Annotated in this window: 53 protein-coding genes; 20 read left to right on the top strand and 33 right to left on the bottom strand. The window is 55.5% G+C overall.

Annotated features, from left to right (window positions below):
• Nucleotides 1–174: 174 nt before the first annotated feature.
• Nucleotides 175–507: a YceK/YidQ family lipoprotein gene (locus BMW97_RS19000; RefSeq protein WP_032662055.1), complete on the top strand. Its 333-nt coding sequence runs from the start codon at nt 175–177 to the stop codon at nt 505–507.
• On the opposite strand, the gene BMW97_RS18995 is transcribed toward BMW97_RS19000, so the two are convergent.
• From BMW97_RS18995 to BMW97_RS18985, 3 genes are all read right to left on the bottom strand, one after another.
• Nucleotides 504–1,733, bottom strand: coding sequence for a YidR family protein (locus BMW97_RS18995; RefSeq protein ID WP_045909365.1), 1,230 nt, complete (start codon nt 1,731–1,733; stop codon nt 504–506). The two genes, BMW97_RS19000 and BMW97_RS18995, sit on opposite strands and share 4 nt — an antisense overlap.
• 50 nt (nt 1,734–1,783) lie before the next feature.
• A complete protein-coding gene (yidA, locus tag BMW97_RS18990) occupies nt 1,784–2,596 on the bottom strand; it encodes a sugar-phosphatase (RefSeq protein ID WP_008500165.1) in 813 nt (270 codons plus the stop codon).
• Between the two features lie 114 nt (nt 2,597–2,710).
• A complete protein-coding gene (locus BMW97_RS18985; protein WP_045909364.1) occupies nt 2,711–3,736 on the bottom strand; it encodes a zinc-dependent alcohol dehydrogenase family protein in 1,026 nt (341 codons plus the stop codon).
• 109 nt (nt 3,737–3,845) lie between these two features.
• Between BMW97_RS18985 and BMW97_RS18980 the strand changes: the two genes are divergently transcribed.
• Complete coding sequence (locus BMW97_RS18980; RefSeq protein WP_045909363.1) at nt 3,846–4,781, top strand: LysR family transcriptional regulator; 936 nt, start codon at nt 3,846–3,848, stop codon at nt 4,779–4,781.
• A gap of 34 nt (nt 4,782–4,815) precedes the next feature.
• Here the strand turns inward: BMW97_RS18980 and gyrB are convergent, their stop codons facing one another.
• The 4 genes from gyrB to dnaA are packed head-to-tail and all read right to left on the bottom strand — an operon-like array spanning nt 4,816 to nt 10,828.
• Nucleotides 4,816–7,227 carry a DNA topoisomerase (ATP-hydrolyzing) subunit B gene (gene gyrB / locus BMW97_RS18975; protein ID WP_045909362.1) on the bottom strand — a complete coding sequence of 804 codons (2,412 nt, stop codon included), beginning with the start codon at nt 7,225–7,227 and terminating at the stop codon, nt 4,816–4,818.
• A 28-nt stretch (nt 7,228–7,255) separates the two neighbouring features.
• The gene (gene recF / locus BMW97_RS18970) at nt 7,256–8,329 is read right to left on the bottom strand and encodes a DNA replication/repair protein RecF (protein ID WP_045909361.1); all 1,074 of its coding nucleotides are present in this window, start codon (nt 8,327–8,329) and stop codon (nt 7,256–7,258) included.
• On the bottom strand, nt 8,329–9,429 hold the full coding sequence (dnaN, locus tag BMW97_RS18965; RefSeq protein ID WP_008500170.1) for a DNA polymerase III subunit beta: 1,101 nt from the start codon (nt 9,427–9,429) through the stop codon (nt 8,329–8,331). The genes recF and dnaN overlap by 1 nt, the downstream gene beginning before the upstream one ends.
• A gap of 4 nt (nt 9,430–9,433) precedes the next feature.
• On the bottom strand, nt 9,434–10,828 hold the full coding sequence (dnaA, locus tag BMW97_RS18960) for a chromosomal replication initiator protein DnaA (RefSeq protein ID WP_039267117.1): 1,395 nt from the start codon (nt 10,826–10,828) through the stop codon (nt 9,434–9,436).
• Between the two features lie 599 nt (nt 10,829–11,427).
• On the opposite strand from dnaA, the gene rpmH reads away from it, so the two are divergent.
• From rpmH to BMW97_RS18910, 9 genes are all read left to right on the top strand, one after another.
• Nucleotides 11,428–11,568: a 50S ribosomal protein L34 gene (rpmH, locus tag BMW97_RS18950; RefSeq protein ID WP_000831330.1), complete on the top strand. Its 141-nt coding sequence runs from the start codon at nt 11,428–11,430 to the stop codon at nt 11,566–11,568.
• A gap of 16 nt (nt 11,569–11,584) precedes the next feature.
• Entirely contained in the window at nt 11,585–11,944 is a 360-nt protein-coding gene (gene rnpA, locus BMW97_RS18945; protein WP_024907873.1) for a ribonuclease P protein component, read from the top strand.
• Nucleotides 11,908–12,165, top strand: a complete 258-nt coding sequence (gene yidD, locus BMW97_RS18940) for a membrane protein insertion efficiency factor YidD (RefSeq protein ID WP_090393077.1) — start codon at nt 11,908–11,910, stop codon at nt 12,163–12,165. Before rnpA ends, yidD begins: the two co-directional genes overlap by 37 nt.
• Nucleotides 12,166–12,167: 2 nt before the next feature.
• Nucleotides 12,168–13,811: a membrane protein insertase YidC gene (yidC, locus tag BMW97_RS18935; protein ID WP_023617679.1), complete on the top strand. Its 1,644-nt coding sequence runs from the start codon at nt 12,168–12,170 to the stop codon at nt 13,809–13,811.
• A gap of 72 nt (nt 13,812–13,883) precedes the next feature.
• Nucleotides 13,884–15,248, top strand: coding sequence for a tRNA uridine-5-carboxymethylaminomethyl(34) synthesis GTPase MnmE (mnmE, locus tag BMW97_RS18930; RefSeq protein ID WP_045909360.1), 1,365 nt, complete (start codon nt 13,884–13,886; stop codon nt 15,246–15,248).
• A gap of 111 nt (nt 15,249–15,359) precedes the next feature.
• Complete coding sequence (locus BMW97_RS18925) at nt 15,360–16,535, top strand: MFS transporter (protein WP_090393075.1); 1,176 nt, start codon at nt 15,360–15,362, stop codon at nt 16,533–16,535.
• Nucleotides 16,504–17,475 (top strand): HTH-type transcriptional regulator YidZ, encoded by a 972-nt coding sequence (yidZ, locus tag BMW97_RS18920; RefSeq protein ID WP_045909359.1) that lies wholly within the window; start codon nt 16,504–16,506, stop codon nt 17,473–17,475. The genes BMW97_RS18925 and yidZ overlap by 32 nt, the downstream gene beginning before the upstream one ends.
• A gap of 122 nt (nt 17,476–17,597) precedes the next feature.
• Nucleotides 17,598–18,344 carry a 4'-phosphopantetheinyl transferase family protein gene (locus tag BMW97_RS18915; protein WP_045909358.1) on the top strand — a complete coding sequence of 249 codons (747 nt, stop codon included), beginning with the start codon at nt 17,598–17,600 and terminating at the stop codon, nt 18,342–18,344.
• A 36-nt stretch (nt 18,345–18,380) separates the two neighbouring features.
• Nucleotides 18,381–18,947 carry an NADPH-dependent FMN reductase gene (locus tag BMW97_RS18910; RefSeq protein ID WP_014833835.1) on the top strand — a complete coding sequence of 189 codons (567 nt, stop codon included), beginning with the start codon at nt 18,381–18,383 and terminating at the stop codon, nt 18,945–18,947.
• A 91-nt stretch (nt 18,948–19,038) separates the two neighbouring features.
• Here BMW97_RS18910 and adeP read toward each other — a convergent pair whose 3' ends face one another.
• Complete coding sequence (gene adeP / locus BMW97_RS18905) at nt 19,039–20,376, bottom strand: adenine permease AdeP (RefSeq protein ID WP_021242668.1); 1,338 nt, start codon at nt 20,374–20,376, stop codon at nt 19,039–19,041.
• A 165-nt stretch (nt 20,377–20,541) separates the two neighbouring features.
• On the opposite strand from adeP, the gene yieH reads away from it, so the two are divergent.
• The gene (yieH, locus tag BMW97_RS18900) at nt 20,542–21,207 is read left to right on the top strand and encodes a 6-phosphogluconate phosphatase (RefSeq protein WP_032648584.1); all 666 of its coding nucleotides are present in this window, start codon (nt 20,542–20,544) and stop codon (nt 21,205–21,207) included.
• A 31-nt stretch (nt 21,208–21,238) separates the two neighbouring features.
• On the opposite strand, the gene BMW97_RS18895 is transcribed toward yieH, so the two are convergent.
• From BMW97_RS18895 to asnC, 21 genes are all read right to left on the bottom strand, one after another.
• On the bottom strand, nt 21,239–22,414 hold the full coding sequence (locus BMW97_RS18895; RefSeq protein ID WP_045909357.1) for an esterase: 1,176 nt from the start codon (nt 22,412–22,414) through the stop codon (nt 21,239–21,241).
• A gap of 134 nt (nt 22,415–22,548) precedes the next feature.
• The gene (gene phoU, locus BMW97_RS18890; protein ID WP_008500182.1) at nt 22,549–23,274 is read right to left on the bottom strand and encodes a phosphate signaling complex protein PhoU; all 726 of its coding nucleotides are present in this window, start codon (nt 23,272–23,274) and stop codon (nt 22,549–22,551) included.
• Nucleotides 23,275–23,300: 26 nt separating this feature from the next.
• Nucleotides 23,301–24,074, bottom strand: coding sequence for a phosphate ABC transporter ATP-binding protein PstB (gene pstB, locus BMW97_RS18885; protein ID WP_008500183.1), 774 nt, complete (start codon nt 24,072–24,074; stop codon nt 23,301–23,303).
• A 47-nt stretch (nt 24,075–24,121) separates the two neighbouring features.
• Nucleotides 24,122–25,012 carry a phosphate ABC transporter permease PstA gene (gene pstA, locus BMW97_RS18880; protein WP_024907882.1) on the bottom strand — a complete coding sequence of 297 codons (891 nt, stop codon included), beginning with the start codon at nt 25,010–25,012 and terminating at the stop codon, nt 24,122–24,124.
• Entirely contained in the window at nt 25,012–25,971 is a 960-nt protein-coding gene (gene pstC / locus BMW97_RS18875) for a phosphate ABC transporter permease PstC (RefSeq protein WP_023309793.1), read from the bottom strand. Before pstC ends, pstA begins: the two co-directional genes overlap by 1 nt.
• Before the next feature lie 126 nt (nt 25,972–26,097).
• On the bottom strand, nt 26,098–27,138 hold the full coding sequence (pstS, locus tag BMW97_RS18870; RefSeq protein WP_032675678.1) for a phosphate ABC transporter substrate-binding protein PstS: 1,041 nt from the start codon (nt 27,136–27,138) through the stop codon (nt 26,098–26,100).
• Nucleotides 27,139–27,459: 321 nt separating this feature from the next.
• A complete protein-coding gene (glmS, locus tag BMW97_RS18865) occupies nt 27,460–29,289 on the bottom strand; it encodes a glutamine--fructose-6-phosphate transaminase (isomerizing) (protein ID WP_008500188.1) in 1,830 nt (609 codons plus the stop codon).
• A 224-nt stretch (nt 29,290–29,513) separates the two neighbouring features.
• The gene (gene glmU / locus BMW97_RS18860; protein ID WP_045909356.1) at nt 29,514–30,884 is read right to left on the bottom strand and encodes a bifunctional UDP-N-acetylglucosamine diphosphorylase/glucosamine-1-phosphate N-acetyltransferase GlmU; all 1,371 of its coding nucleotides are present in this window, start codon (nt 30,882–30,884) and stop codon (nt 29,514–29,516) included.
• Between the two features lie 138 nt (nt 30,885–31,022).
• Entirely contained in the window at nt 31,023–31,442 is a 420-nt protein-coding gene (locus tag BMW97_RS18855) for a F0F1 ATP synthase subunit epsilon (RefSeq protein ID WP_003862360.1), read from the bottom strand.
• A 20-nt stretch (nt 31,443–31,462) separates the two neighbouring features.
• Nucleotides 31,463–32,845 (bottom strand): F0F1 ATP synthase subunit beta, encoded by a 1,383-nt coding sequence (gene atpD, locus BMW97_RS18850; RefSeq protein WP_003862362.1) that lies wholly within the window; start codon nt 32,843–32,845, stop codon nt 31,463–31,465.
• A 31-nt stretch (nt 32,846–32,876) separates the two neighbouring features.
• Nucleotides 32,877–33,740, bottom strand: a complete 864-nt coding sequence (atpG, locus tag BMW97_RS18845; RefSeq protein ID WP_024907886.1) for a F0F1 ATP synthase subunit gamma — start codon at nt 33,738–33,740, stop codon at nt 32,877–32,879.
• Nucleotides 33,741–33,791: 51 nt separating this feature from the next.
• Nucleotides 33,792–35,333 carry a F0F1 ATP synthase subunit alpha gene (gene atpA, locus BMW97_RS18840; RefSeq protein ID WP_003862367.1) on the bottom strand — a complete coding sequence of 514 codons (1,542 nt, stop codon included), beginning with the start codon at nt 35,331–35,333 and terminating at the stop codon, nt 33,792–33,794.
• A gap of 12 nt (nt 35,334–35,345) precedes the next feature.
• On the bottom strand, nt 35,346–35,879 hold the full coding sequence (atpH, locus tag BMW97_RS18835) for a F0F1 ATP synthase subunit delta (protein WP_008500192.1): 534 nt from the start codon (nt 35,877–35,879) through the stop codon (nt 35,346–35,348).
• Nucleotides 35,880–35,893: 14 nt separating this feature from the next.
• Nucleotides 35,894–36,364, bottom strand: a complete 471-nt coding sequence (gene atpF / locus BMW97_RS18830; RefSeq protein WP_003862370.1) for a F0F1 ATP synthase subunit B — start codon at nt 36,362–36,364, stop codon at nt 35,894–35,896.
• Between the two features lie 48 nt (nt 36,365–36,412).
• Nucleotides 36,413–36,652 carry a F0F1 ATP synthase subunit C gene (gene atpE, locus BMW97_RS18825; protein ID WP_000429386.1) on the bottom strand — a complete coding sequence of 80 codons (240 nt, stop codon included), beginning with the start codon at nt 36,650–36,652 and terminating at the stop codon, nt 36,413–36,415.
• A gap of 49 nt (nt 36,653–36,701) precedes the next feature.
• Complete coding sequence (atpB, locus tag BMW97_RS18820; protein ID WP_008500193.1) at nt 36,702–37,517, bottom strand: F0F1 ATP synthase subunit A; 816 nt, start codon at nt 37,515–37,517, stop codon at nt 36,702–36,704.
• An 8-nt stretch (nt 37,518–37,525) separates the two neighbouring features.
• Nucleotides 37,526–37,906, bottom strand: a complete 381-nt coding sequence (gene atpI / locus BMW97_RS18815) for a F0F1 ATP synthase subunit I (RefSeq protein WP_008500194.1) — start codon at nt 37,904–37,906, stop codon at nt 37,526–37,528.
• Between the two features lie 616 nt (nt 37,907–38,522).
• Nucleotides 38,523–39,146 (bottom strand): 16S rRNA (guanine(527)-N(7))-methyltransferase RsmG, encoded by a 624-nt coding sequence (gene rsmG / locus BMW97_RS18810; RefSeq protein WP_045909355.1) that lies wholly within the window; start codon nt 39,144–39,146, stop codon nt 38,523–38,525.
• 107 nt (nt 39,147–39,253) lie between these two features.
• Nucleotides 39,254–41,143, bottom strand: a complete 1,890-nt coding sequence (gene mnmG, locus BMW97_RS18805; RefSeq protein ID WP_014072433.1) for a tRNA uridine-5-carboxymethylaminomethyl(34) synthesis enzyme MnmG — start codon at nt 41,141–41,143, stop codon at nt 39,254–39,256.
• Nucleotides 41,144–41,517: 374 nt separating this feature from the next.
• Nucleotides 41,518–41,967: an FMN-binding protein MioC gene (gene mioC / locus BMW97_RS18800; RefSeq protein WP_008500197.1), complete on the bottom strand. Its 450-nt coding sequence runs from the start codon at nt 41,965–41,967 to the stop codon at nt 41,518–41,520.
• 90 nt (nt 41,968–42,057) lie between these two features.
• Nucleotides 42,058–42,516: a transcriptional regulator AsnC gene (gene asnC, locus BMW97_RS18795; protein ID WP_008500198.1), complete on the bottom strand. Its 459-nt coding sequence runs from the start codon at nt 42,514–42,516 to the stop codon at nt 42,058–42,060.
• A 151-nt stretch (nt 42,517–42,667) separates the two neighbouring features.
• Here asnC and asnA point away from each other — a divergent pair, with 151 nt between their 5' ends.
• Nucleotides 42,668–43,660, top strand: coding sequence for an aspartate--ammonia ligase (gene asnA / locus BMW97_RS18790; RefSeq protein ID WP_045909354.1), 993 nt, complete (start codon nt 42,668–42,670; stop codon nt 43,658–43,660).
• On the opposite strand, the gene viaA is transcribed toward asnA, so the two are convergent.
• A complete protein-coding gene (gene viaA / locus BMW97_RS18785) occupies nt 43,661–45,112 on the bottom strand; it encodes an ATPase RavA stimulator ViaA (protein WP_032675674.1) in 1,452 nt (483 codons plus the stop codon).
• Nucleotides 45,106–46,602, bottom strand: coding sequence for an ATPase RavA (gene ravA, locus BMW97_RS18780; RefSeq protein ID WP_045909353.1), 1,497 nt, complete (start codon nt 46,600–46,602; stop codon nt 45,106–45,108). Before ravA ends, viaA begins: the two co-directional genes overlap by 7 nt.
• 222 nt (nt 46,603–46,824) lie before the next feature.
• Between ravA and kup the strand changes: the two genes are divergently transcribed.
• The 7 genes from kup to rbsR all read left to right on the top strand — a co-directional run bounded on the left by kup (nt 46,825) and on the right by rbsR (nt 54,762).
• The gene (gene kup, locus BMW97_RS18775; RefSeq protein WP_008500202.1) at nt 46,825–48,693 is read left to right on the top strand and encodes a low affinity potassium transporter Kup; all 1,869 of its coding nucleotides are present in this window, start codon (nt 46,825–46,827) and stop codon (nt 48,691–48,693) included.
• Between the two features lie 216 nt (nt 48,694–48,909).
• Nucleotides 48,910–49,329, top strand: coding sequence for a D-ribose pyranase (gene rbsD, locus BMW97_RS18770; protein WP_045909352.1), 420 nt, complete (start codon nt 48,910–48,912; stop codon nt 49,327–49,329).
• A gap of 7 nt (nt 49,330–49,336) precedes the next feature.
• Nucleotides 49,337–50,842, top strand: a complete 1,506-nt coding sequence (gene rbsA / locus BMW97_RS18765) for a ribose ABC transporter ATP-binding protein RbsA (RefSeq protein ID WP_045909351.1) — start codon at nt 49,337–49,339, stop codon at nt 50,840–50,842.
• A 4-nt stretch (nt 50,843–50,846) separates the two neighbouring features.
• Nucleotides 50,847–51,812, top strand: a complete 966-nt coding sequence (gene rbsC / locus BMW97_RS18760; protein WP_021242657.1) for a ribose ABC transporter permease — start codon at nt 50,847–50,849, stop codon at nt 51,810–51,812.
• Between the two features lie 27 nt (nt 51,813–51,839).
• Nucleotides 51,840–52,730 carry a ribose ABC transporter substrate-binding protein RbsB gene (rbsB, locus tag BMW97_RS18755; protein ID WP_008503498.1) on the top strand — a complete coding sequence of 297 codons (891 nt, stop codon included), beginning with the start codon at nt 51,840–51,842 and terminating at the stop codon, nt 52,728–52,730.
• 106 nt (nt 52,731–52,836) lie between these two features.
• Complete coding sequence (rbsK, locus tag BMW97_RS18750; protein WP_090393094.1) at nt 52,837–53,766, top strand: ribokinase; 930 nt, start codon at nt 52,837–52,839, stop codon at nt 53,764–53,766.
• Nucleotides 53,767–53,769: 3 nt separating this feature from the next.
• Nucleotides 53,770–54,762, top strand: a complete 993-nt coding sequence (rbsR, locus tag BMW97_RS18745) for a ribose operon transcriptional repressor RbsR (RefSeq protein WP_074180468.1) — start codon at nt 53,770–53,772, stop codon at nt 54,760–54,762.
• On the opposite strand, the gene mdtD is transcribed toward rbsR, so the two are convergent.
• Nucleotides 54,728–56,161, bottom strand: a complete 1,434-nt coding sequence (mdtD, locus tag BMW97_RS18740; RefSeq protein WP_045909349.1) for a multidrug transporter subunit MdtD — start codon at nt 56,159–56,161, stop codon at nt 54,728–54,730. The two genes, rbsR and mdtD, sit on opposite strands and share 35 nt — an antisense overlap.
• Nucleotides 56,158–56,865 carry a FadR/GntR family transcriptional regulator gene (locus BMW97_RS18735; RefSeq protein ID WP_024907901.1) on the bottom strand — a complete coding sequence of 236 codons (708 nt, stop codon included), beginning with the start codon at nt 56,863–56,865 and terminating at the stop codon, nt 56,158–56,160. The genes mdtD and BMW97_RS18735 overlap by 4 nt, the downstream gene beginning before the upstream one ends.
• Nucleotides 56,866–57,379 lie beyond the last annotated feature (514 nt).

The raw sequence follows: 57,379 nt of genomic DNA, 5'->3' as shown, positions 1-57,379 counted from the left end.
CGACTGCACTTTTTTTTGCACTTTCCTGCATCTCGCTTAGACTGGGACAACAGCACAAAGGGTTAAATTGCGATGGCTGCCACAGTGCGGGGTTATCGGGCTATCCATTTTGGTTAAGGCTCGTTATAACCCTGAGTTGCAGGTCTATGCAGTGCCATTAACGATGACTGAGTGATGATGAAAAATGTTCTGATAAAGCTGACGACGTTCAGTGGGGTTGTTTTACTTTGCGGGTGTTCGAGCGTGATGTCTCACACCGGCGGTAAAGAAGGAACATATCCGGGGACGCGCGCCAGCGCGGCGATGATCTCCGATGACGATACAAACTGGGGCACCAAATCCCTGGTTATCCTGGATATGCCGTTTACGGCTGTGGCGGATACGCTTTTGCTACCGTGGGATATGTTTCGTAAGGACAACTCCGTGCGCTCACGGGTAGAAAAAAGCGAGCAGGAGAATCTGGCGACAAACGCCGTTATCCCGCCCGCTGACATGCCTCCACGCTAGTTATGCGCGGTTTCCGTTAACCAAAGTTGACGGAAACCCCCTGTCTCTTCCATCCACGCGATAAAGCGCCCGTCCGGGGAAAACACGACGGCATCGGCAGACGGCGGATTGCCGTGATCGGACGTCAAAAACGTCACCTCTCCAGTCTGCACGTCACAGCAGGCGATCCGGTTTTCGAGCACAAACCCCAGTCGGTCACCCGCCGGATGCCAGTTAAACGCAGACTGAATACCGCTCGCGGTCTGCGTCAGCTGGCGCGGCTCGCCGCCCTCAGGCGAGATCAGCCACAGCTGCACAATGCCGTTATCGTCGCGCATCAGAAACGCGATCTGCGTTCCCTGCGGGTTGCTGCGAACCCAGTGACGTGGCACGTTCACCAGGCCCGGATAGGCCCTCTGATGCGTAAAGGTCAGACGACGCTGCTTCACCCCAGCAGGCGGAGCTGGCAGGGTCTCTTCGGTGCCATGCAGCGGCGCATCGCCCGCGCGTTTCCAGCTCTGCTCCTCTTCCGGCAGGTCGACGATAAACAGTTCCGGGACTTTTTCGCCCTGCGCAGAAAGGGTATCGCCGATAAACGCCAGCCTGGTGTTGCCCACCCAGCCCTCTTCATAGGCGCGGTTAATCTCGTCGCTGCCCGGCTGCGGGTTGGGCGTCGTGCGGCTGACCAGCACGCTCCAGTAAGTCCCCGGGTATTCACGAGGATGGTTTCCCGGCGGATTCACCGGGCCATAAGGCGCCGCCACGCCGACGTTGCGTAAATCAAGCTTCGCATCGCGCACGTGCAGCACGTGGTCGTTATAGGTAAAGCTGACGAGCTGGCCGTTCGGGCTGAAGACATGGACGTGGCTGCCGCCGCGCAGCGCGCCAGGGGTGTACGGCGAAGTGATATCCATCGCGTCCAGGTTGCTCACCTGACCGTGATGCGCAATCACCCCCTGACGATGATGAAAATCGTAGTGCCAGTCTGCATCCGGGTTTTTCGGACCGTGGATAAAGACGTATTTCTCTTGCGCAGGATGAACGGTCACCACGCCAACGTGCGCGCCGTCAGTGGCGCGGTACACCACGTCTACCTCGCCCGTGCCGACGTTGACCCGCTCGATGGTTTCTCCGGTGAACGATGCACCTGACGGGCGCACGTCATAGACCAGCCACTGGCTGTCCGGCGTCCAGGTATTGATGTTGGTCAGCTGGTGGTTGCGGGAAGCGAAGGTGATTTGTTTCATGAGGATACCCTGATGCGCTGTTATCGCATCAGGGTATAGCAAGCGGGTGTTTAGTTCAGCACAAACTTCTCAATGGCGTAAGCCACGCCGTCTTCGAGGTTAGATTTGGTGACAAAATTAGCCACTTCTTTCACCGACGGAATGGCGTTATCCATCGCCACGCCCATGCCCGCGAATTCAATCATCGCGATGTCGTTTTCCTGGTCGCCCAGCGCCATGATTTCGTCCGGCTTGATGCCCAGCGCGTCGGCCAGCGATTTCACGCCGGTGCCTTTATTGACGCGTTTATCGAGGATTTCAAGGAAGTACGGCGCACTTTTCAGCACGGTGTATTTCTCTTTCACCTCGGCCGGAATGCGCGCAATCGCTTTATCCAGGATCTCCGGCTCGTCGATCATCATCACTTTCAGGAACTGGGTTGCCGGATCCATTTTCTCGGCTTCACAGAACACCAGCGGAATGGTCGCCACGTAGGATTCATGTACCGTGTAGTAGCTGATATCACGGTTGGCGGTATAAAGCGTATTGCGATCGAGGGCGTGGAAGTGGGAGCCCACTTCACGGGACAATTTTTCCAGGAACCGGTAGTCATCGTAGCTCAGCGCGGTTTGCGCAACCGTACTGCCATCCGCGGCTTTCTGTACCAGCGCGCCGTTATAGGTGATGCAGTAGTCGCCAGGCTGATTCATGTGCAGCTCTTTCAGGTAACTGTGCACGCCCGCATACGGACGCCCCGTAGTGAGGACCACATTCACACCCTTGGCGCGTGCCGCGGCGATCGCGTTCTTAACGGCTGGAGAGATAGTGTGGTCTGGCAGCAACAGCGTGCCGTCCATATCGATTGCAATAAGTTTGATAGCCATGAGTTCCCCGGGATAAATGAGTGCTGCCTCATGCTAACGCGATTAAGCACACAAAAATAGAGCTATATTGCGCAACAAAAGCCCCCTTTTACGCTTCTCCCGGGGAATAAAGACCTACTCGCGAGTGAGAACGATTTTACCAAACGCACCGCGATCCAGATGCTCAAGTGCCTGTTCAAGCTCGTTAAAACGGTAGCGATGCTCAATCACGGGTTTCAGTCCGGTGACATCAACAGCGCGGACGAAATCTTCCAGCGCCCTGCGGTGTCCTACACCGATCCCCTGAATGACGGGAGATTTCAGCAACAGTTCGCCAGCTGAGAGCGAAATGTCAGTGCCGGCCAGCACGCCAATGACCGAGATACGTCCATGAACGGCAACGGCGCGCAGGGAGTGCTTCAGGTTCTCCCCGCCCACGGTTTCAATAATATGGTCGATGCCGCGATCCTGCGTCAGTGCCAGCGTATTTTCAGCCCAGTCGCCTTTCAGGCGGTTGATGCCCTGGCTGGCCCCCAGTTTTTTGGCCAACGCCAGCTTTTCATCGCTCCCCGAGGTGACAAATACCTCTGCGCCGTGCGCTTTGGCAATTTGCAGGGCGAAAATCGCCACGCCGCCCGTCCCCTGTACCAGCACCGACTGTCCGGCGCGCAGCTGGCCGCGTTCCACCAGCGCGAACCAGGCGGTAAGCCCTGCACAAGGCAAGGTGCTGGCCTCTGCGTCATCCAGGGTTTCCGGCGATGCCGCCAGCGCGTCTTCCTTCACAATCACATACTCGGCCAGCATTCCCTGGAAGTATCCACCGGACGTTCTATAGGGCAAATTGCGCGCGTCCGCCTGCGGTTTACCGTCGATCCACTCCGGGAAGAAGGTTGAGATAACGCGAGCGCCGGGCTGGAAACGCGTGACGCCTTCACCAACGCTGTCTACGACGCCCGCCATGTCAGACGCCGGGGTAAACGGGAAGGAGAGCGGAATCGGCATCGTGCCTTCAATCACCATTTTATCGCGATAGTTGAGCGCAACGGCATTCACCCGTACGCGTACTTCACCCGGGCCTGGCTGTGGAATGGGCTCCTGAGTGAGTGTGAGGCTCTCGCGCCCGAGGGCGTTCATCGTCCAGCGTTGCATTGTCTCTGTCATTTCTCTCTCCTGCGATCAAATAAGCTTCAGTACCGACAGTCTAGCGTTGACTCTTCGTCACCAGTGGCGATAAGTTTTCTCTTTATTGATGCCTGAATGGATACAATCCATGACCGATACGCTGAAAGATATTCCTGTTTTTGTCGCTGCCGTGGAGGCAGGAAGCTTTGCACAGGCCGCAGTTCGCCTGCACCTGTCGCGCTCGGCGGTGGGAAAAAGCATTGCTCGCCTTGAGGAACGCCTCGGAGTACGGCTCTTTCAGCGCACCACACGCAGCCAGCGGCTGACCGATAACGGCGCCCTGTTCTACGAGCGCTGTCTGCGCGCGCTGGAGGAGATTCGGGGCGCAGAGTCGCTGCTTGAAACAGGGAAACAGCAGGTCAGCGGCCGCCTGCGCGTTGCCATGCCGGTACTGTTTGGCCGCCAGTGCGTCGCGCCGCTGTTGATTGAACTGGCGCAGGAACACCCTGGGCTTGAGCTTGAAATGTCGTTCAGCGACCGTGTGGTGGATCTGGTGGAGGAAGGGTTTGATATGGCGGTGCGTAACGGCACGCTGCAGGACAGCAGCGTGCTGGTCGCCAGAAAGCTGGGGGAACACCGCATGGTGCTATGTGCCGCGCCGGATTATCTGCAGAAGAAAGGCCAGCCGCAAAGCGTGGCTGATTTACCCCATCATACGGCGATTAACTATCTGCGCGCAGGCAGAGTCCTCTCCTGGCAGCTGATGGATAATGAAGGGACCTCGCACAGCTTTACTCCTCGTTCATCACTCAATATGGATGATTTGCAGGCCATATGCGACGCGGCGTTGACCGGGCACGGCATTGCCTGGCTCCCCTGCTGGATGGCCATTAAAGAAATCCATCAGGGAAAACTCGTCCCGCTCCTGAAGCAGGCGCCGGATGTCCATTTTGACGTCCATGCGGTCTGGCAGCAGACGCCGCATCTGCCGCTGAGGGTAAGAATGGCCATAGACACGCTGGCGAGCCGTTTACCGTCCGTGATGTCGCTGGATATGCCTGCGCCCATAAAAAAGCCGCGCTAAAAGCGCGGCCAGTTATCGTGCGGTATAACGTCGATTAAATATCGATATTTGCCGCTTTCAGGGCGTTCTCTTCGATGAAGGCACGACGTGGTTCAACCGCATCGCCCATCAGGGTGGTGAACAGCTGGTCTGCAGCAATCGCGTCCTTAACGGTAACGCGCAGCATGCGACGGCTTTCCGGATCCATGGTGGTTTCCCACAGCTGCTCCGGGTTCATTTCGCCCAGACCTTTATAGCGCTGGATCGCGAGGCCGCGACGGGACTCTTTCACCAGCCAGTCCAGCGCCTGCTCGAAGCTGGCTACCGGCTGACGACGTTCGCCACGTTCGATGAACGCATCGTCTTCGATCAGGCCGCGCAGCTTCTCGCCGAGCGTGCAGATGCGACGGTATTCCGGACCGGTCACAAATTCGTGCTCCAGCGGGTAGTCGGTATCGACGCCGTGGGTACGCACGCGAACGATCGGCTCGAACTGATGATCGGCGTTCTGCTGAACATCGCATTTCCACTGGCTGCCGTGCTGCTCTTTCTCGTTCAGATCGGTCACCAGGGCGTTCACCCAGCGGGTGACGGTCTGCTCGTTGCTCAGATCGGCTTCGGTCAGGGTTGGCTGATAAACCAGCTCCTTCAGCAGCGTTTTCGGATAACGGCGTTCCATACGCGTAATCATTTTCTGCGTGGCGTTGAACTCGGACACCAGACGCTCCAGCGGCTCTCCGGCCAGTGCAGGAGCGTGCGAGTTCGCGTGCAGGGTTGCGCCATCAAGTGCGATCGCGATTTGGTACTGATCCATCGCTTCGTCATCTTTGATGTACTGTTCCTGCTTGCCTTTCTTCACTTTGTACAGCGGCGGCTGGGCAATGTAGACGTGGCCACGTTCAACGATTTCAGGCATCTGACGATAGAAGAAGGTCAACAGCAGCGTACGAATGTGCGAGCCGTCGACGTCCGCATCGGTCATGATGATGATGCTGTGGTAGCGCAGTTTGTCCGGGTTGTACTCGTCACGGCCGATGCCGCAGCCCAGCGCGGTGATGAGCGTCGCCACTTCCTGAGAAGAGAGCATCTTGTCGAAGCGCGCCTTCTCAACGTTGAGGATTTTACCCTTCAGCGGCAGGATAGCCTGGTTCTTACGGTTACGGCCCTGCTTCGCAGAACCGCCCGCGGAGTCCCCTTCCACAAGGTACAGTTCGGACAGCGCCGGGTCGCGTTCCTGGCAGTCAGCCAGCTTGCCCGGCAGGCCGGCTAAGTCCAGCGCGCCTTTACGACGGGTCATTTCACGGGCTTTACGCGCTGCTTCACGGGCACGCGCCGCATCGATAATTTTGCCCACCACGATTTTCGCGTCGGACGGGTTTTCCAGCAGGTATTCGCTCAGCAGTTCATTCATCTGCTGCTCAACCGCTGATTTCACCTCAGAAGAGACCAGCTTGTCTTTGGTCTGTGAGGAGAACTTCGGATCCGGCACCTTCACGGAGACAACGGCAATCAGGCCTTCACGGGCATCGTCACCGGTGGCGCTGACTTTCGCTTTCTTGCTGTAGCCTTCTTTGTCCATGTAGGCGTTCAGGGTACGGGTCATCGCCGCACGGAAGCCTGCAAGGTGAGTACCACCGTCACGCTGTGGAATGTTGTTGGTGAAGCAGTAGATGTTTTCCTGGAAACCGTCGTTCCACTGCAGCGCCACTTCCACGCCGATACCGTCTTTTTCGGTGGAGAAGTAGAAGATATTCGGGTGAATAGGCGTTTTGTTCTTGTTCAGATACTCAACGAACGCCTTGATACCGCCTTCGTAGTGGAAGTGGTCTTCTTTGTTGTCACGCTTGTCGCGCAGGCGAATCGAGACGCCGGAGTTCAGGAACGACAGTTCACGCAGGCGTTTCGCCAGAATGTCGTACTCAAACTCGGTGACGTTGGTGAAGGTTTCGAGGCTCGGCCAGAAACGCACCATGGTACCGGTTTTGTCGGTGTCGCCCGTAACGGCCAGCGGTGCCTGCGGCACGCCGTGCGTATAAAGCTGACGGTGGATTTTGCCTTCGCGCTGGATAACCAGCTCCAGCTTCTGCGACAGGGCGTTTACTACCGAAACACCCACGCCGTGCAGGCCGCCGGAAACTTTATAGGAGTTATCGTCGAACTTACCGCCTGCGTGCAGGACGGTCATGATCACTTCCGCCGCAGAGACGCCCTCTTCCGGGTGAATACCGGTTGGGATGCCACGACCGTCATCGGTGACGGAGACGGAGTTATCCGCATGGATGGTGACCACGATGTCTTTACAGTGACCCGCGAGCGCTTCGTCGATAGCGTTATCTACCACCTCGAATACCATGTGGTGCAGACCGGTGCCGTCATCCGTGTCGCCGATATACATACCCGGGCGCTTACGCACCGCATCCAGCCCTTTCAGGACTTTGATACTGGAGGAGTCATAAGAATTCGACATCAACGTTTCTCGCTCATTTCAACTTGGGTTAATCCGTTATTTTACCCTTTTCCACGGTAAACATCTTCGAATTTTCGTCCGACATGTCTATAACGTGTTCAGCGCTTATCGCGCTGACGAAAACCTGCGACTGCGTGGCTTTTAAGCGGCTGGCAAGCAGCCCGCGCCGCGCGTCGTCAAGTTCCGAGGCAAAATCATCTATCAGGTACAGGCAGCGTCGCCCGCTCTCGCGGGTAAGAAACTCCCCCTGTGCCAGGCGTAGCGCACACATCAGGAGCTTGAGCTGCCCGCGCGACAGCGTGTCTTCCACCGGCGCACCGTCAGCACGAATGCGGAAATCCGCCTTGTGCGGGCCGTGCGCGGTGTAGGTCAACATGCGGTCGCGCTCGAAGCTTCTCTCTAACACGTCGGCATAGTCCGTCTCTTTCTCCCAGCCGCGCTGGAAGGAGAAGGAGAGAGAGAATTCAGGTAAAAACTGTTTGCAGGTGTCGGCCATGTCTTCGGCGATACCTGCGCTGTATTCGGCACGCCAGCGGCTGATCTGTTCCGCGAGAGGAATTAACTCCATGTCCCACGGACGCAGCTGGGCGTAGCGCGTCACCTGGCGCAGCGCGGCGTTACGCTGCTTGAGCAGACGCTTCAGGTTGCTCCAGGCGTTAAAGAATCCGGCTTCGTTGTGAAAGCATCCCCAGTCGAGGAACGCTCTTCTGTATTTGGGGCCGCCGTTGAGTAAAGTAAACCCCTCGGGCGTTATCAGCTGCATCGGCATCAGCAGCGCCAGCTCGGCCACCTTGTGACCGTCGGTACCATCGATGCGCACCTTGCTGTCGCCCTGCTTGTCTTTGGTCAGGCCGATGGCGGTTTCCCGCTCCTCGCCCTGTAAACGCCCGTGCAGAACAAAGGATTCCTGCTCGTGGCGAATGACGCGACCAATCTGCAAACTGCGAAACGCCCGGCCGTGGCCGAGCGTATAGATGGCTTCCAGCACGCTGGTTTTGCCGCTGCCATTCGCGCCAACCAGGAAGTTAAAGCCAGGGGATAAAGCGAGATCCGCGCTCTCGATGTTGCGAAAGTCGCGGATCAACAGACGGGTGAGCGACATTACAGTCTCATTGGCATGACAACATAGGCAGCCGACTGTGATGCGGCATCTTCAATCTGTACGCTCGAAACGGAGTCGGTCAGCAGGATGCGCACGTTCTCGCATTTCAGCGCATTCAGCACATCCAGCACGTAGCTAACGTTGAAGCCGATTTCCATCTCAGCGCCGGCGTAGGTGACGTCCAGAATCTCTTCTGCCTCTTCCTGCTCCGGGTTATTGGCGGTGATTTTGATCTGGTTTTCACTCACGTACAGGCGCACGCCGCGGAATTTCTCGTTAGAGAGAATGGCCGCACGCGCAAACGCCTGCTTGAGGCTATCACAACCGGCTTCCAGCGTTTTGTCCGGGTTCTTCGGCAATACGCGGCGATAATCCGGGAAACGGCCGTCAACCAGCTTCGATGTGAAGACAAAGTCGCCCACGTGAGCGCGGATGTTATTGCTGCCGATCTGCACGCGCAGCGGCGTGTCGCCACCGTCGAGCATACGCATCAGCTCAATCACCCCTTTACGCGGCACGATCACCGAATGGTTTGGCAGTGAGTCGCCAATCGGCATGGAACAGACCGCCAGACGGTGGCCGTCGGTCGCCACGGTACGCAGCTCTTCACCTTCGGTTTCGAACAGCATGCCGTTTAAGTAGTAACGAACGTCCTGATGCGCCATGGAGAACTGCGTGGCTTCAATCAGACGCTTCATCGTCGCCTGCGGCAGGGTAAATTCCACTTCGCTCTGCCAGTCGTCCAGGTTCGGGAAGTCCGCAGCAGGGAGCGTGGAGAGCGAGAAACGGCTGCGGCCAGAGCGCACCAGCATACGGTCGCCTTCCAGCTGCACGGCGATTTCCGCGCCTTCCGGCAGCCCGCGGCAGATATCAAAGAATTTACGTGCCGGAACCGTGGTCGCGCCCGCGTCGTGCGGCTGCGTCAGCGTAACGCGCGCGATCATTTCCATTTCCAGATCTGTACCGGTCAGCGACAGCGTACCGTCCGCGACCTGAAGCAGCAGGTTTCCGAGAATAGGCAGCGTTGGGCGGCCGCCTAATGGGCCACTCACCTGTTGCAGCGGTTTTAATAAATGTTCACGTTCAACGGTAAATTTCATAGCGTCACGATGATAATGTTCTGATTAGATTGGAAAAATCTTCTTTTATGTCGTGGCTTTCTTCGCGTAACTGCTCAATCTTGCGACAAGCGTGCAGCACGGTCGTATGGTCACGGCCACCAAACGCATCCCCGATTTCCGGCAGACTGTGGTTGGTTAACTCCTTTGCCAGCGCCATCGCCATCTGACGCGGACGCGCCACCGAGCGGGAACGACGTTTAGACAGTAAATCTGCCACTTTGATCTTGTAGTACTCAGCCACCGTCTTTTGAATATTGTCGATAGTGACCAGTTTTTCCTGCAATGCCAGCAAATCGCGCAGCGCTTCACGCACAAAATCGATGGTGATCGCACGACCGGTGAAGTTGGCATTGGCGATAACGCGGTTCAGTGCCCCCTCCAGCTCACGCACATTGGAGCGCAGACGCTTGGCAATGAAGAACGCCACTTCACCCGGCAGGCGAATGTCGTTTTCATCGGCTTTCTTCATCAGGATCGCGACGCGGGTTTCCAGCTCCGGTGGCTCGATCGCCACGGTCAGGCCCCAGCCGAAGCGGGATTTCAGACGATCTTCAACGCCGTTGATCTCTTTTGGATAACGATCCGAGGTCAAAATGATCTGCTGATTACCTTCCAGCAGGGCGTTGAAGGTGTGGAAAAATTCTTCCTGCGATCGTTCTTTGTTGGCAAAGAACTGAATGTCATCGATCAGCAGCGCATCAACGGAACGATAGTAGCGTTTAAACTCTTCGATCGCATTGTTTTGCAGGGCTTTTACCATGTCCTGAACGAAGCGTTCGGAGTGCATATACACCACTTTGGCATTGGGCTTGCGCGCCATAATGCCGTTGCCCACCGCATGAAGAAGGTGCGTTTTACCCAGACCCGTGCCGCCATAAAGGAACAGCGGGTTGTAGGCCCCACCGGGGTTATCAGCAACCTGGCGAGCCGCCGCGCGCGCCAGCTGGTTCGACTTACCTTCAACGAAGTTATCGAACGTGTGTTTCACGTTTACGTTAGAGCGGTAGGTTGGCTCAGCCGGTGCGGGAACATTATCCCAGCCCTGACGAGCGGGTGCGACGCGAGGGGCCGGAACAGGAGCGGCCTGAGCAGGCGCTGCGACGTTCACGGTTTCACGAACGGTTTGGGTGACCGGCTTTGTACCCACTTCAAAGCGCAGCTGTGGGGCATCAGACCCGCAGAAATCGTTCAGCAGTCCATTGATGTTATTAAGGTATTTGTCCCTTACCCAATCGAGCACAAAACGGTTTGGCGCATACAAAGCCAGCGTGTTATCGCTCAGTTCCGCCTGCAACGGGCGGATCCACATACTGAATTCTGTGGCTGGTAACTCATCCTGCAATCGGGCAAGACACTGCTGCCAAAGCGAAAGTGACACGGCGGACTCCACTCGAACAATAAAAGAAAACTATTGAATATTCATGATTGTTGGCGCACATCGGCATGACCCTGTGTAAAGGGGGACGTGCGAATTGCTATCTGCAATTTATCCTGACCAGGATCCTGGGATCCCGATCGGGACCGCGGATCATAGCCTAAACTGAGCCAGAGATCTTCTGTTTCTCACAGATTCTTCCCGATTTATCCACAGGAAGATCAGAAACCGGTTAAGTGTAAACGATCCTGGCGCGAGTGCCCCACGATTTAGCCCGCATATTGGAAAAATTAATGAGCACAGACAATTTATTGCTTAAATGATCTAACGAAGATCCGGGACGATCCTTGCGCTTTGTCGGTGAGCCCGTATAATCCTCGACCCGGCGCGTGATGCTCATCTTCCTGCGTCGTCCGTTGCTCATTTTCCACGCGAAAACGTGCGGAAATACGCGGGAAATAAGGAAAGAGAATTGACTCCGGAGTGTACAATTATTACAATCCGGCCTCTTTAATCACCCACGCTGAGGCGTTAGTCGTTCGAAACTCGTTCGGGTATACGCAAAAGTCAGTGAATTTATTCAAGTTTAGGTAGAAATCGCCATGAAACGCACTTTTCAACCGTCTGTACTGAAGCGCAACCGTTCTCACGGCTTCCGTGCTCGTATGGCTACTAAAAATGGTCGTCAGGTTCTGGCACGTCGTCGTGCTAAAGGCCGCGCTCGTCTGACCGTTTCCAAGTAATAAAGCTAACCCCTGAGTGGTTAAGCTAGCATTTCCCAGGGAGTTACGTTTGTTAACTCCCGCTCATTTCACTTTCGTCTTCCAGCAGCCACAACGGGCTGGCACGCCGCAAATCACCATCCTCGGCCGCCAAAATTCGCTGGGGCATCCCCGCATCGGTCTCACAGTCGCCAAGAAAAATGTTAAGCGTGCGCATGAACGCAATCGGATTAAACGTCTGACGCGTGAAAGCTTCCGTTTACGTCAGCACGAACTGCCTTCAATGGATTTCGTGGTGGTGGCGAAGAAAGGGGTTGCCGACCTCGATAACCGTGCTCTCTCGGAAGCGTTGGAAAAATTATGGCGCCGCCACTGTCGCCTGGCTCACGGGTCCTGATAGCCCTCATTCGGGTCTATCAACGCCTGATTAGTCCGCTACTCGGGCCGCGCTGCCGTTTCACACCAACATGCTCAAGCTACGGAATTGAGGCATTGCGCAGGTTTGGAGTGATAAAAGGCAGTTGGTTGACGGTGAAACGCGTATTAAAATGCCACCCTTTACACCCAGGTGGAGACGACCCCGTCCCCCCAGGACCCTTTGATACCAGAGAACACTAACGATGGATTCGCAACGCAATCTTCTTATCATCGCTTTGTTGTTCGTGTCTTTCATGATCTGGCAGGCGTGGGAGCAGGATAAAAATCCTCAACCACAACAGCAGGTCACGCAGACAACGACCACCGCAGCGGGTAGCGCCGCCGACCAGGGCGTACCGGCCAGTGGCCAGGGGAAACAGATTACGGTTAAGACCGATGTGCTTGAGCTGACTATCAACACCCGTGGTGGTGATGTTGAGCAGGCGCTGCTGTTAACCTACCCGAAAGAGCTGAAGTCTAACGAACCGTTCCAGTTACTGGAAACCACGCCTGAGTTTATCTACCAGGCGCAGAGCGGCCTGACCGGTCGTGATGGCCCGGATAACCCGGCTAACGGTGCGCGTCCACTGTATAACGTCGAGAACGACACCTTTGTGCTGGCTGATGGTCAGAACGAACTCGTGATCCCGATGACGTATACCGACGCCGCAGGCAACACCTTCACCAAAACCTTCACCCTGAAGCGCGGTGAATATGCGGTGAACGTGGGCTACAGCGTACAGAACGCCAGTGCGAAACCGCTGGAGCTGTCGACCTTTGGCCAGCTGAAGCAGTCCATCAATCTGCCGTCACACCGTGACACCGGAAGCAGCAACTTTGCGCTGCATACCTTCCGTGGCGCGGCGTACTCCACGCCTGATGCGAAGTACGAGAAATACAAATTCGACACCATTGCCGATAACGAAAACCTGAACGTCAGCGCTAAAGGCGGTTGGGTGGCGATGCTGCAGCAGTATTTCGCGACGGCGTGGGTGCCAAATAACGACGGTACCAACAACTTCTACACCGCGAACCTGGGTAACGGTCTTGCCGCCATCGGCTACAAATCTCAGCCGGTTCTGGTACAGCCGGGTCAAACCGGTAAGCTGGCCAGCACCCTGTGGGTCGGCCCGGAAATTCAGGACAAAATGGCCGCTGTTGCGCCACACCTGGATCTGACCGTGGATTACGGCTGGTTGTGGTTCATCTCTCAGCCGCTGTTTAAGCTGCTGAAGTTCATCCACAGCTTCCTGGGTAACTGGGGCTTCTCCATCATCGTTATCACCTTCATCGTTCGTGGCATCATGTACCCGCTGACCAAAGCGCAGTACACCTCCATGGCGAAGATGCGCATGCTGCAACCGAAGATTCAGGCAATGCGTGAGCGTCTGGGCGATGACAAACAGCGTCAGAGCCAGGAGATGATGGCCCTGTATAAAGCAGAGAAAGTGAACCCACTGGGTGGTTGCTTCCCGCTGCTGATTCAGATGCCAATCTTCCTTGCGCTGTACTACATGCTGATGGGTTCCGTTGAGCTGCGCCACGCGCCGTTCGCACTGTGGATCCATGACCTGTCCGCACAGGACCCGTACTACATCCTGCCGATCCTGATGGGCGTGACGATGTTCTTCATCCAGAAGATGTCGCCGACCACCGTGACCGACCCGATGCAGCAGAAGATCATGACCTTTATGCCGGTCATCTTCACCGTGTTCTTCCTGTGGTTCCCGTCAGGTCTGGTGCTGTACTATATCGTCAGCAACCTGGTGACCATTATCCAGCAGCAGCTGATTTACCGTGGTCTGGAAAAACGTGGCCTGCATAGCCGCGAAAAGAAAAAGTCCTGATCCGATAAGTTAACGCTAAAATAAGGGCGGTCAATTGACCGCCTTTTTTATTTGTATTGAACGAGAGCAACCATGAGCCATAACGACACTATCGTCGCCCAGGCAACCCCACCGGGACGCGGTGGTGTAGGCATTCTGCGTATCTCCGGCCTGAAGGCGCGCGAGGTGGCCGAAGCGGTACTGGGTAAGCTGCCAAAGCCGCGCTACGCTGATTACCTGCCGTTTAAAGATGCCGACGGCACGCCGCTGGACCAGGGCATTGCGCTGTGGTTCCCCGGCCCGAACTCCTTTACCGGTGAAGACGTGCTGGAGCTACAGGGCCACGGCGGCCCGGTTATCCTCGACCTGCTGTTAAAACGGATCCTGACCCTGCCGGGCCTGCGCATTGCGAAGCCGGGCGAGTTCTCCGAACGTGCCTTCCTCAACGACAAGCTCGACCTGGCGCAGGCGGAGGCGATTGCTGACCTGATCGACGCCAGCTCCGAGCAGGCGGCCCGCTCCGCCCTGAACTCGCTGCAGGGGGCATTCTCCGCGCGTGTGAATCACCTTGTGGAAGCACTTACTCACCTGCGCATCTACGTGGAAGCGGCTATCGACTTCCCGGATGAGGAGATCGATTTTCTCTCTGACGGTAAAATTGAAACCCAGCTCAACCAGGTGATGGCCGATCTCGACGCCGTTCGCGCCGAAGCGCGCCAGGGCAGCCTGCTGCGCGAAGGGATGAAGGTGGTGATTGCCGGACGCCCTAACGCCGGGAAATCGAGCCTGCTGAACGCCCTGGCGGGCCGTGAAGCGGCAATCGTGACCGACATTGCCGGTACCACTCGCGACGTGCTGCGCGAGCACATCCACATCGACGGCATGCCGCTGCACATCATCGATACCGCCGGTCTGCGCGATGCCAGCGACGAGGTTGAGCGCATCGGTATCGAACGCGCCTGGCAGGAGATCGAGCAGGCCGACCGCGTGCTGTTTATGGTGGACGGCACCACGACCGACGCCGTTGACCCGGCGGAGATCTGGCCGGACTTTATCGCCCGTCTGCCGGCTAAAATGCCGATCACCGTGGTGCGTAACAAAGCGGACGTGACCGGCGAAACGCTCGGTATCAGCGATGTGAATGGTCACTCACTTATTCGCCTGTCGGCGCGGACCGGTGAAGGCGTGGACGACCTGCGTAACCATCTCAAGCAGAGCATGGGCTTTGACACCAGCATGGAAGGCGGCTTCCTCGCGCGTCGCCGTCACCTGCAGGCGCTGGAAGAGGCGGCGAACCATCTCGTTCAGGGTAAAGCGCAGCTGATCGGCGCGTGGGCGGGTGAACTGCTGGCGGAAGAGCTGCGTCTGGCGCAGCAGAATCTGAGCGAGATCACCGGGGAGTTTACGTCGGACGATCTGCTGGGACGGATCTTCTCGAGCTTCTGTATTGGTAAGTAATTCCCGCTAATCCATGGTGATTTCCTCCAGGGAAATCACCATTGTCCAAATGGCAACTCGCTTAATCCCTTTTCACCCCCTATCCTGCATGCCTGCATCTATGGGGGGTTTATGGCGCGTTTTCTGTTTTGTAGTTTCGCATTAGTTCTGCTTTATCCGTCCGGTATTGATATGTATCTGGTGGGATTACCGCATATCGCCCGCGATCTGGGCGCCAGCGAAGCGCAGCTGCATATTGCGTTTTCGGCCTACCTTGCGGGGATGGCGTCGTCGATGGTCTTTGCCGGGAAGATCGCAGATAAAGCAGGCCGTAAGCCTGTCGCTATCGCCGGAGCCATCGTTTTTGCCCTGGCGTCCCTTCTTTGCTCACAGGCGCAAAACAGCACCGTGTTTCTGACCGGGCGCTTTATCCAGGGCATCGGGGCGGGCGGTTGCTACGTGGTGGCGTTTGCCATTTTGCGCGACACCATAAGCGCCCAGCGTCGCGCTAAGGTGCTCTCGATGCTGAACGGTATTACCTGCATCATCCCGGTGCTGGCCCCGGTCGTGGGATATCTGATCATGCTGAAATTCCCGTGGCAGAGCCTGTTCTGGACCATGGCGGCGATGGGCGCGCTGGTGTTTATCCTGTCGATCGCCGTGCTGAAAGAGACCCACCCGGGCTCGCAGAATACCGGCCATACCGCAACCATTCACCCGGCAGAGAAGCTTCTCAACCGCTTTTTCCTCAGCCGTCTGGCCGTGACCACGTTAAGCGTGGCGGTGATCCTGACCTATGTAAACGTTTCCCCGGTGTTGCTGATGGAGACCATGGGCTTCGATCGCGGTGAGTATTCCACGGTGATGGCATTGACCGCTCTGGTCAGTATGGCTGTGTCGTTCTCCACCCCGTTTGCGCTGAATATCTTCCGCCAGCGCACGCTGATGCTGACCTCACAGGTTTTATTCCTCGCCGCAGGCGCGATCCTGGCGACCACCAGCTCACATGCGGTGATGCTGGTGGGCATTACGCTCATTTGTGCCGGGTTCTCGGTTGGCTTTGGCGTGGCGATGAGCCAGGCGCTTGGTCCCTTCTCGCTGCGGGCAGGCGTGGCCAGCTCGGTGCTGGGGATCGCGCAGGTCTGCGGCTCGTCGCTGTGGATTTGGCTGGCGGCGGTCATCGGGCTTAACGCGCTGAATATGCTGATCGGGGTTCTGATTGGCTGTAGCATAGTCTGCATTACCTTACTTATGGTCATCCAGCCCGCGGCGCACTATGAAGAAGCCCATCAGCAGTCTCGATCTTAACCTGTTGCTGTGCCTGCAGCTTTTGCTGCAGGAGCGCAGCGTTACCAAAGCGGCGAAGCGGATGAACGTGACGCCATCAGCGGTGAGCAAATCGCTGGCTAAGCTGCGCGACTGGTTCGATGATCCGCTGTTTGTCAAAACGCCGCTAGGGCTGCTGCCGACGCCGCTGACGGTGAGCCTGGAGCAGGATCTGGCTGACTGGATGCAAATCGGCAACCAGATCCTCGATAAATTCCACCATGACTCTCCGGGCGGGCTGACGTTCGTGCTGGCCGCGGAAACGCCGCTGATGCTGATCCGCTTCAATACCCTGCTGGAGCAGGTGAACCAGCGCTATCCGCAGGCGACGGTGAAAATGCGCCAGTGGGATTACGACTCGCTGGACGCGATTACGCGTGGCGAGGTGGATTTGGGCTTCACCGGGCGTGAAACGCATCCGCGATCCCGCGAGCTGCTTAAGCTGATGCCGTGGTTTATCGACTACGAAATCCTGTTCAGCGACCGCCCCTGCGTCTATCTGCGCGAGGATCATCCGGCGCTTCAGCAAGAGTGGAATCTGGAGACCTTCCTGCGCTATCCCCATATCAGCATCTTCTGGGAACGCAGCGATACCTGGGCGCTGGATGAGGTGCTAAAGGAGATGGGACGCGAGCGCACGATCGCCATGAGCCTGCCGGGCTTCGAACAGGCGATGTTTATGGCGGCGCAGCCCGGCCATCACTATATCGCCACCGCCCCGCACTACTGTCACCACTACAATGAACTCCACCAGCGGAAGCTGATCGCCCTTCCCATTCCGATTGATGAGGAGCAGGCGGAAAAATTGACCGTGCCCTTCACGCTGATCTGGCATAAACGGAACAGCCACAATCCAAAAATCCTCTGGCTGCGGGAGACCATCAAGGCGCTGTACGGTGCGAGCGATCCAATTTTTGCCTAAGAAAATGTAAAGTTCGGTCCTAAGGCTTCTCTTACGCCCATTTACTGATTAAAACAGGAGGCAAGTTAAGCGATAATCATGTAACCGTTTAACCGATTACGACCATTATCAAGGAGCGAAAAATGGCTACGCACTTTGCAAGAGGGATACTGACAGAAGGACGTCTCGTATCGGCAAGAATTTCTTCAGCCTGTCACCGTGAAGCACTCACGCTTCCGGAGCACCGCAGGTCGCGGTTTTTAGCGTCCCGGGCGCTTCTCGCGGAACTGCTGTTTATGCTGTACGGCACCAGCGAGCTGCCGGATATCATAACCCAGCCAGAAGGCCGTCCGGTCTTTGCTGACCCGGATCTCCCTCGTTTTTCCATTGCCTACACGGGCAATATCATTGGCGTCGCGCTGACCACCGAGGGGGACTGTGGGCTCGATATGGAACTTCAGCGTGCGACGCGCAGCTTCCATGGCGCTAATGCGCATGAAGACTATCCGCTCTCCAGCAATGAGAAGCTGTGGGTACGCAACCAGAACGATCCTGTCGAAGCCAGAGCGCAACTCATTACCTTGCGCCAGAGCATTCGTAAGCTCTGCGGATGTGCCTCAGACGACGCCAGCCTGCTGCAGCTATTGCCAGGCTCCGGACGTCTGCGTGCCACGCAGGCCACGCTGGTAGAAGCGCTCTGCGACGCTGAGGATGTGCTCATTTGGTCCATCGCGGTGACCCCCGCCATCGAACGCATGAAAATCTGGGAATTTGACAGTCAACAGGGATGGCGTAGCCTTCCTGATGTGCCCGAGCGCGCCAACGAGCCCGCCGCACGTCTGATGCGATTAACCAGTTTACCGGCAGAAAAAGCATTTACCCTAAGCTGATCCAATCAGGGTCATCATGATGAAACAGGAGTAATCATGTCTGATACGTTGAAAGTCGTTACGTTACTGGGAAGCCTGCGCAAAGGTTCATTTAACGGGATGGTCGCCCGCACGCTGCCACAGCTGGCGCCTGCAGGTATGGAAATTAGCGCCCTGCCGTCTATTGGCGATATTCCGCTGTATGATGCTGACGTACAGCAGGAAGAAGGGTTCCCGCAGAGCGTTGAGGCGCTGGCCGAACAGATCCGCCAGGCTGACGGCGTGGTTATCGTCACGCCAGAGTACAACTACTCTGTACCCGGTGGTCTGAAGAATGCCATCGACTGGCTGTCCCGTTTACCTGAGCAGCCGCTGTCAGGCAAACCGGTGCTGATCCAGACCAGCTCCATGGGCGCGATTGGCGGCGCGCGCTGCCAGTATCACCTGCGTCAGATCCTGGTCTTCCTCGATGCGATGGTGATGAACAAGCCAGAATTTATGGGCGGAGTGATTCAGAACAAGGTCGACCCGCAAACGGGTGAGGTGGTGGATCAGAGCACGCGCGACCATCTCTCTGGCCAACTGACGGCGTTCGGGGATTATATTAAGCGGGTTAAAGCCTGATAAAAAAGCCCGGTGGCGCTAGCGCTTACCGGGCCTACACTCGTCGGTAGGTCAGGTAAGCGAAGCGCCACCTGACACCACAAACCGCACCTTAGTGCGCGTCAATAAACACAATCTTCAGCACAAACAGCAGCGCCACAACGATGACGCACGGGCTGAGGTCGCGGAAACGACCGGTACCGATCTTCATTACGCAGTAAGAGATAAAGCCCAGCGCGATACCTTCGGTAATTGAGAAGCTGAACGGCATCATCACGGCGGTAATAAACGCCGGCACCGCTTCGGTTAAATCATCCCACTTAACGCGAGACAGGCTGGAGGTCATCAGCACCCCCACGTAGATCAGCGCACCCGCTGCAGCGTACGGAGGCACCATGCCCGCCAGCGGCGAAAGGAAGATCACCAGCAGGAACAGAATACCCACCACAACCGCCGTCAGACCAGTACGGCCACCTACAGAAACCCCGGAAGAGGATTCAATGTAAGCGGTAACAGACGAGGTTCCGATAAATGAGCCGGTCACAGAGGAGATACTGTCCACAAACAGCGCCTGCTTCATGCGCGGGAATTTCCCTTTCTCATCAGCCAGACCCGCTTTGTCGGTCACGCCAATCAGCGTACCGGAAGAGTCGAACAGGTTCACCAGCATGAAGGAGAAAATCACGCCCGCCAGGCCCAGGTTCAGGGAACCCGCCAGATCAACATGACCAACAACGGTAGAGACGCTCGGTGGCGCGGAAACGATGCCGTTATAGTGAACGTCGCCCAACATCCAGCCCAGCAGCGTGGTGACCACGATGGACACCAGCACCGCCGCATGAATATTGCGGGAAGCCAGGATCGCGATGATAAAGAAGCCCAGCACGCCCAGCAGCACGTTATGAGAGGTCAGGTGACCGATGCTCACCAGCGTATCCGGGTTCGCCACGATAACACCGGCGTTTTTCAGCCCCATCATCCCGATAAACAGACCGATACCACTGGTAATGCCCACGCGCAGGCTCACGGGGATGTTCGCAATCATCCAGTAACGCACGCGGAAAATGGTCAGCAGCAGCAGGCCAACCGCGCCCCAGAAGATGGCGCCCATACCCACCTGCCACGGCAGACCCATCGCCTGAACCACCACGAAGGCAAAGAACGCATTCAGGCCCATCGCCGGGGCCAGCGCGACCGGCAGGTTAGCGAACACGCCCATCAGAATGCTGCCAAGGGCCGCGATCAGACAGGTTGTTACGAAGACGGCGCTGGTATCCATGCCAGCAACGCCCAGAATTTGAGGGTTAACAAAAACGATATAGACCATCGTCAGGAAGGTGGTGAAACCGGCGATCACTTCGGTGCGTGCCGTCGTGCCGTGCTCGCGCAGTTTAAACACGCGCTCAAGCAGACCCTGACCAGATGTCTGGGTAGTGTGTTGTTGACTCATCATCAATTTCCGAACAAGGAGGGAAAATTCGTCGCTATCCTATACCAAAATGCGACAATAGTGGCGGTTACGTGATACTTTTTTCATTGAATTTGCTTATACGGCAACGATTGCGTTCCGGTGAACTGCCGTACGTAAACGTTAAACTGGTTAAAAGGGAAAGGCATGTCCGGAATTGAAGCGGTATTTTTCGACTGCGACGGTACGCTGGTCGACAGTGAGGTCATTTGTTCCCGCGCGTATGTGGCCATGTTCCAGGAATTTGGCATTACGCTGGAACTCGAAGAGGTGTTTAAACGCTTTAAGGGCGTGAAGCTCTACGAGATCATCGACATCATTAACGAAGAACACGGCGTCGTTCTTGAGAAGGCGGCTCTGGAACCGGTGTACCGCGCCGAGGTTGCACGCCTGTTCGATTCGGAGCTGGAGGTGATTCCGGGCGCAAACGCGCTGCTGGATGCGATGACGGTGCCGATCTGCGTGGTCTCCAACGGTCCGGTCAGCAAAATGCAGCACTCGCTGGGCAAGCTTGAGATGTTGCACCACTTCCCGGAAAAACTGTTCAGCGGCTACGATATCCAGCGCTGGAAGCCGGACCCGGCACTGATGTTCCATGCGGCAAAGGCGATGAACGTCAACGTAGAGAACTGCATTCTGGTGGATGACTCGTCTGCGGGCGCGCAGTCGGGGATTGATGCGGGAATGGAGGTGTTTTACTTCTGCGCCGACCCGCACAACAAGCCGATCGATCATCCCAAAGTCACGACCTTCACCGATCTGGCGCAGCTACCCGCGCTGTGGAAGGCCCGCGGGTGGGATATTACGCGTTAAGCAGACCCTCCCGGCAGGGAGGGCGACAGGTTTATCTGAAGAGCTTTTGAACAAACTCAGCATAGGCCGGACGCCAGACATCCATTTCGTGATTCAGACCGGGGTACATTTTATAGTCGAATTTGATGCCCTGTTTTTCCAGCTCCGCTTTCAGACCGGCGATATCTTTGCCGGTCACCGAATCGCGCTCTCCCACGACGACGGTGAAGTTATGCAGCTGCCGGTTAATGGCCTCCGGCTGCTTAAAGCGTGCGGCCACGCCGTCGTCAGGCACGGTTGTTGTGGTAACGCCACTGAACGTTCCCAGCCAGCCGAAGCTGTCCAGATGGTTCATACCGGATACGAGCGCCTGATAGCCGCCCTGTGACAACCCCGCCAGCGCCCGGCCATCAGCATCTTTACGCACGTTGAAGCGTGTATCCACCAGCGGAATAATCTCGCTCATCAGTTCACGGTCTGCGGCTTTCGCATTAAGCGGGTAGAAGGATTTCCGTCGTTCTGCCGGGGGGAAATTCTCGGGAATGGCCTCAGCGCTCTCCGTCTCGGTGTCGGGTACGACCACCAGCATCGGTTTGATTTTCCCCTCGGCCATCAGGTTATCCATCATTTGCGGCAGGCGGCCCTGATCGATTGCCGAGAGCCCGGTATCCCCAAAGCCATGGTAGAAGTAGAGCACCGGTAGAGGTTCCCCTTTGCCGTTGTAGCCAGGGGGAGTCCATACATAAACGCGGCGCTCTGACTTGAGTGACGGCGAGTGCCAGGTCAGGGTGGTGAGATCGCCATGCGGTACGGCACGATCGTCGAGAATGCTGCCCGGAACCAGAATCAGGCTGGTGTTCACCTGCCGCTGAGGTTTTTGATAACGGCTTCCCGTGTCGACTGAACGGAAACCATCGATATCGAAATAATATTCGTAGAGATTCGGGGCCATCGGCTCACTTTTCCATGTCCAGACGCCATTTTTCTCTTTCGTCATATCATGGGAAACCTGGGTTTCAGGCATTGACCCTGTCACCACGGAGACTCGCGTTGCGCCGGGCGCAAACAGGCGAAACGTAATGCTTTTATCCGCATTGACCTGCGTCACATAGCGGCTGACCGGGGTAGCCGGGTCGGGTGTCGCTGGCAACGGTGCGGCAATCACGTTTGTTCCAGCACCGATCCCGATGCTGATAGCCATCGCCAGGCACGCTAATGAATTTTTCATATCCCATCCTTTGCTGTTTTTTTCGTCTCACGTTAGCGCGTTTCGAACGTCAGGCAACGGATGAAGGGGAGAATTGTGATTACTATAGAAATAATAACGCCGGTAAGTACCGGCGTTATTATCAGATGACAGGATTACTCTTTCGGATCTTTACCCGCCAGCAGCTTGTCCAGCTCGTCGCCGCCCACGTGACGGAAGTCCTGACCCTTCACGAAGTAGAAAATGTACTCGCAAATGTTCTGGCAGCGGTCGCCGATACGCTCGATGGAGCGCGCGCAGAACAGAGCCGTCAGTACGCTTGGGATCGTACGGGAATCTTCCATCATGTAGGTCATCAGCTGACGCACGATGCCTTCATACTCCTGATCGACCTTCTTGTCTTCGCGGTAGATACGCACCGCTTCGTCCAGATCCATACGCGCAAAGGCATCCAGCACGTCGTGCAGCATCTGCACGGTGTGGCGGCCCAGCGACTCCAGGCTGACCAGCAGCGGCTGATGCTGCTGAGAGAACTTCTCCAGCGCGGTACGGCAGATTTTATCGGCGACGTCACCGATACGTTCCAGCTCGGCGATGGTTTTGATGATCGCCATCACCAGACGCAGGTCGCTCGCCGTCGGCTGACGCTTCGCGATAATGCGCACGCAGGCCTCGTCGATGGCGACTTCCATCATGTTGACGTTTTTGTCGCCTTCAATGACGCGCTTCGCCAGCTCGCTGTCCTGGTTGTGCATCGCCGTAATCGCATCAGAAAGCTGCTGCTCGACCATGCCGCCCATGGTCATCACCTGGGTGCGAATGCTTTCCAGCTCTGCGTTGAACTGGCCGGAAATGTGTTTATTAAGATTGAGGTTGTCCATGGTTTCTCCACATGCACTAAGGCAAATCAACCGTAGCGGCCAGTAATATAATCTTCGGTTTGTTTCTTCGCGGGCTTAGTGAACAGATCGTCCGTGTTACTGAACTCAATCAATTCACCCAGGTACATAAACGCCGTGTGATCGGAGCAACGTGCAGCCTGCTGCATGTTGTGGGTCACGATAACCACGGTGTAATCCTGCTTCAGCTCGGTGATCAGTTCTTCAATACGACCGGTTGAAATCGGGTCCAGCGCTGAACACGGCTCATCCAGCAGCAACACTTCCGGGCGAATCGCAATACCGCGCGCAATGCACAGACGCTGCTGCTGACCACCGGAGAGAGAGTACCCGCTCTGGTGCAACTTATCTTTGGTTTCGTTCCATAATGCGGCCTTGGTCAAAGCCCACTGCACGCGCTCATCCATATCGGCACGGGAGAGCTTTTCAAACAGGCGAACGCCAAAGGCGATGTTGTCATAAATGGACATCGGGAACGGCGTGGGTTTCTGGAACACCATCCCCACTTTCGCGCGCAGCAGGGCGATATCCTGAGCCTGGGTCAGAATGTTTTCGCCGTCGAGGATGATTTCCCCTTCAGCGCGCTGCTCCGGATAGAGCGAATACATTTTGTTAAAGGTACGCAGCAGCGTGGATTTCCCACAGCCGGACGGACCGATAAATGCCGTGACCTGGTTCTTTGCGATATCCAGGTTGATGTTCTTCAGGGCATGGAATTTGCCGTAGTAGAAGTTCAAATCACGAACCTGAATCTTACCCGGGGCAGTATCAACCATACTCATTGACTCATTTCCTCATTCGGCGCCGCGAGCTGCCGCGCCGTAAAAAATTAACCGTGTTTCTTCTTCGCGAAAATGACGCGCGCCAGAATGTTCAGCAACAGTACGCAAAGGGTAATGATCAGCACCCCGGCCCAGGCCAGCTGCTGCCATTCCGCGAAGGGGCTCATCGCAAATTTAAAGATCGTCACCGGCAGGTTGGCGATCGGCTGCATCATGTCCGTGCTCCAGAACTGGTTGGAGAGGGACGTAAACAGCAGCGGTGCCGTTTCACCCGCGATACGCGCCACCGCCAGCAGGATACCGGTCATGATCCCGGAGACCGACGCCTTCAGCGTAATCGCAGAGATCATCTTCCATTTCGGCGTACCCAGCGCGTAAGCCGCTTCACGCAGGCTGTCCGGCACCAGTTTCAGCATGTTCTCGGTGGTTCGAATCACAATCGGCACCTGCAGCAGCGCCAGCGCAATGACGCCCGCCCAGCCGGAGAAGTGTTCCATCTGCGCCACCACCACGGTGTAAACGAACAGACCCACGACGATAGACGGGGCTGACAGCAAAATGTCGTTAATGAAGCGAATCACTTCTGCCAGCCAGGATTTACGGCCGTATTCTGCCAGGTAGATCCCCGCCATGATGCCCAGCGGCGTGCCGAAGACCGTCGCCCAGAGGATCAGCAATCCGCTGCCCGCCAGGGCATTCGCCAGGCCACCTCCCGCCGTGTTCGGCGGCGGCGTCATTTCGGTGAACAGCGACAGTGACATTCCGTCAATCCCGCGAACGACCGTCGAGAAGAGGATCCAGACCAGCCAGAACAGGCCGAATGCCATCGTCGCCATAGAGAGCGTCAGGGCAATGCGGTTTTTCATGCGGCGTCTGGCCTGCATTTTGCGGCGGGATTCCGCCAGTTCAGCAGTTGCTTGCATTTCGAGAGTGGCCATTAGCGTGCTCCCTCATTTTTAGCGAGACGCATAATCATCAGCTTGGAAATCGCCAGAACAATGAAGGTAATTACGAACAGAATCAGACCCAGCTCCATCAGCGCCGCGACGTGCAGACCCGATTCCGCTTCCGCAAATTCATTCGCCAGCGCAGAGGTAATACTGTTACCCGGCATATAGAGCGACGCGCTGTCGAGCTGGTAGGTGTTACCGATGATAAAGGTGACTGCCATGGTTTCACCCAGCGCGCGACCTAAGCCCAGCATCACGCCCCCGATCACCCCATTTTTGGTGAACGGAAGGACGATGCGCCAGATCACTTCCCAGGTGGTGCAGCCGATACCGTAGGCCGACTCTTTCATCATCACCGGCGTTTGTTCGAAGACATCGCGCATAACCGCCGCAATGTACGGAATAATCATGATGGCGAGGATCACGCCAGCCGCCAGAATGCCGATACCGAAAGCCGGGCCAGAGAACAGGGCCCCCACAAACGGAATGGCAGAGAGGACGTTACCCACCGGTTCCTGGAAGTACGTGGCGAACAGTGGCGCAAAGATGAACAGGCCCCACATGCCGTAGACGATACTCGGAATAGCTGCCAGCAGTTCAATGGCGATCCCCAGCGGACGACGCAGCCAGCCCGGCGCCAGCTCCGTCAGGAACAGGGCAATACCAAAGCTTACCGGAACCGCAATCAGCAGGGCGATGAACGAGGTCACCAGCGTGCCGTAAATTGGCACCAGGGCACCGTAGATGTCGTTCGGCGCATCCCACTCTTTGGTCCACAGGAAGGAGAAACCGAATTTCTGGATGCTCGGCCAGGAGGAGAAAATCAGAGACACGATAATGCCGCCCAGCAGCAATAGCACAATCAGCGCAGCCAGTTTGACCAGCGCGCTGAAAATCATGTCACCTTTTTTACCCGGAGGGTTAAATGCAGGCTTGGTTGCAGCCATAAATTACTCTTCTGTTAAACGCGTTTACGAAATCGCCGGGTGGCGCTTGCGCTTACCCGGCCTACAGTCGGAACCGTAGGGCGGGTAAGCGCAAGCGCCACCCGCCATTTTCGTCAGAATGCTAAATTAATACAATGCTTTACCGCTGCTGTCTTTTACGTTGGTTTTCCATGCAGCGCGAATCTGCTCAACCACGTTGTCTGGCAGGGTGGCGTAATCCAGAGCGTTAGCCTGTTTGCCGCCGTTTTTGTATGCCCAGTCGAAGAACTTCAGCACTTCAGCACCCTGTTCAGGTTTCTTCTGCTCTTTGTGCACCAGGATGAAGGTGGTAGAGGTGATTGGCCATGCACCTTCGCCCTTCTGGTTAGTCAGATCCTGCGCGAAGGATTTGCTCCAGTCAGCGCCTTTCGCGGCGTTAGCAAAGTTCTCTTCGGTCGGGCTAACCGGTTTGCCGTCGGCTGAAACCAGTTTGGTGTAGGACAGGTTGTTCTGCTTCGCGTACGCATACTCTACGTAGCCGATGGAACCAGGCAGACGCTGTACGAACGCGGCGATACCGTCGTTACCTTTACCGCCCAGGCCGGTAGGCCAGTTAACGGTAGAACCGGAGCCGACTTTAGATTTCCACTCTTCGTTCACTTTCGCCAGGTAGCTGGTGAACACGAAAGAGGTACCGGAACCATCCGCGCGGCGAACCACGGCGATGTTCTGAGAAGGCAGCTTCAGGCCTGGGTTGAGCTTGGCGATCGCTTCGTCATCCCATTTTTTGATGTTGCCCAGGTAGATGTCACCCAGCGTTTTGCCGTCCAGCACCAGCTCACCCGACTTCACGCCCGGCAGGTTGATGGCCAGAACCACGCCACCGATCACGGTAGGGAACTGGAACAGACCTTCCTGAGCCAGTTTGTCATCAGACAGCGGAGCGTCAGACGCGCCGAAATCAACCGTGTTCGCGGTAATTTGTTTCACGCCACCGGAGGAGCCGATACCCTGATAGTTAACCTTGTTACCGGTTTCTTTCTGGTAGGTATCCGCCCATTTGGCATACACCGGCGCAGGGAAGGTTGCACCAGCGCCAGTCAGGCTTGCTTCTGCAAATACAGAGAACGCGCTCAGAGATAAGGTCGCGGCGACAACAGTTGCGACAGTGGTACGCATAACTTTCATAATGTCTCCTGCAAGATTTTCGTAAATCGTTGTTTAGTGGCTACGATGAGCAAAATAGGACAAACAGGTGACAGATAAATGTACGAATTATGACAGTTTTATGACAATGAAAATTTAACTTAAAATTAAACAAAACAAAGCTTAATTTTCATCGAGTTAGCCACTTTTATGACAGGTTGTTTTCAGAAATATTTTCTTTATGTGACACTGAAAAAAGTAGCTGAAGATGACAAATTGTCATTATTAAAAATGAGAAAGGATTGATGAAAAACAAACCAGGCAGGATAAAAAAGCTCCACCCGAAGGTGGAGCCTGAAGGGTTTATTCTACAGTGACCGATTTCGCCAGGTTACGCGGCTGGTCGACGTCGGTGCCTTTGATCAGCGCCACGTGGTAAGCCAGCAGCTGCAGCGGAACGGTGTAGAAGATCGGTGCAATCACCTCTTCCACATGCGGCATCTCGATGATGTGCATGTTGTCGCTGCTGGCGAAACCGGCATCTTTGTCGGCGAAGACGTACAGGACACCACCGCGGGCGCGCACTTCTTCGATGTTAGATTTCAGTTTTTCCAGCAGTTCGTTGTTGGGTGCCACAACGATGACCGGCATATCGGCGTCAATCAGCGCCAGCGGGCCGTGTTTCAGTTCGCCTGCCGCATACGCTTCAGCGTGAATATAGGAGATCTCTTTCAGCTTCAGCGCGCCTTCCAGCGCAATCGGATACTGATCGCCACGACCCAGGAACAGGGCGTGATGCTTGTCAGAGAAATCTTCCGCCAGGGCTTCAATGCGTTTGTCCTGAGACAGCATCTGCTCAATACGGCTCGGCAGCGCCTGCAGACCATGAACGATGTCATGCTCAACGGAAGCATCTTCGCCTTTCAGGCGTGCCAGCTTCGCCACCAGCATCAGCAGAACGGTCAGCTGAGTGGTAAACGCTTTAGTGGAGGCCACGCCGATTTCGGTACCCGCTTTGGTCATCAGCGCCAGATCGGATTCACGCACCAGGGAAGAGCCCGGGACGTTACAGATGGCCAGAGAGCCCAGGTAACCCAGCTCTTTAGACAGTCGCAGCGCAGCCAGGGTATCCGCCGTTTCACCAGACTGGGAAAGGGTGATCATCAGGCTGTTACGACGCACCGCAGATTTGCGATAGCGGAATTCAGACGCAATTTCCACATCACACGGCACGCCCGCCAGGGATTCAAACCAGTAGCGAGAGACCATACCGGAGTTGTAGGAGGTGCCGCAGGCCACGATCTGAATGTGCTCAACCTTGCTGAGCAGTTCATTCGCATTTGCACCCAGCTCGCTCAGATCCACTTCACCGTGGCTGATGCGCCCGGTCAGGGTGTTTTTGATGGCGTTTGGCTGCTCGTAAATCTCTTTCTGCATGTAGTGACGGTAAGCGCCTTTGTCGCCCGCGTCGTACTGCAGGTTAGATTCGATCTCCTGGCGCTTCACCTGCTCGCCTTTGGTATCGAACACGGTCACGCTGCGGCGAGTCACTTCGGCGATATCCCCCTCTTCCAGGAAGATAAAGCGGCGGGTGACCGGCAGGAGCGCCAGCTGGTCAGAGGCGATAAAGTTTTCACCCATGCCCAGACCGATAACCATCGGGCTACCGGAACGCGCGGCCAGCAGCGTGGACGGATCGCGGGAATCCATGATCACCGTACCGTACGCACCGCGCAGCTGAGGGATAGCACGCAGCACCGCATCACGCAGTGTGCCGCCCTGCTCCAGCTCCCAGTGCACCAGGTGAGCAATCACTTCGGTGTCCGTTTCAGAGACGAAGGTGTAGCCGCGCGCTTTCAGTGCTTCGCGCAGCGGTTCGTGGTTTTCGATAATGCCGTTGTGCACAACCACGATGTGTTCAGACACATGCGGGTGCGCGTTGCCTTCAGACGGTTCGCCGTGCGTCGCCCAGCGGGTATGCGCAATACCGGTTCCCCCGTGCAGCGGATGTTCTTCCGCGGCCTGGGCCAGCATCTGCACTTTACCGAGACGACGCAGACGGGTCATATGACCTTCTGCATCGACGACAGCCAGACCGGCAGAGTCGTAACCACGGTATTCCAGACGACGTAAACCTTCGAGAAGGATTTCAGCAATATCACGCTGCGCAACTGCGCCAACAATTCCACACATAATTTATATTCCGAATTTAGGCATTATGCCTGCGTTGTCGCTGACCTGTATTTGCCCTTTCCGGGCGCCCCGAGCCTTGTAGAGAGTGGGGTTATTGTTATGGGTACTGCTTGTGGGGGGAGATATATATTTATCTCCTCTCCCGGGTTTGCCTGATGACGGCTACGCCTTATCAGGCCTACTCAATCGTAGGGCGGGTAAGCGTAGCGCCACCCGCCTTGTTGTTACTTTTTCTTCACCGGGCGTTTCCAGCCCTGCTTGCTGACCTGCGGAACGCGGCTTAATACCAGCTCGTTCTCGGCCACATCGCGCGTTACGGTTGTTCCAGCGGCAATAGTCACCCCGTTACCCACGGTAACAGGCGCCACCAACTGCGTATCGGAGCCAACGAACACGTCATCACCAATGATCGTTTTAAACTTATTAGCGCCGTCATAGTTACAGGTAATCGTCCCTGCACCAATATTCACGTTATTGCCAATTTCCGCGTCGCCCAGATAGGTCAGATGACCGGCTTTAGAGCCTTTACCCAGACGCGCTTTTTTCATCTCCACGAAGTTACCCACGTGAGCGCCTTCCAGCAGCTCAGCACCCGGGCGCAGGCGCGCAAACGGGCCGATAGTACAGGCCACGTCCAGACGGGCATCTTCCACCACGCTGTACGGGCTGATTTCGCAGTCGTCACCGATGATGCTGTTTTTGATCACGCAGCCGGCGCCAATTTTGACGCGGTTGCCCAGCGTCACGTTACCTTCGAGGATAACGTTAGTATCAATCTCAACGTCACGCCCGTGAGATAATGAGCCACGCAGATCGAAACGCGCCGGATCGCGCAGCATCACGCCTGCCAGCAGCAGTTTTTCAGCCTGTTCGGACTGATAAACACGCTCAAGGCGGGAAAGCTGAAGACGGTTATTCACCCCTTCGGTTTCGCTGATGCGTGCCGGATGGACCGCCGCAATCTCGCGCCCTTCGTGGTACGCCATCGCAATAATGTCGGTGATGTAGTATTCACCCTGCGCATTGTTGTTATTGAGTTTCGACAGCCAGCGCTTCATATCCGCGCCATTGGCAATCAGGATCCCCGTGTTGATCTCCTGAATCTGACGCTGCGCCTCACTGGCATCTTTATGCTCAACAATACCCGTAACGTTGCCGTTATCACGGGTGATACGACCATAACCGGTTGGATCGTCCAGCACGACGGTTAATAAACCGATGCCGCCCTGCGGTTTGGCTTCACGCAGGCGAGTCAGTGTTTCAACAGAGATCAGCGGGACATCGCCGTAGAGCATCAAAATGTCTTCGTCATCCGCAAAGAAGGGCGCTGCCTGCTGCATGGCATGGCCTGTACCCAACTGTTCAGCCTGAAGCACCCAGTTGAGCTTGTCGTCGCTCAGCGTCTTTTTAAGCAGATCGCCGCCGTGGCCGTAGACCAGGTGAACCTGATTAGCACCCAGTTCATTCGCTGCATCAATGACATGCTGCACCATTGGCTTTCCTGCAAGCGTGTGAAGCACTTTAGGCAGGTCGGAATACATGCGGGTCCCTTTGCCTGCGGCAAGGATCACCACGCTCATCGCACTGTTTGACATACGCATCCTGACGGTAGTTTGAGTGAGAAGTAAAAACGTTTGATGCTTAAAATTCTACATCTTTTTCAGCATGAATTAAGGCCGAAAAAAAAAGCCAGCCTGGTATCCAGACTGGCTTTTGTGCTTTTCAAGCCGGTGTTACATCGCTTTTTTGGTCAACTCGATAACGCGCAGTTTCGCGATCGCTTTGGCCAGCTCCGCAGACGCCTGAGCGTAATCCACGTCACCATGAGAGCTGTTAATGTGCTCTTCAGCCTTACGCTTCGACTCCAGGGCTCGCGCTTCGTCGAGATCCTGGCCACGAATAGCGGTATCGGCCAGAACGGTCACACTGCCAGGCTGCACTTCAAGAATGCCGCCGGACAGATAGATAAACTCTTCGTGACCGAACTGTTTAACGATGCGGATCATACCAGGCTTAATGGCGGTGAGCAGCGGTGCGTGACCCGGGAAAATACCCAGTTCACCTTCACTACCCGTTACCTGGATTTTCTCGACCAGACCAGAGAACATTTGTTGCTCTGCGCTGACGACGTCCAGGTGGTAAGTCATTGCCATATCACCCTCCGATTAAGGCGTTAAAGTTTTTTGGCTTTTTCCACAGCTTCTTCGATGGAACCAACCATGTAGAACGCCTGCTCTGGCAGGTGATCGTATTCGCCTTCCATGATGCCTTTAAAGCCACGGATGGTGTCTTTCAGGGAAACGTATTTACCTGGAGAACCGGTGAATACTTCCGCAACGAAGAACGGCTGGGACAGGAAGCGCTGGATCTTACGCGCACGTGCTACCACCAGTTTGTCTTCTTCAGACAGTTCATCCATACCCAGGATGGCGATGATGTCTTTCAGTTCCTGGTAACGCTGCAGCAGGGACTGTACGCCACGCGCGGTGTCGTAGTGTTCCTGACCAACAACCAGTGGATCCAGCTGACGGCTGGTGGAGTCCAGCGGGTCAACGGCCGGGTAGATACCCAGAGACGCGATCTGACGGCTCAGTACCACGGTTGCATCTAAGTGCGCAAAGGTGGTGGCTGGTGATGGGTCAGTCAAGTCATCCGCAGGTACGTATACCGCCTGAACGGAGGTGATAGAACCGGTTTTGGTAGAGGTGATACGTTCCTGAAGAACACCCATCTCTTCCGCCAGCGTAGGCTGATAACCTACCGCTGAAGGCATACGACCCAGCAGTGCAGATACTTCAGTACCGGCCAGGGTGTAACGATAGATGTTATCAACGAACAGCAGAACGTCACGGCCTTCGTCACGGAACTTCTCAGCCATCGTCAGGCCGGTCAGCGCAACGCGCAGACGGTTTCCAGGTGGCTCGTTCATCTGGCCGTAAACCAGGGATACTTTGTCCAGAACGTTGGAGTCGGTCATTTCGTGGTAGAAGTCGTTACCCTCACGAGTACGTTCACCTACGCCCGCAAACACAGAGTAACCGGAGTGCTCGATCGCGATGTTACGGATCAGCTCCATCATGTTTACGGTTTTACCTACACCCGCACCACCGAACAGACCAACTTTACCGCCCTTCGCGAACGGACACATCAGGTCGATAACTTTGATACCGGTTTCCAGCAGTTCCTGAGAGCTGGACAGCTCTTCGTAGGAAGGTGCCGCGCGGTGGATAGCCCAACGCTCTTCTTCACCGATGTCGCCTTTCATGTCGATTGGCTGACCCAATACGTTCATGATACGACCCAGTGTTGCTTTACCTACCGGGACTTCGATCGGGTGCTCAAGGTCTTTTACTTCCAGACCACGACGCAGACCGTCGGAAGAACCCATCGCGATGGTACGCACGATACCGCCGCCGAGCTGCTGCTGAACTTCCAGCACCAGGCTCTCGTTACCATTCTGTACCTCAAGCGCGTCGTACACGCGTGGTACGGCGTCCTGAGGGAACTCGACGTCCACCACGGCGCCGATTACCTGGACAATCTTTCCAGTAGCCATCTTGAATCCTCTACGTAATTCGTAAACCTGGTTAAACCGCGGCGGCCCCCGAGACGATCTCGGTGAGTTCCTGAGTAATGCTGGCCTGACGAGCTTTGTTGTAAACCAACTGCAGCTCTTTAATCAGGCTGCCGCCATTATCGGTCGCGGCTTTCATCGCCACCATTCGTGCGGCCTGCTCGCTGGCCAGGTTTTCTACAACGCCCTGATAAACCTGAGATTCAACGTAACGACGCAGCAGGGTATCCAGCAGCGGTTTCGGATCGGGTTCATACAGGTAATCCCAGGTTTTTTGCTTCAGCTCGCCATCTTCTGATGCCGGTAACGGCAGCATCTGAGTGAGCGTTGGAACCTGAGACATGGTGTTAATGAATTTGTTGCTGACAACGTACAGTCTGTCCAGACGGCCTTCATCATAAGCCTGCAACATCACTTTAACCGGGCCGATCAGTTCGGACAGGGACGGGTTATCACCCATACCGGTCACCTGAGCGACAATGTTGCCACCAACGGAATTAAAGAAAGAGACGCCTTTAGAGCCGATCATTGCGATATCGCACTGAACGCCTTTTTCAGACCATGCTTTCATATCCGCCAGCAGTTTTTTGAACAGGTTAATGTTCAAGCCGCCACACAGACCACGGTCGGTCGACACCACCAGGTAGCCCACGCGCTTAACGTCGCGTTCTTCCAGGTAAGGGTGCTTATATTCCAGATTACCGTTTGCAAGGTGACCAATCACTTTGCGCATGGTTTCTGCATAAGGACGGCTGGCCGCCATGCGATCCTGCGATTTACGCATTTTGGAAGCGGCGACCATCTCCATCGCTTTAGTGATCTTTTGCGTGTTCTGGACGCTTGCGATCTTACTACGTATCTCTTTTGCGCCGGCCATGAGCTTCTCCTCAATGCCAGGCGGCTTGTCCTGAGACAAGCCGCCGGACGATTACCAGGATTGGGTTGCTTTGAAGGAATCGAGGATAGCTTTCAGCTTGCCTTCGATTTCGTCGTTATAGCCACCGGTCTGGTTGATCTCTTGCATCAGCGGAGCGTGATCACGGTCGACGTAAGCCAGCAGAGCGGCTTCGAAGCTACCGATTTTCGCCAGTTCCACATCTTCGAGGTAACCGCGTTCAGCCGCGAACAGAACCAGGCCCTGCTGAGCAACAGACATTGGTGCGTACTGTTTCTGCTTCAGCAGCTCGGTCACTTTCTGACCGTGGCTCAGCTGTTTACGGGTTGCTTCGTCCAGATCGGATGCGAACTGAGAGAACGCAGCCAGTTCACGATACTGTGCCAGCGCGGTACGGATACCACCGGACAGTTTCTTGATGATCTTGGTCTGAGCAGCACCACCAACACGGGATACGGAGATACCCGGGTTAACTGCCGGACGAATACCGGAGTTAAACAGGTTGGTTTCCAGGAAGATCTGACCATCGGTAATGGAGATTACGTTGGTCGGAACGAACGCAGAAACGTCACCCGCCTGGGTTTCAATGATCGGCAGAGCGGTCAGAGAGCCCGTTTTACCCTTCACTTCACCTTTGGTGAAGTTCTCGACGTATTCCGCGTTAACGCGGGAAGCACGCTCCAGCAGACGAGAGTGGAGGTAGAATACGTCGCCAGGGAACGCTTCACGTCCAGGTGGACGACGGAGCAGCAGGGAAACCTGACGATAAGCAACAGCCTGTTTAGACAGGTCATCGTATACGATCAGCGCATCTTCACCGCGGTCACGGAAGTATTCGCCCATTGCGCAACCGGCGTATGGCGCCAGGTATTGCAGTGCAGCAGATTCAGACGCGGTCGCCACCACAACGATGGTGTTAGACAGTGCGCCGTGCTCTTCCAGTTTACGAACCACGTTGGAAATGGTGGACGCTTTCTGGCCGATGGCCACGTACACACATTTGATGCCGGAGTCACGCTGGTTGATGATGGCGTCGATAGCCATCGCGGTTTTACCTGTCTGACGGTCACCGATGATCAGTTCACGCTGACCACGACCGATTGGGATCATGGCATCAACGGACTTATAACCTGTCTGAACAGGCTGATCTACGGACTGACGGTCGATAACGCCCGGTGCGATAACTTCGATTGGGGAGAAGCCATCGTGCTCAACCGGACCTTTACCGTCGATTGGCGCACCCAGGGTGTTAACAACGCGACCCAGCAGGCCACGGCCAACCGGCACTTCCAGAATACGGCCAGTACACTTAACCTTCATGCCTTCGGCGAGGTCAGCGTATGGACCCATCACAACTGCACCAACGGAGTCGCGCTCCAGGTTCAGTGCGATAGCGTAACGGTTACCCGGCAGGGAAATCATCTCACCCTGCATACAATCGGCCAGGCCGTGAATGCGGATAACACCGTCACTTACAGAAACAATAGTACCTTCGTTGTGAGCTTCACTCACAACATTGAACTGAGCAATGCGCTGCTTGATCAGTTCGCTGATTTCGGTGGAATTCAGTTGCATGCTCCAGTCCCCTTAAGACTGCAAGACGTCTGCAAGGCGCTCAAGACGGCCGCGTACGCTGCCATCAATGACCATATCACCCGAGCGGATGATTACGCCTGCCATTACAGACTTATCGATTTTGCAATTCAGCTTAACTTTGCGTGACAGACGTTTTTCCATCGCGGCGGTAATTTTCGCAAGCTGTTCGTCACTCAGTTCAGTCGCGGAAGTCACTTCGACTTCAGCGGTAGCTTCACTAAGGGCACGTAAGTGCTCAAACTGCTCGAGAACATCCGGGAGCACACGGAGACGACCATTCTCTGCCATCACCTTAATCAGGTTCTGGCCGTTGGCATCCAGTTGCTCTCCGCACACGGCGATAAACGACGCGGCGAGGGTTTCAGGTGCTAACGCACCGGAAAGCAACTCGGCCATTTGTTCGTTTTTCGTCACCTCAGCGGCAAACGCCAGCATATTCTGCCAGCGATCGACATTTTGGTGTTCGATAGCAAAGTCAAAAGCTGCTTTGGCGTAGGGGCGAGCTACCGTAACAAATTCAGACATCAGCCCCTCCCTCCTTACAGTTCAGCGACAAGTTTGTCCACGATGTCGCTGTTAGCAGCTTCATCCACGGAACGTTCGATGATCTTCTCGGCGCCAGCAACAGCCAGAATCGCAACCTGCTTACGCAGTTCTTCACGAGCACGTTTACGCTCAGCTTCAATTTCAGCCTGAGCCTGTGTCACGATCTTAGTACGTTCCTGTTCTGCTTCAGCTTTGGCTTCGTCCAGGATCTGCGAACGGCGTTTGTTAGCCTGTTCGATGATAACCTGAGCTTCCGCTTTCGCTTTTTTCAGCTGGTCTGTCGCGTTGGCCTGTGCAAGGTCCAAATCTTTCTTAGCGCGTTCTGCAGAAGCCAGACCGTCAGCAATTTCTTTCTGACGTTTTTCGATGGCAGCCATTAAAGGCGGCCATACATACTTCATGCAGAACCAGACAAAGAGAATAAACGCGATGGCCTGGCCGAGGATTGTTGCGTTCATGTTCACAGCACAATACCTCTTTAATATCTGTGGCTTAGGGTTTTAAAACTACTACTACGCGACAGCAAACATCACGTACAGACCCAGACCTACAGCGATCATTGGGATAGCATCCACCAGACCCATAACGATAAAGAACTGAGTACGCAGCAGAGGAATCAGATCAGGTTGACGCGCAGCGCCTTCCAGGAATTTGCCCCCGAGGATGCCGATACCGATCGCAGCACCGATAGCCGCCAGACCCATCATCACAGCGGCAGCCATGTACAGCAGATCCATATTCAGGTTTTCCATGACAGTCTCCAGTTTGTTTCAATTAAAACGTAGTAGTGTTGGTAAAAAATCAGTGCTCTTCAGACGCCATCGACAGATAGACGATCGTCAGAACCATGAAGATAAAGGCTTGCAGCGTAATGATCAGGATGTGGAAAATGGCCCACGGCACATTCAGAACCCACTGTGACCACCACGGCAGAAGACCCGCGATCAGAATGAAAATCAGCTCACCCGCATACATGTTGCCGAACAGTCGCAGACCCAGTGAAACAGGTTTGGACAGCAGGCTAACGCCTTCCAGGATCAGGTTGACCGGAATAAACGCCCAGTGGTTGAACGGCTGCAAGGTAAGCTCTTTCACAAAGCCGCTTACGCCTTTCATTTTGATGCTGTAGAAAAGAATCAGGATAAACACGCCCAGCGCCATCGACAGGGTGATGTTCACGTCCGCAGACGGTACCACACGCAGTGCAGGCAGGCCGAAGATGTGCTCGCCGATAAACGGCAGCAGATCGATTGGCAGCAGGTCCATCAGGTTCATCAGGAAGACCCAAACGAACACGGTCAGCGCCAGCGGAGCAATCAGCTTGCTCTTGCCATGGTACATGTCTTTGACGCTGCCATGGACGAAGCCGATGATCATTTCGATGAAGGTCTGGAATTTCCCTGGTACACCGCTGGTCGCTCGTTTAGCAACACCGCGGAACATGGCCAGGAACAGAAGACCCAAAACCACCGAGAAGAACATGGAGTCGATGTTGATCGTCCAGAAGGTGGCCGGGGGGTTATGTGGATCCACCAGCGAGAATGTACGCAGGTCCAGCTGAAGGTTATTCAGATGGTGACCTATGTAATCCTGCGGCGTCATATTTTCTGAAGCCATGATGCCTTTTACCCTTTGTTATTGATTACAGCTGGAGCCAGAACTTGTACCACCAGCACCAAAACCCACGTTGCTATCAGCGGCATGAAGACCACTTTCAAAACCGCCAGCGCCATCACCAGTAGAGCAAAGGTCAGCAACACCTTACACACTTCGCCGAGGGCGAAGGACCAGGCCACGCGGCCTTTGGCAGGTGTATGCGCCTGATGACGCCAGGCAAAAATCATAAACAACACATTTGGCAGCACAACCGCCAAACCCCCGCACACGGCGGAGATGCCCCAGAAGGGGTCTTTGAGGCTAAACAGCAGTCCACTTGCTATCACAGCCAGAAACTGAATGAACAGAAGCTTACGAGCAACGTTTCTACTCAAGAGCGACACAGACATCACGTTTTTACTCCTGCTCCCTTCGAGGTATGCCGCGTGTCGTATAAAACGTCCTTTAAGGCTCAGAGTCAAGCATCAAAAAGCGGTCAAATTATACGGTGCGCACCCGTGATTTCAAACATTAAGTAGCGAAAAGGTGAATAAATGTTTAAATATTTTTCCCCACCGCTATTTTTTAACTTTCGCTGAAAGCGTCAACCTTCGACCAAAACTGCAAACAGCGCGAAAACGTTGACGATAAAGCGTGCACGAGATCACAAAACACACATTTGCAATAAGGTTGTATTTATCAAAGGCGCAAATCGCGGAAATTTATCTTTATGAAATTAAACGCAAAACGTCGTAACTATTTTCAAAACAGCCCAGTACACAATAAAAACCTTTTATTGACATTCTTAATAAATAATTAACATTGCGTTCTGGTTACTGCCTTCCACTTTTAGCAGACTTATATTTTCACAGATGACTATCTTCTCGGTGAATAATAGTTACTTCGTTAACCGGAAGAAAAACCTTAGTGAAGCAGAGGTTAAAAGCTGCCCGATAAATCCCCGCTAGTTGTGCTGTTTTTTAACATGATAAGAACAGCACGAATTCCACATTTTTTATTAATTTTTTAAAAATTGTTTGGCTTAATTATCACCAGGTGACGTTCACCTTCGAGCTGAGGAATCTCTAATTTCTCAATAGACTCGACAGCAAAACCGTCCGGAAGCTGTTCAATCTCATCGCCTGGCAACTGCCCTTTCAGCGCATAAAAGCGGCCGTTCTCCGCAGGTAAGTGTTTGCACCAGCTCACCATATCGTTGAGCGACGCAAATGCGCGGCTGATAACCCCGTCAAACGGCGGCTCTGCCGGGAACTCCTCTACCCTGCTCTGCACGGGCGTGATGTTCTCAAGCTTCAGCTCATGCTGTACCTGACGTAAAAAGCGCACGCGTTTGCCGAGGCTGTCCAGCAGCGTGAAATGGCTCTCAGGGCGAACAATCGACAGCGGAATACCCGGCAGACCAGGGCCCGTCCCCACGTCGATAAAGCGTTCACCTTTCAGCCAGGGGGCAACCACGATGCTGTCGAGAATGTGGCGAACGAGCATCTCGTTGGGGTCGCGAACAGACGTCAGGTTGTACGCTTTGTTCCATTTGTTCAGCATATCGACATAGGCCACCAGCTGATTTTTCTGGTGATCGGTGAGCGAAATACCTGCCTGATCCAGCAGACGAGAGAGTTTGTTGAGCACGGTGAATACCTGTTGAGAGACTTAAGTGGCGGGTGGCGCTTCGCTTACCCGCCCTACGGAGTTCAGTAGGCCCGGTAAGCGCAGCGCCACCGGGCAATTTCAAGGCTTTACGCGCTACGGCGCAGCATGCCCTGCTTTTTCAGCCACACCAGCAGGATCGAAATCGCCGCTGGAGTCACACCCGAGATGCGGGACGCCTGACCGATCGATACCGGTTTGTGATCGTTCAGCTTAGCGATCACTTCGTTGGAAAGGCCCGTCACCTGGCGGTAGTCCAGCATTTCCGGCAGCAGCGTGTTTTCGTTACGCTGCTGTTTTTCAATCTCATCCTGCTGACGCGCGATGTAACCTTCGTACTTCACCTGGATCTCAACCTGCTCCGCCGCTTCAGCATCTTCCAGGCCCGGCGCGAACGCGGTCAGTTTGACCAGGTTCTCGTAGGTGACTTCAGGACGGCGCAGCAAATCTTCACCGCTGGCCTCGCGCGACAGCGGCGCGGTTAAGTGAGCGTTTACTTCAGCAGCGGTTTCCGCCTGCGGATTCACCCAGGTGGTTTTCAGACGCTGACGTTCCTGTTCAATGCGCTCCAGCTTCTCGTTGAAGCGCGCCCAGCGTTCGTCATCGACCAGACCGAGCTCGCGGCCCATTTCGGTCAGACGAAGGTCGGCGTTATCTTCACGCAGCATCAGGCGATATTCTGCGCGAGAGGTAAACATACGGTACGGTTCTTTGGTACCCAGCGTGCAGAGATCGTCAACCAGCACGCCCAGGTACGCCTGAGAACGGCCGGGTGCCCAGCCTTCTTTCTCGGCAGAGAAGCGCGCAGCGTTCAGGCCAGCAAGCAGGCCCTGTGCAGCCGCTTCTTCGTAGCCGGTGGTGCCGTTAATCTGACCCGCGAAGAACAGACCGTGGATGAATTTGCTCTCCAGGGTCGGCTTCAGGTCACGCGGATCGAAGAAATCGTACTCAATAGCGTAGCCAGGGCGAACGATTTTTGCGTTCTCCATACCCTGCATTGAGCGAACAATTTGCATCTGCACGTCGAACGGCAGGCTGGTGGAGATGCCGTTCGGGTAAATTTCGTTTGAGGTCAGCCCTTCCGGCTCCAGGAAGATCTGGTGCTGGTTGCGATCGGCGAAGCGCATCACTTTGTCTTCGATCGACGGGCAGTAGCGCGGACCGATCCCTTCGATCACGCCAGCGTACATCGGGCTGCGATCGAGGTTATTGCGGATCACGTCGTGGGTTTTCTCGTTGGTATGCGTGATATAGCACGGCACCTGCTGCGGATGCTGTGCCGCATTGCCCATGAACGAGAAGACCGGCATTGGGTTATCACCGTGCTGTTGCGCCAGCACGCTGAAATCAATGGTACGCGCATCAATACGCGGCGGCGTACCGGTTTTCAGGCGGCTAACGCGCAGCGGCAGTTCGCGCAGACGGCGAGACAAGGGAATAGACGGCGGATCGCCAGCACGACCACCGCTGTAGTTATCCAGGCCGATATGAATTTTACCGTCCAGGAATGTCCCCACGGTCAACACCACGGCTTTGGCGCGGAATTTGAGGCCCATCTGGGTCACCGCGCCTACGACGCGATCGTTCTCAACGATAAGATCTTCAACCGCCTGCTGAAAGATCATCAGGTTCGGCTGGTTCTCCAGCGCGGTACGCACCGCCTGACGGTAAAGTACGCGGTCTGCCTGTGCACGGGTCGCTCGAACAGCAGGCCCTTTGCTCGCGTTTAGTATCCTAAACTGGATGCCGGCATGATCGATCGCTTTCGCCATCAGGCCGCCAAGTGCATCCACTTCTTTTACCAGGTGTCCTTTCCCAATGCCGCCAATCGCCGGATTACAGGACATTTGTCCCAGCGTGTCGATATTGTGTGTCAAAAGCAGGGTCTGCTGACCCATTCGCGCTGCGGCCATTGCGGCCTCAGTGCCTGCGTGACCCCCGCCAATGATGATGACGTCAAAAGGATCCTGATAAAACATGGTGGTCTGCCTCGCGTAAAGCGGTATGAAAATGGATTGAAGCCCGGGCCGTGGATTCTACTCAACTTTAGTCTTTCGAGAAAGCATTGGGATCCTGGGCTATTAAAAAGAAGATCTTTTTATTTAGAGATCTGTTCTATTGTGATCTCTTATTAGGATCGCGAACCCGTGTGGATAAGTCCGATCTCATAAACAAGATCATGCAGTTAGAAAGGATCGTTTGCTGTGAATGATCGGTGATCCTGGACCGTATAAGCTGGGATCAGATCGCGACTTTATACACAGGCCAAAAACGACGCTACGGTTGTTCTTTGGATAACTACGGGTTAATACGAGCTTTTACCCTGAGTTATCCACATCTGTTCGCGCGATCTTTAATCGTTTTTGAGTAAATTTTTCCATTCCGCGAGCCAGATCTCGGCTGGATCCTCCGGAATGTCATGATCGAGGATGTTGATCTTGAGAGTTTCACCCAGCTGTTTTGCTCCGCAGGAGGTCACAGCGGCTTCGACTTTCTCTATTGCCCCGCAAAAGGTGTCATATTCACGACTGCCGATCCCTACTGCGCCAAAACGGACGTTTGACAGATCGGGCTGCTGTTCCAGCAGTTCATCATATAAAGGTTGCAGGTTATCCGGCAGATCGCCCGCGCCGTGCGTGGAGGTGATCAGCAGCCAGACCCCGTCAGTCGGGAGATCTTCCAGCAACGGGCCGTGCAGGGTTTCCGTAGAAAAGCCCGCCTCTTCCAGCTTTTCAGCCAGATGTTCCGCTACGTATTCTGCACCACCCAGGGTGCTGCCGCTGATAAGGGTAATGTCCGCCATTGATCGCTCGCCCAGATAAAGAGACGGCCATTGTACGCTGTGAACGAGCTGGGATCTACCTGTGGAAAATGTGGGAATGGATTTGCCCGATCACGGGCGGATGGTACGCATGATCGGGTTTTGCAGGGAGATCAGGGTCTCGGTGGACTGAATTTCATCGATTGTTTGGATCTTGTTGATAAGTACCTGCTGGAGCGCGTCGATGGATCGGCACATGACTTTAATAAAGATGCTGTAGTGCCCGGTGGTGTAGTACGCCTCGGTGACTTCATCCAGCGCGTTCAGTTTCGCCAGGGCGGAAGGGTAGTCTTTGGCGCTTTTAAGAATGATGCCGATGAAGCAGCAGACGTCGTAACCCAGCTGCTTCGGGCTGACGTCAATGCGAGCACCGGTAATGATCCCTGCCTGCTTCATCTTCTCTACGCGAACGTGAATGGTTCCCGGGCTGACGCCAAACTGTTTCGCCAGTTCGGCGTAGGCGGTACGGGCATTGGCCATTAACGCCTCCAGAATGCCGCGGTCGAGATTGTCGATCTGATAATTTTCCATAGCTTTTTCTTATGAAGATTAATGAATCACTCTATTCTAGCGCCTTATTTTATCGAATCAAAAGTGAAGACGGCTTTTTGTTGATGGGTTATTGAATAAGGTGCCATTTCTGTTGCTTAATCAATATCAACAGGACGCAGGAGTATAAATAATGAAAACCGCTTACATCGCAAAACAACGCCAGATCAGTTTCGTAAAATCCCATTTTTCCCGCCAGCTGGAAGAGAAGCTTGGGCTGATTGAAGTCCAGGCGCCGATCCTCAGCCGCGTGGGTGACGGGACGCAGGATAACCTCTCTGGATGCGAAAAAGCGGTACAGGTGAAAGTGAAAACACTCCCAGATGCTCAGTTCGAAGTGGTTCATTCACTGGCGAAATGGAAGCGTCAGACCCTGGGACAACACGACTTCAGCGCGGGCGAAGGGCTCTACACGCACATGAAAGCTCTTCGCCCCGATGAAGACCGCCTTTCTCCGATTCATTCCGTTTATGTTGACCAGTGGGACTGGGAGCGCGTGATGGGGGATGGCGAGCGTCACGTCGGCACGCTGAAATCCACCGTTGAGGCGATCTACGCCGGGATCAAAGCAACCGAAGCGGCCGTAAGCAAAGCGTTTGGTCTGGCACCGTTCCTGCCGGAATCGATCCACTTTGTGCACAGCCAGGAATTGCTGACCCGTTTCCCGGATCTGGATGCCAAAGGCCGCGAGCGCGCGATTGCTAAAGAGCTGGGTGCGGTGTTCCTGATTGGGATCGGCGGCAAGCTGTCTGACGGTAAGCGCCATGACGTTCGTGCGCCGGATTATGATGACTGGAGCACTACCGGTGAGGGTGAATTTGCCGGTCTGAACGGCGATATTCTGGTCTGGAATCCGGTACTGGAAGACGCATTCGAGCTTTCTTCTATGGGGATCCGCGTGGATGCTGACGCGCTGAAGCGCCAGCTGGCGGTGACCGGTGATGAAGATCGTCTCAAACTGGAGTGGCACCAGGCGCTGCTGCGTGGGGAGATGCCGCAGACGATTGGCGGCGGTATCGGCCAGTCCCGTCTGACCATGCTGCTACTTCAACTACCCCATATTGGTCAGGTTCAGTGTGGCGTCTGGCCTCAGCAGGTTCGCGAAAGCGTCGGCTCTCTTCTGTAATTAACGCTGCCAGCGTCTAAGCAGGCGGCTGCGCAACCCGGTATCAAAGCGCCAGATATGATCGAAGATGCGCATGATGCCGGGTTTTCCATGGGCGGACATCGCCACCGCATGAAAACGGTGCTGATGCACACGCTGTAATTCCTTCACTTTATTTATCACGTCATCCGGCAGCCGCTGGGCGATAAAATCGGAAATCACCACCGCGTCAGCGTCGTACCAGTCGCCGCCCTGCATCCGCTCAACGATGCTGCGAAAACAGCTGGCCAGATCGGTGCCGCCGCGAAAACGCTGGCTCAGGAAGCGGATTGCCTGCTCGATCCCCTGCTGGTTCGTCAGCTCATAGCCTACGACTTCGCTGGAGAACAGCATGATGAAGCAGCGACGGCGATCGGCGAGCGCCACGCGCATCAGCGCCAGACAGAATGCTTTTGCACACTGCTCGTTAAACCCACCCATCGATCCGGATGTATCCACGCAAACGATGAAGGGTCCGCGCGGCTGTTCATCAAAATCCTGATGAACGACCGGCCGCTGGCTGATTTTCTCACGCCAGGCTTCGCCGTGCAGCCGGTAGGTGAGGAGCTGTTTTTCCACCAGCCGACGGTAAAACTCATACTCCAGCTCGGTCATCCCCAGCGTGCTCAGCTCCGTGGGCAGCAGACGCAGAATATCATCGCTCTGCTGGAGCCCGTCGACCTGCTCCGGAACGGTGGCCGGCTCACGCACCAGGGTGCGGAAGGTTTCCATCGGGGCGTCTTTCTTTGGAACTGACTTCGCCTCCCTTGAGCGACCCAGCTGTTCTGCAAGCTTCATCAACTCGGGCTGCTGCGTCAGAAAATCGCCGTATTTGACGATCAGCTGATAGTCCCCGCGCCGGAGCTGGCCGGCGCTCATATCCCAGAGACGCCCTGCCGCGTTCTCATTTTCCACCAGCACCTGCTCAAGCTGGCCGCTTAAGGTCATGCGTTCCTGAACTTCACTGAGCAGCTGTTCGCGCTCTTCATCCAGCAGCTGCTGGTTTAGGGTCGTGGCCTGCACCACCAGGCTGAGACGCCAGCGCTGTAAAAAGAGGGTGTGCAGTGCGGGAGTGAACGTGGCGTTGTCCGTGACCAGCCCCCGGGCCTGGCTGGCAAACGGGGAGTGGACCTTGTCGAGCAACGTCAGGGTTTGCGGAAGCTGGACGATAAACTGCGGCGTGGAGAGCCGCTGGCACTGCTGATAGCAGGCCACCTCTTCCGTTAACTCAGGCGGAACCTCGGTCTCCCTGAAACGCTGACGCAAATTTTCGCGCCAGCGTGGAAGATCGTCTGTCATCGCCTTTTTGAGCTTCGGAAATTTTTCAAAAAAAGCTGCCAGCTGCGGCGAAGCCAGAAGGGTTATGACCACTTCTTCGATCAACCCTTCCTCGCTGACGGCCAGCATGACGTTAAGCGTATCCAGAGTTAGCATTGACGCGCCTGTTTAATCTGCGCGCTGACGTCCTGCAAGCTGGCTTCAATGCGACCTAACCAGTCGCTATGAATAAAGAGGCATTTTTGCTGCTCGCTAAAGCGGGTGTGCTGCTGGTGCCATTCGGTATCCAGCGCGTCCAGCTGCTGCTTAATCTCTTCGGGAACGCTGTCAGAGGCGGTTCCCGGAAGCGCGAGACGCGAGCCCTGCAGGCTGACGTCGCGGATCACCAGGTGCTGGCTGCTGTCGACTTCCATATTCAGCGGCTGCGCGAAACCGATACCGTTGAGCTTTCCGCGGATCTCTCCGCCCTTATCCAGCCACTGCGCCAGCGCCTCGCGCTCAATCGTCACGTGCACCACCTGCATATCATGCAACTTGAGCGGCTGCTGGAGCAGCAGGGTCAGCGTCGGGCTGGTGAGTTCGGCGGGTAATTCATAGTGCGGTTTGCGGGCGAACATCCCCCCCAGGCGATTCACTTTCAGCGCGGTTTTATCACTTTGCTGCTGCTGAAGCTGGATGCGCCGCTGGGCAATCGCCCCCAGCTGGTTGAGCATCGCCTGCTGTCCCCAGGCGTGTCCGGTCATCAAAACGGCAAGCTGCTGCTGCATCAGATTCATGCCTTCCGCGTCGTGCCAGAGGCAATCTTTCAGCAGGATCAGATCGATGGGGGCAACAGCATCGCGGCCGCTAAACAGGGCGCTGGCCTGCAGGAGGCGGATCGCTTTTTTCCAGCGGCGATCGGAGACATAGGGCGCAGAAGGAAGGTGATCAAGCTGCTGACGCAACAGATAGATCAGCTCGAATACCGCGTCCGGCAATGTGATTTTGCCAATATCCTGCTGCCACTGATAATACTCTTCATCCGTCACCTGCAGCGAAGCGGATACCGGGTTTTCACTTTCATCCTGCTGGCTGATCAGCATGGAGCGGAAGTTGGATTTATCCTGTACTTTGTCCAGCCACAGGCGGATGAGCATACGGTCATACAGCGCTTCCAGGCTGCTGTCGGCTTCGGGCAGTTCGTTAGAGGCGGCCACCAGCAGGCGCATCGGGATTTTCTCTTCACTGGCGCCGTTACGGAACCGACGTTCATTTATCGCCGTGAGCAGGGTGTTCAGAATGGCCGGTCCCGCTTTCCAGATCTCATCAAGAAAGACAATTTCTGCCTCAGGCAGATACCCCGCCGTCAAACGTTCGTAGCGCCCTTCATCTTTCAGCGCCTGAATGGAAAGGGGGCCAAACACCTCTTCTGGGGTGGAAAAGCGGGTCATCAGGTATTCAAACGCGCGGGCGTTCTGAAAAGCAAACTTAAGCCTGCGGGCAATCAGGCTTTTGGCGATGCCCGGCGGCCCAAGCAGAAACACGCTTTCACCGCTCAGCGCCGCCAGCAAACAGAGGCGAATCGCGTGGCTACGCTCGAAAAGGCCTTTCTCCAGCGCGCTGCTGAGGCGGGAAATTCTTTCTGCTAATAAATGTGAGTGAGCCATAATAGTTTTGCATCCTTTCGCCGTCGTGGCGGCCAATTGAAGCGAGTATAGACGTTTCAGTCAGGGCTGGTAATAGACTGAAGTGCGGCGCAATTTTCTTTGCGCTACATTAATGCGGTTGCATTTAGGGGTACGATTTTGCATTGAATCGTGCATACTGTGCGCTTTTTGTGGGCCAAGGGACCAGGAACACATTTGTTATTCAAACGAAAAGACTAGTCTATGAGCACTGATAATAAGCAATCATTACCCGCAATAACGCTTGCGGCGATCGGGGTTGTCTACGGTGATATTGGCACCAGCCCGCTTTATACGCTTCGTGAATGTCTGTCCGGCCAGTTTGGCTTTGGTGTTGAGCGCGATGCCGTATTTGGCTTCCTGTCCCTCATCTTCTGGCTGCTGATCCTGGTGGTTTCTGTTAAATATCTCTCCTTCGTTATGCGCGCTGATAACGCGGGCGAAGGCGGTATCCTGACCCTGATGTCCCTTGCAGGGCGCAACACCTCTGCCAGAATGACCTCCGTGCTGGTGATTATCGGCCTGATTGGCGGCAGCTTCTTCTATGGAGAGGTGGTTATTACGCCCGCGATTTCGGTCCTCTCGGCGATAGAGGGGCTGGAGATCATCGCGCCGCAGCTTGATACGTGGGTGGTCCCGCTGGCGATAATCGTGCTGACGCTGCTGTTTGTGATCCAGAAGCACGGTACCGGGCTGGTGGGTAAACTGTTTGCACCAATTATGCTGGCCTGGTTCCTGATCCTGGCGGCGCTTGGCTTGCGCAGCATTATTGCTAACCCGGAAGTACTACATGCGCTGAACCCCTACTGGGCCGTGCATTTCTTCCTCGAATATAAAGTGGTTTCCTTCGTAGCGCTGGGGGCGGTCGTGCTCTCCATTACCGGCGTTGAAGCGCTGTATGCTGACATGGGTCACTTCGGGAAACTGCCTATCCGCGTGGCCTGGTTTATTGTGGTGCTGCCGTCGCTGGTGCTGAACTACTTTGGCCAGGGCGCGCTGTTGCTCAAAAATCCGGAAGCGATAAAGAACCCGTTCTTCCTGCTGGCGCCTGACTGGGCGCTGGTGCCGATGCTGATCCTGGCGACGCTGGCGACCGTCATTGCCTCTCAGGCGGTGATTTCCGGCGTGTTTTCTCTGACGCGCCAGGCCGTGCGTCTGGGGTATCTCTCGCCGATGCGCATCATCCATACTTCAGAGATGGAGTCGGGCCAGATCTACATCCCGTTCGTTAACTGGCTGCTCTATTTCGCGGTTGTGATTGTTATCGTCAGCTTCGAGCACTCCAGTAACCTGGCGGCGGCGTACGGTATTGCAGTAACCGGTACGATGGTGCTGACATCGCTTCTCTCCACTACGGTGGCGTACCGAAACTGGCACTGGAATAAATTCCTCGTGGCGATGATTCTGGTGGGCTTCCTGTGTATTGACGTGCCGCTGTTCTCCGCGAACCTCGACAAGATTGTCTCCGGCGGCTGGCTGCCACTGACGCTGGGTCTGGTGATGTTCATCGTCATGACCACCTGGAAAAGCGAGCGTTTCCGCCTGCTGCGGCGCATGCATGAGCACGGGAATTCTCTGGAGGCGATGATCGCTTCGCTGGAGAAATCTCCGCCGGTCCGCGTGCCGGGCACTGCGGTGTATATGTCTCGCGCCCTGAACGTCATCCCGTTCGCGCTGATGCATAACCTCAAGCACAACAAAGTGCTGCACGAGCGTGTGATCCTGCTGACGCTGCGCACCGAAGATGCGCCTTACGTTCATAACGTGCGTCGCGTGCAAATCGAGCAGCTCTCTCCGACATTCTGGCGTGTGGTGGCGAGCTACGGCTGGCGTGAAACGCCAAACGTGGAAGAGGTGTTCCACCGCTGTGGTCTGGAAGGGCTGAGCTGCCGGATGATGGAGACGTCGTTCTTTATGTCTCACGAGTCGCTGATCATCGGCAAGCGCCCGTGGTATTTGCGCCTGCGCGGCAAGCTGTACCTGATCCTGCAGCGTAACGCCCTGCGCGCGCCTGACCAGTTTGAGATCCCGCCTAACCGCGTGATAGAGCTGGGTACGCAGGTCGAGATTTAAGTCCTTTCGAAAATGCCGGGTGGCGCTGCGCTTACCCGGCCTACCAAACCCGTAGGCCCGTGCAAGCGAAGCGCCGGCGGGCAATTTCTCCCATCAATATTTCACTTAGCGAAACGTTTCGACGTCGATCACAAATCTGTTACGTCATGGTGGTTTTCTGAACATTTCTGAGGCTACACTTCTTTTAGCGAAACGTTTCGCTAGTGGAGCAAGAAAATGAAGAAAGGCACTGTACTCAACTCAGAAATCTCATCGGTTATTTCCCGTCTTGGGCATACCGATACGCTGGTGGTTTGCGATGCAGGCTTACCGGTTCCGCGCAGCACAACCCGTATCGATATGGCGTTAACGCAGGGCGTACCTTCGTTTATGCAGGTACTGGACGTGGTGACCGCGGAGATGCAGGTTGAGGCGGCCATTCTCGCGGCGGAAATCAAACAACATAATCCGCAACTCCACGAAGCGTTGCTCAGCCATCTTGAGCAACTGCAACAACACCAGGGAAACACCATCGAAATTCGTTACACAACGCACGAACAATTCAAACAACAAACCGCAGACAGTCAGGCGGTGATTCGCAGCGGGGAGTGTTCCCCGTATGCGAATATCATTCTCTGTGCTGGCGTCACCTTCTGAGGCCATCATGGACGCATTACTGCAACTCAAAGGGATCGATAAGTCGTTCCCGGGCGTAAAAGCCCTCTCCGGCGCGGCGCTGAACGTCTACCCTGGGCGCGTAATGGCGCTGGTGGGCGAAAACGGCGCCGGCAAATCCACCATGATGAAAGTGCTGACCGGTATCTATCAACGCGATGCCGGTTCACTCCTCTGGCTGGGTAAAGAAACCACCTTCACTGGCCCGAAATCTTCTCAGGAAGCGGGTATCGGCATTATTCACCAGGAGTTGAACCTGATCCCACAGCTCACCATTGCGGAGAACATCTTCCTCGGCCGTGAGTTCGTGAACCGCTTCGGCAAGATCGACTGGAAAACCATGTATTCCGAAGCCGACAAGCTGCTGGCGAAGCTGAACCTGCGCTTTAAGAGCGACCGGCTGGTCGGCGATCTCTCCATCGGCGATCAGCAGATGGTGGAAATCGCGAAGGTGCTGAGCTTTGAGTCGAAGGTCATCATTATGGATGAACCGACCGACGCCCTGACCGATACCGAAACCGAATCCCTGTTCCGCGTTATCCGCGAGCTGAAATCGCAGGGGCGCGGGATTGTCTATATTTCTCACCGCATGAAAGAGATCTTTGAAATCTGCGATGACGTCACCGTCTTCCGCGACGGGCAGTTTATTGCCGAGCGCGAAGTGGCCACGCTGACCGAAGATACGCTCATCGAAATGATGGTGGGACGTAAGCTGGAAGATCAGTATCCGCATCTGGATAAAGCGCCGGGTGAGATCCGCCTGAAGGTGGACAACCTCTGCGGTCCGGGTGTGAACGACGTCACCTTTACCCTGCGCCAGGGCGAGATCCTGGGCGTGGCGGGCCTGATGGGCGCGGGACGTACCGAGCTGATGAAAGTGTTGTACGGCGCACTGCCGCGCACCAGCGGTTATGTCACCCTCGACGGCCATGAAGTGGTCACCCGTTCCCCGCAGGATGGTCTGGCGAACGGCATCGTCTATATCTCCGAAGACCGCAAACGCGACGGCTTAGTGCTGGGCATGTCGGTAAAAGAGAACATGTCCCTCACCGCGCTGCGCTATTTCAGCCACAGCGGCGGCAGCCTGAAGCATAAAGACGAGCAGCAGGCGGTCAGCGATTTCATCCGTCTCTTTAACGTTAAAACCCCGTCGATGGAGCAGGCGATTGGCCTGTTGTCCGGCGGGAATCAGCAGAAAGTGGCGATTGCGCGCGGGCTGATGACGCGCCCGAAAGTGTTGATCCTCGACGAGCCAACCCGCGGCGTGGACGTGGGGGCGAAAAAAGAGATCTATCAGCTGATTAACCAGTTCAAGGCCGACGGTCTGAGCATCATTCTGGTCTCTTCCGAGATGCCAGAAGTATTAGGCATGAGCGATCGTATTATCGTCATGCATGAAGGGCATCTCGGCGGTGAATTCACTCGCGAGCAGGCCACCCAGGAAGTTCTGATGGCTGCCGCTGTGGGCAAGCTTAATCGCGTGAATCAGGAGTAAGAAGATGACAACCCAGGCTGTTTCTGGTCGCCGCTATTTCACAAAGGCGTGGCTGATGGAGCAAAAATCGCTGATTGCCCTGCTGGTGCTGATCGCGATTGTGTCGACCATGAGCCCGAATTTCTTCACCGTAAATAACCTGTTCAACATTCTGCAGCAGACGTCGGTGAACGCCATTATGGCGGTCGGCATGACGCTGGTGATTTTGACCTCAGGGATCGATCTGTCCGTCGGTTCCCTGCTGGCCCTCACCGGCGCGATCGCCGCTTCGCTTGTCGGGATTGAAGTTAACGCGCTGGTGGCCGTGGCCGCGGCCCTGGCGGCAGGTGCGGCGATTGGCGCCGTCACCGGCGTGATTGTGGCAAAAGGCCGCGTTCAGGCGTTCATCGCAACCCTGGTGATGATGCTGCTGCTGCGCGGGGTGACCATGGTTTATACCAACGGCAGCCCGGTCAATACTGGCTTCACCGATAACGCCGATCTGTTTGGCTGGTTCGGTATCGGTCGCCCGCTGGGCGTCCCGACCCCGGTCTGGATCATGGCTATCGTCTTCCTGGCGGCGTGGTACATGCTGCACCATACCCGTCTGGGTCGTTACATCTATGCGCTGGGCGGTAACGAAGCGGCAACGCGCCTGTCCGGGATTAGCGTTAATAAAGTCAAAGTCATCGTGTATTCCCTGTGCGGTCTGCTGGCGTCACTGGCGGGCATCATCGAAGTGGCGCGCCTCTCTTCCGCGCAGCCGACGGCGGGTACGGGGTATGAGCTGGATGCCATTGCAGCAGTGGTTCTGGGCGGTACGAGTCTGGCGGGCGGTAAAGGTCGCATTGTTGGGACATTGATCGGCGCACTGATTCTCGGTTTCCTGAATAATGGTTTGAATTTGTTAGGTGTTTCCTCCTATTACCAGATGATCGTTAAGGCAGTGGTGATTTTGCTGGCGGTACTGGTAGACAACAAAAAACAGTAACTGACGACACTACAGGACATCTTAGATATGAACATGAAAAAACTGGCTACCCTGGTTTCCGCTGTCGCGCTGAGCGCAACCGTAAGTGCTAACGCCATGGCGAAAGATACCATTGCGCTGGTTGTCTCTACGCTGAACAACCCGTTCTTCGTCTCCCTGAAGGACGGTGCGCAGAAAGAAGCGGATAAACTGGGCTACAACCTGGTGGTCCTGGATTCACAGAACAACCCGGCGAAAGAGCTGGCTAACGTTCAGGACTTAACCGTTCGTGGCACCAAAATTCTGCTGATCAACCCAACCGATTCTGATGCCGTAGGCAACGCCGTGAAGATGGCAAACCAGGCGAAAATTCCGGTGATCACCCTGGACCGTCAGGCAACCAAAGGCGACGTGGTGAGCCATATCGCGTCTGACAACGTGCTGGGCGGCAAAATCGCGGGTGACTACATTGCGAAGAAAGCAGGCGAAGGCGCGAAAGTTATCGAACTGCAGGGGATTGCCGGTACGTCTGCCGCCCGCGAGCGTGGCGAAGGCTTCCAGCAGGCGGTTGCAGCGCATAAATTCAACGTACTGGCCAGCCAGCCTGCGGACTTCGACCGTACTAAAGGTCTGAACGTCATGCAGAACCTGCTGACCGCACATCCTGACGTACAGGCGGTCTTCGCGCAGAACGACGAAATGGCGCTGGGCGCGCTGCGTGCCCTGCAGACTGCAGGTAAATCTGATGTGATGGTTGTCGGATTTGACGGCACGCCGGATGGTGAAAAAGCAGTAAACGATGGCAAACTGGCTGCGACCATCGCTCAGCTGCCTGAGCAGATTGGCGCCACTGGCGTTGAAACTGCCGACAAAGTGCTGAAGGGCGAAAAAGTTCAGGCTAAATACCCTGTTGACCTGAAGCTGGTTATCAAGCAGTAAAAGGCGAATCAGGTCGTCACTGGCGGCCTGAGGGACACCAATAAAGAAAAGTGTGGCATACGCCACCGGGTAACACCGGTGGCGCTCTCAGATGGACAACCCAACCATGAAAACCGCAGGCAACCTCGTCGTCCTTGGCAGTATCAATGCCGATCACATTCTTAACCTTGAATCGTTCCCTGCACCGGGCGAAACCGTCACGGGTAGCCAGTATCAGGTCGCTTTTGGCGGTAAAGGGGCAAACCAGGCCGTCGCCGCTGGGCGCAGCGGAGCGAATATTGCGTTTATCGCCTGCACGGGCGATGACGATACCGGTGAGCGCGTACGCAAGCAGCTGGCAAGCGACAACATTGATATCGCACCGGTCAGCGTTGTTGCAGGGGAGTCTACCGGCGTGGCGCTGATTTTCGTCAACGCAGAAGGTGAGAATGTCATCGGTATTCATGCTGGCGCTAACGCAGCGCTGACGACGGAGCGCGTAGAAGCGCAACGTGCAATCATCGCCAGAGCGGAAGCCCTGCTCATGCAGCTGGAGTCACCGGTTGAAAGCGTGCTGGCCGCGGCGAACATTGCGCATGAAAATCATACCACTGTTGTACTTAATCCGGCCCCTGCCCGTGTATTATCTGACGAGCTGCTGGCGCTGGTGGACATCATCACGCCGAACGAAACCGAAGCCGAAAAGCTGACGGGCATTCGCGTTGAAAGCGATGACGATGCCGCGCGAGCCGCGCGTGCGTTGCACGACAAAGGCATCGGAACGGTGATCATCACCCTGGGCAGCCGTGGGGTATGGGCAAGCGTAAACGGTGAAGGCCGTCGCGTGCCGGGCTTTAAGGTGAAGGCGATTGATACCATTGCAGCGGGAGATACCTTCAATGGTGCACTGGTGACCGCGCTGCTGGAAGGCAAGAGTATGGATGATGCGATCCGCTTCGCGCATGCGGCTGCCGCGATTGCGGTGACGCGCAAGGGCGCTCAGCCTTCCGTTCCGTGGCGTAAAGAGATCGATGAATTCTTAAGTCAGCAGGGGTAACGCTTGGCCACAATGAAAGATGTCGCTCGCCTGGCGGGCGTTTCTACCTCGACGGTGTCTCACGTCATTAATAACGATCGCTTCGTCAGCGAGGCGATTCGGGAAAAAGTCGAAGCGGCAGTAAAAGATCTCAACTATGCGCCGTCTGCGCTGGCGCGCAGCCTTAAGCTCAACCAGACGCGTACGATCGGTATGCTGATCACTGCCAGTACCAATCCCTTTTATTCTGAGCTGGTTCGCGGCGTGGAGCGCAGCTGCTTCGAGCGTGGCTACAGCCTGGTGCTGTGCAATACCGAAGGGGACGAGCAGCGCATGAACCGTAACCTGGAAACGCTGATGCAAAAACGCGTCGACGGGCTACTGCTGCTGTGTACCGAAACGCACCAGCCCTCGAAAGAGATTATCCAGCGCTACCCCTCCATTCCCACGGTGATGATGGACTGGGCGCCGTTCGACGGCACCAGCGATCTTATTCAGGATAACTCTCTGCTGGGGGGCGATATGGCCACCCAGTATCTGATCGATAAAGGCTATACCCGCATCGCCTGTATTACCGGTCCGCTGGACAAAACCCCGGCGCGTTTGCGTCTGGAAGGGTATCTCGCCGCGATGGCGCGGGCGGGACTTTCCGTGCCGGAAGGGTACCGTATTACCGGTGATTTTGAGTTTCACGGTGGTTTTGAAGCGATGCAGACGCTGCTGGCGCAGCCGCAGCGTCCGCAGGCGGTGTTTATCGGCAACGACGCCATGGCGTTTGGCGCCTATCAGGCGTTATATCAGGCCGGTTTGCGTGTTCCCGACGATATGGCGGTAATCGGCTACGATGATATTGAGCTGGCCAGCTATATGACGCCGCCGCTCACCACCATCCATCAGCCAAAAGATGAGCTGGGCGAGCTGGCCATCGATGTGTTGATCCACCGAATGGCTCAGCCCACGCTGCAGCAGCAACGCCTGCAGCTTACTCCTGTTCTGATGGAACGGGGTTCGGTTTAGCTTTCGCCTTATGGCGTTCTTTTATCAGGTTACGGCCATCTTTCGGTTTTAACAGCATAAAGACCAGCGCTGAAACGACGGTGAGTGCGCCCATGGTGATAAAGGTATAGTGGAACTGCTCGACGGTGTTCGCGCTGTCGAAACCTTCATAAAACCGCAGTACCGCCGCGCTCACGGCCACCCCTAAACTGATCGACAGCTGCTGGGTGACTGCCAGCACGCTGTTGCCGCTACTGGCGTTCTCGTCGGTCAGATCCGCAAGGGTGATGGTGTTCATTGATGTGAACTGCGTCGACATCGCCATGCCCAGCACAAACAGCGGCAGGATCAGCATCCAGACGGGAAGCGAGGCGGACTGCAGCGAGAACTGCGCAATCATCAGACCGATAAAGACCGTCACGCCAACCAGCGTCTTGCGATAGCCAAACCAGCGTAGCACCTGCGTCACGGTCGATTTTGCCAGAATCGAGCCCATCGCCGTAGGCGCCATCATGCAGCCGGCAATCAGGGCCGGATAGCCGAAACCGACCTGCAGCATCAGTGGCATCAGGAACGGTACGCAGCCGGTTCCCAGACGCGAGGCAATGTTTCCCGCGATCCCGACGGAAAAGGTTCGGGTGTTGAAGAGCCCAAGAGAGATTAACGGCGTCGGGTGACGGCGCGCGTGACGTATATAAAGAAGGAACAGCAGAATCCCGGCGAGGATAACGGAGAGCGCCATCCACGTCGCGACGATCTTCTCGCCAAACAACTCCATCCCGCTGGAGAAGAGCACCAGGCTCAGGCCAAACAGGAAAAAGCCCCCCATGTCGAAGCTGCGTCTTGGCGTGGTGAAGTTCGGCATATATTTGCGGGCATACAGCAGCCCCGCAACGCCAATCGGAATATTAATCAGGAAGATCCAGTGCCAACTTGCCCAGGTGACAAACACACCACCGAGTACCGGGCCAAGTATCGGGCCGACCAGTCCCGGCATGGTGACGAAGTTGAGCACGGGAAGCAGTTCGCTTCGAGGGTAGGCTCGTAATAAGGCAAGGCGCGCCACGGGCATCATCATCGCGCCGCCAATGCCCTGTAATACGCGGAAGATAACCAGCTCCGTTAAGGACGAAGAGAGCGCACAGGCCAGCGAACCGAGCGTAAAGAGCGTTACGGCCAGCATGAAAACTCTGCGGGTACCGAAGCGGTCGGCCAGCCAGCCGCTAACCGGAATTAACATTGCAACCGTGAGGGTGTAGCTGATGATGGCGGATTGCATTGCCAGCGGGGAGCGGTTAAGGCTTTGCGCAATAGCGGGAAGCGCGGTGTTGAGGATGGTGGCATCCAGTGCCTGCATAAAAAACGCCATGGCTGCAATCCACGGCAATCCGGCCATGCTGCGCGCTTTTTTCTTTGTCATTTATTTACCTGCTGGTGGGTTGGCGCAGCCAGTAATGCCTGGCACGCACTCAGGGCTCGCTGCCCGTCGCTTTCCTGAATGGCATCCACTATCGCCTGATGCAATTCCAGTTTTACCACGTCGTTTTGTGTAATAGAGGTAAAGTAAGTGTGGTACACCGAATGGAATAATGAGGCAAACGAGGTGAGGAACGGATTGGCGCTCATCATATAGATATGTTCATGCCAGGCCATATCGACTTCAACCCAGCGTTCGCGGTTGAAATGTTTTTTCAGAAACACCATCTCTTCCATCAATGCGTTAAGCTGCGCTTTTTGCTCTGCCGTGCCAAGCGTGGCGGCAAGCAGACATGCCTGAGGTTCAAGACTGCTGCGCATCACCAGAAAGTGATCGACAACCTGATGAAAGTTATCTTCCGTCATCCACCAGGAGAGCAGCTCCTGATCGAGAAAATTCCAGTTACTCTGGGGCATCACGCGCGTGCCAATACGCGGGCGCGGAAGCACCATCCCTTTTGCCGTCAGGGTTTTCACCGCCTCGCGAACCGCGGTACGGCTCACCCCAAACTGCTCACCCAGCTCCATTTCACCCGGCAGGATGCTACCCGGGGCATATTTACCCGCTAGAATTCGCTGCGCCAGCTTTTCTGCCAGCACATACGACAGGTTTTTTTGGGCGGCCAGCTGTTGTGCGCTTAATGGCATCGCTTTTATTCCTTAAAGATTCATGCTGATAATTATGCCACCTCGAATGTGATTGTGGTTGCAGATACATCAAATAGAACAATTTGTAGCTTGATTTCACCGCTACTGGTGAAAAAAAACACGGATAGAAACTTTTTTTAAATTTCCTCTTGTCACGCCGGAATAACTCCCTATAATGCGCCTCCACTGACACGGAACAACGGCACACACGCCGCCGGGTCAGCAGAGAAAAGCGAAAATAAACGCTTGACTCTGAAGCGGGAAAGCGTAATATGCACACCCCGCGCCGCAGCGAAAACGAAGCGGCACTGCTCTTTAACAATTTATCAGACAATCTGTGTGGGCACTCAAAGTGACATGGATTCTTAATGTCTTCGGACAATAAATGAATACCAAGTCTCTGAGTGAACATGCGTAATTCATTACGAAGTTTAATTCACGAGCATCAAACTTAAATTGAAGAGTTTGATCATGGCTCAGATTGAACGCTGGCGGCAGGCCTAACACATGCAAG

This window comes from Enterobacter sp. NFIX58 (assembly GCF_900110475.1).
Classification (GTDB): Bacteria; Pseudomonadota; Gammaproteobacteria; order Enterobacterales; family Enterobacteriaceae; genus Enterobacter; species Enterobacter quasiroggenkampii.
The sequence above is the reverse complement of the archived record's forward strand: the minus strand, read 5'-3'. Positions and strand labels throughout refer to the sequence as shown.

Excerpts from the sequence above, each read along its gene's own strand:
- BMW97_RS18980 (WP_045909363.1), top strand. The coding sequence starts at position 3,846 with ATGACCGATACGCTGAAAGATATTCCTGTTTTTGTCGCTGCCGTGGAG.
- BMW97_RS18735 (WP_024907901.1), bottom strand. The coding sequence starts at position 56,865 with ATGCCATTAAGCGCACAACAGCTGGCCGCCCAAAAAAACCTGTCGTAT.
- atpG (WP_024907886.1), bottom strand. The coding sequence starts at position 33,740 with ATGGCCGGCGCAAAAGAGATACGTAGTAAGATCGCAAGCGTCCAGAAC.
- atpI (WP_008500194.1), bottom strand. The coding sequence starts at position 37,906 with ATGTCTGTGTCGCTCTTGAGTAGAAACGTTGCTCGTAAGCTTCTGTTC.
- ravA (WP_045909353.1), bottom strand. The coding sequence starts at position 46,602 with ATGGCTCACTCACATTTATTAGCAGAAAGAATTTCCCGCCTCAGCAGC.
- glmU (WP_045909356.1), bottom strand. The coding sequence starts at position 30,884 with ATGTCAAACAGTGCGATGAGCGTGGTGATCCTTGCCGCAGGCAAAGGG.
- rbsK (WP_090393094.1), top strand. The coding sequence starts at position 52,837 with ATGAAAACCGCAGGCAACCTCGTCGTCCTTGGCAGTATCAATGCCGAT.
- yidC (WP_023617679.1), top strand. The coding sequence starts at position 12,168 with ATGGATTCGCAACGCAATCTTCTTATCATCGCTTTGTTGTTCGTGTCT.
- atpA (WP_003862367.1), bottom strand. The coding sequence starts at position 35,333 with ATGCAACTGAATTCCACCGAAATCAGCGAACTGATCAAGCAGCGCATT.
- viaA (WP_032675674.1), bottom strand. The coding sequence starts at position 45,112 with ATGCTAACTCTGGATACGCTTAACGTCATGCTGGCCGTCAGCGAGGAA.
- gyrB (WP_045909362.1), bottom strand. The coding sequence starts at position 7,227 with ATGTCGAATTCTTATGACTCCTCCAGTATCAAAGTCCTGAAAGGGCTG.
- BMW97_RS18995 (WP_045909365.1), bottom strand. The coding sequence starts at position 1,733 with ATGAAACAAATCACCTTCGCTTCCCGCAACCACCAGCTGACCAACATC.
- rbsC (WP_021242657.1), top strand. The coding sequence starts at position 50,847 with ATGACAACCCAGGCTGTTTCTGGTCGCCGCTATTTCACAAAGGCGTGG.
- rbsB (WP_008503498.1), top strand. The coding sequence starts at position 51,840 with ATGAACATGAAAAAACTGGCTACCCTGGTTTCCGCTGTCGCGCTGAGC.
- BMW97_RS18910 (WP_014833835.1), top strand. The coding sequence starts at position 18,381 with ATGTCTGATACGTTGAAAGTCGTTACGTTACTGGGAAGCCTGCGCAAA.
- asnC (WP_008500198.1), bottom strand. The coding sequence starts at position 42,516 with ATGGAAAATTATCAGATCGACAATCTCGACCGCGGCATTCTGGAGGCG.
- rbsD (WP_045909352.1), top strand. The coding sequence starts at position 48,910 with ATGAAGAAAGGCACTGTACTCAACTCAGAAATCTCATCGGTTATTTCC.
- yidD (WP_090393077.1), top strand. The coding sequence starts at position 11,908 with ATGGCGCCGCCACTGTCGCCTGGCTCACGGGTCCTGATAGCCCTCATT.
- BMW97_RS18855 (WP_003862360.1), bottom strand. The coding sequence starts at position 31,442 with ATGGCAATGACTTACCACCTGGACGTCGTCAGCGCAGAGCAACAAATG.
- asnA (WP_045909354.1), top strand. The coding sequence starts at position 42,668 with ATGAAAACCGCTTACATCGCAAAACAACGCCAGATCAGTTTCGTAAAA.
- recF (WP_045909361.1), bottom strand. The coding sequence starts at position 8,329 with ATGTCGCTCACCCGTCTGTTGATCCGCGACTTTCGCAACATCGAGAGC.
- atpB (WP_008500193.1), bottom strand. The coding sequence starts at position 37,517 with ATGGCTTCAGAAAATATGACGCCGCAGGATTACATAGGTCACCATCTG.
- atpD (WP_003862362.1), bottom strand. The coding sequence starts at position 32,845 with ATGGCTACTGGAAAGATTGTCCAGGTAATCGGCGCCGTGGTGGACGTC.
- BMW97_RS19000 (WP_032662055.1), top strand. The coding sequence starts at position 175 with ATGATGAAAAATGTTCTGATAAAGCTGACGACGTTCAGTGGGGTTGTT.
- kup (WP_008500202.1), top strand. The coding sequence starts at position 46,825 with ATGAGCACTGATAATAAGCAATCATTACCCGCAATAACGCTTGCGGCG.
- rbsA (WP_045909351.1), top strand. The coding sequence starts at position 49,337 with ATGGACGCATTACTGCAACTCAAAGGGATCGATAAGTCGTTCCCGGGC.
- pstA (WP_024907882.1), bottom strand. The coding sequence starts at position 25,012 with ATGGCCACTCTCGAAATGCAAGCAACTGCTGAACTGGCGGAATCCCGC.
- rpmH (WP_000831330.1), top strand. The coding sequence starts at position 11,428 with ATGAAACGCACTTTTCAACCGTCTGTACTGAAGCGCAACCGTTCTCAC.
- yidZ (WP_045909359.1), top strand. The coding sequence starts at position 16,504 with ATGAAGAAGCCCATCAGCAGTCTCGATCTTAACCTGTTGCTGTGCCTG.
- BMW97_RS18895 (WP_045909357.1), bottom strand. The coding sequence starts at position 22,414 with ATGAAAAATTCATTAGCGTGCCTGGCGATGGCTATCAGCATCGGGATC.
- BMW97_RS18925 (WP_090393075.1), top strand. The coding sequence starts at position 15,360 with ATGGCGCGTTTTCTGTTTTGTAGTTTCGCATTAGTTCTGCTTTATCCG.
- yidA (WP_008500165.1), bottom strand. The coding sequence starts at position 2,596 with ATGGCTATCAAACTTATTGCAATCGATATGGACGGCACGCTGTTGCTG.
- glmS (WP_008500188.1), bottom strand. The coding sequence starts at position 29,289 with ATGTGTGGAATTGTTGGCGCAGTTGCGCAGCGTGATATTGCTGAAATC.
- BMW97_RS18985 (WP_045909364.1), bottom strand. The coding sequence starts at position 3,736 with ATGACAGAGACAATGCAACGCTGGACGATGAACGCCCTCGGGCGCGAG.
- adeP (WP_021242668.1), bottom strand. The coding sequence starts at position 20,376 with ATGAGTCAACAACACACTACCCAGACATCTGGTCAGGGTCTGCTTGAG.
- mnmE (WP_045909360.1), top strand. The coding sequence starts at position 13,884 with ATGAGCCATAACGACACTATCGTCGCCCAGGCAACCCCACCGGGACGC.
- pstB (WP_008500183.1), bottom strand. The coding sequence starts at position 24,074 with ATGAGTATGGTTGATACTGCCCCGGGTAAGATTCAGGTTCGTGATTTG.
- mnmG (WP_014072433.1), bottom strand. The coding sequence starts at position 41,143 with ATGTTTTATCAGGATCCTTTTGACGTCATCATCATTGGCGGGGGTCAC.
- BMW97_RS18915 (WP_045909358.1), top strand. The coding sequence starts at position 17,598 with ATGGCTACGCACTTTGCAAGAGGGATACTGACAGAAGGACGTCTCGTA.
- mioC (WP_008500197.1), bottom strand. The coding sequence starts at position 41,967 with ATGGCGGACATTACCCTTATCAGCGGCAGCACCCTGGGTGGTGCAGAA.
- mdtD (WP_045909349.1), bottom strand. The coding sequence starts at position 56,161 with ATGACAAAGAAAAAAGCGCGCAGCATGGCCGGATTGCCGTGGATTGCA.
- atpE (WP_000429386.1), bottom strand. The coding sequence starts at position 36,652 with ATGGAAAACCTGAATATGGATCTGCTGTACATGGCTGCCGCTGTGATG.
- phoU (WP_008500182.1), bottom strand. The coding sequence starts at position 23,274 with ATGGACAACCTCAATCTTAATAAACACATTTCCGGCCAGTTCAACGCA.
- pstC (WP_023309793.1), bottom strand. The coding sequence starts at position 25,971 with ATGGCTGCAACCAAGCCTGCATTTAACCCTCCGGGTAAAAAAGGTGAC.
- pstS (WP_032675678.1), bottom strand. The coding sequence starts at position 27,138 with ATGAAAGTTATGCGTACCACTGTCGCAACTGTTGTCGCCGCGACCTTA.
- dnaN (WP_008500170.1), bottom strand. The coding sequence starts at position 9,429 with ATGAAATTTACCGTTGAACGTGAACATTTATTAAAACCGCTGCAACAG.
- atpH (WP_008500192.1), bottom strand. The coding sequence starts at position 35,879 with ATGTCTGAATTTGTTACGGTAGCTCGCCCCTACGCCAAAGCAGCTTTT.
- yieH (WP_032648584.1), top strand. The coding sequence starts at position 20,542 with ATGTCCGGAATTGAAGCGGTATTTTTCGACTGCGACGGTACGCTGGTC.